This is a genomic window from Marilutibacter maris (assembly GCF_006546735.2).
Lineage (GTDB): Bacteria > Pseudomonadota > Gammaproteobacteria > Xanthomonadales > Xanthomonadaceae > Marilutibacter > Marilutibacter maris.
The window spans coordinates 1-57,671 of the sequence record NZ_VICD02000242.1; the positions used below are offsets into that span (position 1 = coordinate 1).

Genomic DNA, 57,671 nt, shown 5'->3' on the forward strand with positions numbered 1-57,671 from the left:
TGATCCGCCAGGCCGGGGTCGACGCGGTGCTGCGCCGGCTGCGCAGCGTCTACGAGGGCCGGCAGGCGGACGCCCCCGTGCCCGGCGCCATCGAAAGGAGCCACTGAGCGATGTGCGGGATCGCCGGCATCGTCGCCGCCCAGGGGCGACCCGCGCCGTCGGCCGCACTCGGACGGCGGATGATCGATGTCATCCGCCATCGCGGTCCGGACGACAACGGCCTGCACTGCGACGGACAGGCGGTGCTGGGAATGAGCCGGTTGTCGATCATCGATGTCGCCGGCGGACACCAGCCCGCCTATGCCGCCCAGGACCGGGTCTGCATGGTGTTCAACGGCGAGATCTACAACTTCTGCGAGCTGCGCCGCGACTTCGAAAGGCAGGGCGCGCGCTTCCGTACCCGCGGCGAGGCCGAGGTGATCCTGCACGCCTACCTGCGCCACGGCGCCGACGCGATCGCGATGCTGGACGGCATGTTCGCCATCGCGATACGCGACCAGCGCAGCAACGAACTGCTGCTCGCCCGCGACCGTTTCGGCGAGAAGCCGCTCTACTACGCCCATGGCCCGTTCGGACTGCTGTTCGGTTCCGAGCTCAAGTCGCTGCTGCAGTCTCCCGACTGCCCGCGCGACATCGACCCCGACGCGCTGTCGGCCTACCTCGCCTACGGCTACGTGCCGTGCCCACTGAGCATCTTCGCCGGCGTCAGCAAACTGCCGCCCGGTCACCTGCTGCGCTACCGCAACGGCGGCGTCGAGCTGCGCCGCTACTGGCGTCCCAGCCTGGCCACGCGCACCGCCCTGGACGCGGGCGAGGCCGGCGAGAAGCTCGTCGAGCTGCTCGATCGCGCGGTCTCCAGCCGACTGGTCTCCGACGTGCCGTTCGGCGCCTTCCTCAGCGGCGGACTGGACTCCAGCACGGTGGTCGCACTGATGACCCGCCACCTGAGCCGACCGGTCAAGACCTTCAGCATCGGCTTCAAGGAAGCCGCCTTCAACGAACTGGCCGACGCGCGCCGGGTCGCGCGGCACCTGGGCACCGAGCACCATGAACTGGTGGTCGAACCCGACGCGGTCGCCCTGCTGGAACGCCTGGTCTGGCATTTCGACGAACCCTTCGCCGACTCCTCGGCGGTGCCGACGTTCCTGGTGTCGCAGCTGGCGCGGCAGCACGTGAAGATGGCCCTGACCGGCGATGGCGGCGACGAACTGTTCGGCGGTTACGACCGCTACCGCCGGCTGCTGGCGATGGAGCGGCTGGGACCGCTGCGCGCGCCGGCGGGTTCGGCGCTGCACCTGGCCGGCGCGATCCTGCCCGATCCGCTCGGCGGCCGTCTGCAACGGATCGGCGAGCGCCTGCGCCTGCCGTTCCGGCAACGTTACCTCAGCGCGGTGGCGCTGATGCGCGCCGATACCGCGGCCGCGCTCAACCCCGCTGCCGGCGGCCCGGAGCACTATCGGCTGCCCATGCTCGACGCGCCCGGCGCCGATCTGGGCGCCGGCGGCTCGGCGCTGGACCGCGCGGTCGCGATGGACCTGCAGAGCTACCTGCCCGACGACATCCTGGTGAAGCTCGACCGGATGGCGATGGCCAACTCGCTGGAAGGGCGCTCGCCGTTCCTGCATCCGGAACTGGCCGAGTTCGCGCTGTCCCTGCCCGAGTCGCTGCGGGTATCCGGCGCCGACACCAAGGTGCTGCTGCGACGGGTCGCGTCGCGATGGCTGCCGCCGCCGGCGATCTCGAAACCCAAGCAGGGCTTCGCGGTACCGCTGGCGGACTGGTTCCGCGGACCGCTGCTGCCATTGGTCGCCGATACCCTGGCCAGTCGCGCATTCCGCGAACGCGGGCTGTGCGACCCGAAGGCCGCCCGGGCCCTGCTGGACGACCATGTCGCTGGCCGGGCCAACCGCGATCAGGCGTTGTGGCAGGTGACCTGCCTCGAACTGTGGGCCAGGCGGTTCCTGGACACGACGGCGCAGGAGGAGCCCTCATGCTGCTGCGCCTGACCCTTGCCCTCGCGATCGTGTTGATGCCGAACCTGCTGTACCTGAAGTTCGGCGCGGCGATCCCGGGCCTGAACCCGGCCAACCTGTTGCTGCTGCTCCTGGTCGGCGCATTGCTGCTGTCGGACCGCCGCCAGGCGCCGATCGCCCCGGGCGTCATGACGCCGCCGCTGCTGTTGTGGGTCGGGGCCCTGACGATAGGCTTCGTCATATCGATCACGACCTCGCCGATGAGCTTCGTCGAGGACCTGACCTATCTGAAGAACCTGGTGTTCTTCCCGCTGCTGTATTTCGTCTACCGCCGTTGCGGCCTCGACCTGCGCTGGACCCGCCGGCTGATATACCTGTCGATGGCGGTCGCGGTGGTGGCCGGGCTGGACGCGGCGATCGATGCGGCCTCCTTCGACATCAACCAGTACTCCGACGCGCAGCGCAGCGCGGGACCCTTCGGCGGCGTGAACGCGTCCAACCGCGCCGGCGTGTTCTACGCGATGTTCCTGCCGCTGCCGCTGGCGGTCGTCCTGTTCGGCCGGGGCCGACCGTGGCTGAGACTGGCGGCGCTGCTGGGATGCGCGATCCTGGCGATCGCGATCATGGCGACGTTCTCCCGCCAGGCCTACCTGATCGCGATGGTGATCTTCGCCCTGTTGCTGCTGCGACGCAGCGTGCTGCTGGCGGCGATGCTGGCACTGGTCATGATTCCCTCGATCGCGCTGCTCCCGGACGCGGTCAACGAACGGATATCGGCGACCCAGCAGTACGACGCGGTCGGCGCGGTCCAGCTCGACAGCAGCACCGCCAGCCGCTTCGAGATCTGGTCGGGCGCGTGGAAGATGTGGCAGGACCACCCGGCCGGCGTGGGGATCAACCGCTTCCCGCACTACCTGGGCGACTACTCGCACACCTACGAGTCGCGCGATGCCCACAATGCCTTCGTGCTGATGCTCGCCGAGTGCGGCGTTCTGGGCGTGATCGCGATGCTCTGGCTGCTGTGGCGCCTGCTCAAGCTCGGCCTGACGCTGCGCGAGGTCGCGCTGCCGGACGACCACGAAACCCGCGCCCTCTACCTCGGCTTCCTGGGCGCCATCCTGGCCATGGCCCTGGGCAACGTCTACGGGACGCCCTTCTTCGACGGCCTGGTCATGGGCAACTTCTGGGCGCTGTGCGGTCTGGTCGAGCACTACGCCGCACTCAAGCTGGAAGCCGTGCAGGGGGCGCCCCCGGCGGAGGACGAGTTGCCGGAACGGCAGGCGATCGGCGCCTGCTTCCCGCTGTCGGCCCGAGCCATGCCAGGCCGCTACGCCTCCGACGGCCCCCCCGTCGAACCCCGGCTGCCGGGCCGGCGCGCGCCGCCATGAAACGCGCCCGCCTGCGCGCGACGCTGGCCGTGGCATGCCTGTGCTGCACATGCACGGCGGCAACGGCGGAAACCTTCCACGTCCGCGACGACGGCGGCGACGGCGACCAGTGCACCGGACTGGCGGACGCCCCCTACCCCGGCCACGGCCGCGCGCAGCCCTGTGCGTGGAGCCACCCGTTCATCGCCCTGCCGCCATCGGGTCCGGCGCGCATCCGCGGCGGCGACACCCTGCTGATCGGACCGGGCGCGTACCGCATCGGCCCCGGCGTTCCCGGCGCCGGCGCCTGCACCGGCGACGCGGCCCCCGCCTGCAGTCTGGGCCCTCCGCCCGATGGCCCCTCGCCGCAACGACCGACCCGGCTACTGGGCGCGCCTCCCGGCACCGCCTGCGACGCGCCTCCGCAGTTATGGGCCGGCACCGGCAACCGTGCGGTGATCCGACTGGACGGCAGCGACAACATCGAGATCGGCTGCCTTGAAATCACCGACCGCAGCGCCTGCATCGTCGGCTATCCGCGCCGCGGCGATGGCGCACTCGAGGACCTGCGCTGCGGCAGCCCCGACGAACCCGGCAACGACTGGGGCCGCGACGGCATTCTCGCCCGCGACGCCGGCAACGTGACCCTGCGCGATGTCGACATCCACGGCATGGCCGGCAACGGCATCCGCGCCGGGCGCCTGCGCGACTGGACCTTGCTGCGGGTGCGGCTGCATGCCAACGGCTGGGCCGGCTGGGACGGCAATGTCGGCGACGCCTCCAATCCCGAATCGGGCAACCGCGGCGGCATCCGCTTCCGCGACAGCGAGATCTCCTGGAACGGCTGCGCCGAGCGCCATCCCGACCGCGGCCTGACCGGCTGCTGGGCGCAGCAACAGGGCGGCTACGGCGACGGTCTGGGCACCGCGCGCAGCGGCGGCGACTGGCTGTTCGACAACGTGCGCGTGCACCACAACACCTCCGACGGCCTCGACCTGCTCTACCTGGACGGCAGCGGCAGTGTCACCCTGAGCCGGGTGCTGGCCTTCGCCAACGCCGGCAATCAGGTCAAGACCTCCGGACCGATGCGGATCGAGAATTCGATCCTGGACGGTTCCTGCGCCTATTTCGCCGACCTGCAGCGGGCATCGCCGACACGCGCGATCATGGCCGCCCGCGACCATTGCAGGGCGATGGGCAACACCCTGTCGGTCTCCTTCACCGGCGATTCGCAGGCGCTGATCCGCAACAACACGATCTCCGGCCAGGGCGACTGCCTGCTGGTGACCACCGGCGGCACATCCGGCGCGCGCGCGCAGGTCCGGAACAATCTGCTGGTCGGCGCGGCGCAGTGGCAGCCGGGTGATACCGCGGCGGGGGACACCACCTGCGCCCACTACGCCGTCGACGGCGACGCGACGGTGACGTTCGAGCGCAATCTGTTCTGGCGGGTGAAACCAGGACGCTGCCCGGACGGCAACCGCTGCGACCGCCCGCCGCATCTGCTCGATTCCGGCGACGAGGCGCGACGCTGGGCGCCGGCCGCGGGCAGTCCGCTGATAGACGGCGGAATCCGCCTGGAAGGCCTGGACCGCGACTACTTCGGCAGGTCCCGCGACGGCCGCCCGGACATCGGCGCGATCGAAGCGGGGACGGACCAGGCCGCCAGCGACTGAACGCCCCCCTCACTCCCCGTCGGAGCCGCGCCAGGCCCGCACGCGGTAGTGGGCCAGTCCGACCAGCTCATGCACCGCCGCTTCGGTCTTCTCCAGCGCACTGCTGCCCGGCACCAGCGACCCGGGCAGTCCGAACGGCAGTTGCCGGCGGTCGGTCGCCAGCGGGCACACCTGGAAGCCTGCGCGGGTCAATGCGAAGCGCGCCCGCGGCATATGCATCGCCGAGGTCACCAGCACCACCCGCGGCGGCAGCGCCGGCCGTTGGCGGCGCAGACCCTGGGCGTTCTCCCAGGTCGTGCTCGACCCCGCCTCCATCCTCAGCGCGGCGGTGTCGACGCCCAGGCGCTGTGCATAGGCGGCCATCAGCGACGCGGTCGCGACCGTGTCGCCGTCGGGCGTGGCGCCAAGCCCGGGCTGCGGTCCGCCCGACATCACCAGCACGCGACCGGGACCCGCGGACCACCAGGCGACACCGGCTTCGACACGGCGCCGACTGCTCAGGCTCAGTACCCGGAAGTCGCCGGCATCGACGGGCGTGTCGTCGATCGCGCCGGCCAGGACCACGGCGACGTCGACCTCACCGTCGCCGCAGCCTGCCCCGGAGACGGGTACCGGTTTCTCCAGCATCGCCACCAGCAGGTTGGCGACCATCGGCGTCATCGCCAGCACCGCCAACACCGCCGCCATCGCGCAGGCCCACGACAGCGCGCGGGCGCGCCGTCCCCGCGAACGCGCGCACAGGCAGACGCCGACCAGGGCCAGCAACAACCAGCTCAACGGCGACAGAATCCACATGCGGCGATCGCCCCCGGTATCGAAGGAGCCCGGGTCAGGCCAGACCCAGGGACTTGAACCTGAATACCGCCTCGCGCAGCTTCCTGTCCAGCGCCAGCACCGGCAACAGATAGAACAAGCCCCACGCCACGCCGCCGGCGATCACCTGCCTCAGCGGCGCGTCACCCAGCAGATCCCGCGCGAAGCCGGCCGCCGCGATGAACATGGCCGCCGCCCCCAGCGCGACCAGCAGGCGCCTGCGCTCCGGGAACTGCAGCAGCTCGCGCGGACAGAACACGCACCGCGAGGTCGCCAGCATCAGGTAGCTCGCGACGGTGGCATAGACCGAGCCCATCACCCCGAAACGCGGAATCCAGACCAGGTTGAGCAGGATGTTGACGGCGGTCGCCGCGAGGGTCAGCAGCATCACCGTCTTGGTCCGCTTCTTGAGCAGCAGCCCGTAGCCGCTGACATCGAGCATCGGCAACAGCGCGAACAGCGCCCCCAGCCACATGAACACCGGTCCGGACGCGCGCTTGCTCGGCCCGGTCATCACTTCCAGCACATCGGCGCCCACCACCCATATCGCCGCCCCCACGCCGATCGAAACGTAGGTGACCGGCAGCAGGACCCGCAGCTTCAGCGCCCTGACCTCATCCGCGCCCGAGGTGCCGTGCACACGATTGGCGACCGGGTTGAACGCGCCCCACAGCGGATCGCTCATGATCACCGACACCTGCATCGCCAGCGCGCTGCCGATCGTGTAGACGCCGACCGAGGCGTAGTCGCCGAGCATGCCCTTGAGCATGATCCGGTCGATCGAGACCAGCATCATGCCGACCATCTCGTTCACCACCAGCGGCAGGCTGTAGGCGAGCGACGCCCGGTACGCGGACACGTCCAGCGATCCGCGCGAGAACGACAGGTTGCGGAACACCCACCACGCGTAGCCCGCCGCCAGCAGCAGCGCGGCGGCGATCTTGCCGGCATAGACCGACATCGCGCTGCGCTGGATCCAGTAGACGAACGACAGGATCAGCACCAGTTCTACCCATCGCCACGAGACCCGGCTGGCATTGAGCAGCCCCGAGCGCTCGCTGACCCGCAGGGTCATCTCGACGTGGCTGATGAACACCAGCAGCGGCATCAGCACCAGCGCGCCCCAGAACACCGGCGACACCTTGACTCCGCCGAAGCCCACCACGCCCATCGCGACCAGGGCCAGTGCGCCCCACAACAGCAGGGACACCACCATCGGCACCAGCACCAGGTTGGTCGCGAAGTGCCGCAGCCGCGCCTCGTCGCCGCCGAACGGATACAGGCGCAGGATCGCGTGCTGTCCGCCGAGCTTGACCACGGCGATGGCCAGCATCAGCCAGGTATCGAAGTAGCCCAGTATTCCGTACTGGGTGTTGTCGAGCATGCGGGTGAGTGCCGGGAACGACACGAACCCGGCGGCCATGATCAGGACCGTCGCGCTGGAATAGCGCAGGTAGTGCCGGCCCAGGCTGACGTTCGCCTGCGCGCCCATCTAGCCCCCGCCGGCGCCCGGTGACACGCGGCCCGACCGGGGCGTCCGCTCGGGGGCGGTCCCCCTGCAACGTCGTCGCATTTCCATGGCCCTTGCGCTGGTGGTGACTGCGGCGCTCGAGGGCGCCATCGCTGACGGCGGGACCGCCTCCATGCCGCCACGGAGGCACCGCGCAAATCCGCGCAACGGCCCGCGCCACCCCTTCTAACGCGACCGGCATCACGGCGAGGACAACGGCGCCGTCGCGGATTCGGCCGAGCCCCCGGGCCGCGTCGAGACCTCACCTCGCCTGTTCATCCGGCCCTGTCGGAAGCGACGGCTTGCTGTTGTGTGAATCAAACCCCCGTCGCCCTAAGTCTATGACGCAGTTCCGTTTTTTGTCGCTGTTTGCGCGACGCAGTGCACAAAAGGCCCGCCGGTGCGCCCCTAGCATCGCTTCCGGCTTCGGGGAGGCCGCTTCTTCCACTTGCAGTCTCAGTGAATGGCGTCTTTGGCGTCGGAGTTTGTTGAAAAAAATGATCAGATCGAACCTGAGCCGACGCGCTCTCTGTTTTCTACTCGCACCGCTTGGCCTGGCCGTGATTGGCTCGGCGCAGGCGGCCACCACCTACTACGTACGGACCGACGGCGGTAACGCCACCCAGTGCAACGGCCGCGCCAACAGCCCCTACCCGGGCAGCGGCAGCAATCAGTCCTGTGCCTGGAAGCACCCCTACTACGCCCTGCCCAGCAGCGGGACCCCGCGCATCGCCGGCGGCGACACCCTGGTGATCGGCTCCGGCGAATACAAGATCGGCTACGGCGCCGAGGGCATGGCCGGCAACTGCGCGGCCGGCGACCGCAGCGCGTGCTCGCTGGGCAAGGTTCCCAGCGGCCCCAGCAGCAGCCAGAAGACCCGCATCCTCGGCAACAGCAAGTCGCCGCCGAAGCTGTGGGGCGCCGAGCGCAGCTGGAGCGTGATCAACCTCAACGGCAGCTCCAACGTCGAGCTGGGCTACCTGGAAATCACCGACAAGGACCAGTGCGTGTCCGCGCACAGCGTTTCCAGCGCGGCCTGCAATCGCAGCTCGACGCCGTACGGCAACTGGGCTTCGATCGGCATTTCCGCCAGCGACTCGGGCAACGTCCACATCCACGACGTCGACATCCACGGCATGGCCCTGCAGGGCGTGAACGCCGGCCGGATCAGCAACTGGACGCTGGAGCGGGTCAAGATCAACGCCAACGGCTGGGCCGGCTGGGACGGCAACGTCGGCTCCAACAGCTCCAACTCCGGCAGCATCATCTTCCGCGACGGCGAGATCGCCTGGAACGGTTGCGGCGAGAACCCGAGCACCGGCGCGCCGGTCAACTGCTGGGGCCAGAAGGCCGGCGGCTACGGCGACGGCCTGGGCACCTACCTGACCGGCGGCCAGTGGCTGTTCGAGGACATGTTCGTCCACCACAACACCTCCGACGGTCTCGACATGCTGTACATGGACGGCGCCGACGGCAGCTCGGTGACGATGCGTCGCGTGTACGCGGTCGACAACGCCGGCAACCAGCTCAAGGTCAAGGGCAACAGCACCATCGAGAACTCGGTCGTGGTCGGCAATTGCGCCTACTTCGCCGGCAAGTACTACATGCAGTCCGGCGACATGTGCCGCGCCTCCGGCAACGCGATCTCGGTGAGCCTGTCGTCCAATGACAAGGCCTACATCCGCCACAACACCATCACCGGTGAGGGCGACGGTCTGATCATGACCACCGAAGGCGATTCCAGCGCGACCACCACGATCCAGAACAACGTGCTGATCGGCGCCAACGACTACCTGGCCACGCTGGCCGGCAGTCCGCAGTTGGCGGTGGCCCATATCGTCTACAACAGCTCGGCCAGGTCGGTCTACGCCGGCAATCTGATCTGGAACGTCAAGAACAACCAGTGCCCGTCCGGCAGCATCTGCGGCCAGAACCCGAAGCTGACCAACCTGAGCCTGGACAACTTCGACGCGATGCCGCTGTCGGGCAGCCCCGCGGTCGATGCGGTATCGGTGCTCTCCGGCGTGACCACCGACTTCTACGAGGCCCCGCGCCCGTCGGGCAGCAAGTCGGACATCGGCGCGGTCGAGGTCCAGGCCGGCGGCAGCACGCCCGACCCGACGCCGACCTGCACCCGTGCCAAGCCGACGGTCTCGTTGACCGGTCCGACCGACGCCATCGCGGTCGGCCTGAGCGTCAACTACACCCTCAAGGTCACCAACAAGGACAGCTCGGGCTGCGGCAACACCAGCTTCGCGCTGGCGCGCTCGGTGCCCAGCGGCTGGACCGGCACGCTCTCGGCCAGCAACGTGACCCTGGCCCCGGGCGCCAGTTCCACCACCACCCTCAGCGTGGCCGCCGGCAACGGCACCAGTGCCGGCGCCTACAACATCGGCGCGGCCACCAGCAGCGCGGTGGGCAGCACCCATACGGCCAGCGCCAGCGCGGTCTTCAACGTCAAGGAGGTCAACACCTCCAGCGGCCAGGTGACCCAGGCCCTGGGCACCGACAAGAGTGCCTACATCGGTGGCGAGACCGTCTACATGAGCGCCCTGGTCAAGATGGACGGAGAGCCCGTGGCCGGCAGCATGGTCCGCTTCACCGCGGTCAAGCCCAACGGCATCGAGATCGTGATGAGCGCGACCACCGACGCCCAGGGCTATGCCCGCGCCAGCTTCGTCAGCGGCACCGGCCCCAGCTCGATCGGCAGCTACGGCCTCAATGCGGTCGCCAGCGTCGGCGACAAGACGGTGACCTCGACCGCCAGCTTCACCGTCAACGACGGCAGCGGCGCGACCGAGCCGGTCGAGCCCGATCCGGTCGAGCCCGAGCCGACCGATCCGCCGGTGGTCGTGGTGCCGCCCGAAGGTGAAGGCCTGGTCCAGGAGATCGAAGTCAACAAGGGCCTGTACGGCCTTGGCGACGATGTCCGCATCTCCGGCCGCGTGCTCGACGACGGCGAGGCGGTGACCGGCGCCCGCGTCGACCTGCGTGTCTACCGCCCCAATGGCAGCATCCAGAAGCTGCGCGCCTACACCGACGCGGACGGCCGCTTCGAGGCCATCCATTCGATCGGCTACAACAAGAAGGAAGCGGGCGACTACACCGTCAGTTCGACGGTCAGCGCCAACGGCGACGACGCTACTGCCACGGCGAGCTTCACCGTGGCCCGCTAGACCCGGCCACAGGCCGGCTCCCCACCCCGCGCCCGGGGCGGGCGCCGGCGCGGTCCGGAACCTGGCATTCGGATCGGGCGAGGCAACTCGCCCGATCTTTTTTGTCCGCGCGACACCGCGCTTTGGATCACCCGCCCGCGGCCGCTCCTGCCGACGCGCCCAGCCCACCGGCGCCGGCCGCCGGCTCCGCGCGATGCGTGCCGCCGTAGGCGAAGCCGCGCACGTCGATGGTTTCCATGCATCCCGAGCGGCTGTAGGTGTGGCATCCGTCGCGGGCACCCGCGGTCGCGGCATCGAGCCTGCCGAGCCTCCGCTCGCGATAGCGCTCCGGCCCCAGCTCCAGGATCTCGTGAAACACGACGGCGGCGCCGTAGGCTTCGACACAGTCCTGCGACGGTCGCACCAGGCGTCCGCGGTCGACGAACAGACGCCCGGCCATGCGCGCGCGGCCGGCATCGTCGACGATCGGATTGGCGGGATGCGGCCGATACGGCCCGGTCAACGCCTCGGCGACGAACAGGAACAGACTGTCGCAGGAACTGGCGCCGCCCTCGGCAACATTGGCGAACAGGTACCAGTGCCCGTCGTGGAAGTGCAGCACCGGATCGACCACCGGCCAGCCGCGCAGCAGCTCCGAGTACGGTTGCCAGTCCAGCGCGGTGGCGCCGCGCCGGTACAGGGTGACGCGGCGATCCTGGCCGGACTCCACGGTCATGAACCGCTCCCCCCGCCAATCGAACAATTGCGGGAACGAGAGATGGAACGGCCGCCGCAGGGCGACACCGATCCGCTCGGCCGTGCCGCCGGCATCGATGCGCAGACAGGCGATCACCCCTGCGTTGACGTCGTCCGGACACTCCTCGACATACACCAACTCGTCCTCCGGGCCGCCGATCACGCATGGGTCGGCCCAGTACCAGCCGTCCGGCGCCGCCAGTTCGATGCAGCCGGCCGCGTCCGGGTGCGCCGGGTCCAGCGACCGGGTCTGTCGACGCACCAGCACCGACCAACGGCCCTGACGACGGCGCACCCGCTGCCAGCGCTCGTGCATCCGCACGCCGATCGCGGCGAGAAAGGCCCGGCCCACCGCCAGCGGTGCGGTCGTGGGGGCCAACGGCGCCAGCCTCAGGCGGCGGACGCCGCGGTCGCCACCGCAGGAGGACGTCCGCTCGCGCGCGTGTGCCAGCAATGCCCTGAGCATCAGCGACGGCAGTTTGTCGCAGGCCCGCTTCAATTGACCGTCCAGCGCCGCGCGGCAGGTCGCCATCCGGCCACCTGACAAGCGTCGCCAGCCGTCTTTCCGCGACTGCAGTTGCAGCGCCACCGACGTCGCCGCGCCCGGCTGCAGCATCGGCGGCAGCAGGCTCGAGAGCAGGTCGAGCTCGCGACGCAGGGAAGGCTCCAGGCACCAGCATCCGCCGGTCGCGGTGGCGGCGGCGTCCTCGATCCATTCGCCGTCCACCGCCGCGACGACCAGTTCCGGCCGCAGCGCCGCAAGTCCGGCCAGCACCTCGTCGCGGCTGCTTCCGGACTCGCCCGGAAGCGTTCGCCCGTCCTGCGAAAGCGGCTCCAGGAAACGCTCGCGACTGCGCGCGCGACGCCGTTCGAGCGCCAGCGCCAGGCGCAGCGCGGTCCTGCCGGGGACGCCGGCGGATGCGCGGGCGTCGTGGACGAGAAACACCCGCACGTCGAGCCAGGGCGTATCGCCGGCAAGCCGCAGGAAGCCGTTGATCCAACCGGGGACCTTGGCCCCGGCCAGCAGGACCACGCGCAACGGTCGCGACGGCGACGGGTACAGCGGCGATGCCGCCCCCCGCGGCAGGCTCGTGCCGTCGCCCTGGCCCGGCAGTCTCGCCACGCCGTTCATGCCGCCGCCTCCATCGCCTCCTCGCCCACCAGCCAGGTCTCGACCGTGTCGAGCAGACGATCGCGGTGCCGGCGCGCGTAGAAGGTGTGATCGCAATCGGGCCAGTAATGCATCGATACGCGTGGATCGCGGGTGCCGGCGCCGAGGCTCCAGCGGAACTGGCGCGGGTGCAGGAAGCGGTCGGTGTAGCCGCCGGTGAAGATCCACAGCGACCGCACCCCGCGTTCGACAAAACCCGAGAACTGGTGCCGGGCCTCGCTCTGCGAAGGCCACTCGCGGTACATGCTGCTGTCGCCTCCGGCCCGTCCCCCCTGAGGCAACCGATGCATCAGCCGCGCGGCGACCCCCGGCCAGGCGCGCGGTCCGCGGCGCAACACGTCGCCGGCGCGCGCGAGGTGGAACCACGGTCCGGTGAAGCTGACGCCGTCGATCATGATCAACCCGGCGACGCGGGTGTCGTCGCATGCCGCCGCCCACGCCGCGTCGGCGGCACTGCACACGCCACCGACGACGAACCTCCGCTGCCCGGTTTCCCGGCTCAGCGCCTCGATCGCCTCGACCGCCGCCTCGCGCACCCCGCAGCCCTTCAGGCGTGGCGTTTCGCCGACCCCGGGCGACTCGTAGCGGAATGTCCGCATGCCGTGGCGTGCGAGCCGGTGCGCCAGCTCCACATGCAGACGGAACGGGCCCGCGCGCGGAATCAGCCCTGCACTGGGCAGGACCAGTATGGGGGCGTCCGATCGCGCGCTGCCGGTCAGCACGCCGGACAGCCGCGACTGCGGTCCGAATCTCAGGATCGTATCCATCCCCTAGCTCCCCCCACTGCCGTCGGCACGGGCCGCGGCCCCGCTCCAGGCCAGCATCGCCTGGCCGAGCGCGTCGACGATCGCGCGCACGCCCGGCGACAGGAACAACGCCGACTCCATCCGTGTGCCGCCGCCGAATTCGGGCGCGTCGGCGTCCAGCGCCAGGCCGAACTCCGGATCCAGCTCCAGCGCCCGCATGTGCGGACGGGTCACCGCCCAGAACGCGACATGCTCGCGCGCCTCGGGAGGCGGCATTCCGAATTCCGCCAGGTCTTCGCGCAACTTCCGCGATGCCGCGACTCCCATCAACTGGAGGTCGTCACCGGCATCGTCATCGGAATCGCGCTGGCGACCGGTGCGGATCGACGAATAGCGTCCAGGCGAACGCCGCTCGGCCGCATCCTCGCGCTCCAGTTCCTGCAACCAGTTGAGCCCATCGAGAATGGGCTCCCACAACACCACCAGGTCGGGGCGCGCGCCCGCCGCGATCCACGACATCACCGGCAGCGCGCCGCCGCGGAAGGCGATCACGATCAGGCGATCGCGGGAGTCCGCGTGGATGCGCTCGCGCAAACTCGCCTCGGCCACCCGCAGATCGCGTCGCATGGAATCGAAGTCGGTGTCCTCGCCCAACCCCATCGAATCGCCCATGCCATAGAAGTCGAACTGCATCGCCGGGAACCCCAGCGAGGCAAGGTGGCTGGCCATCTCGGTCAACAGTCGCCGGCTGCGTGGCAGCTCGTGGAACAGCGGCGCCACCAGCAGGATCGCGCTCGCCTGACGGCGGCCCTCCGGGAGGTGCATCGCCGTGTAGATCCGGCGGCCGGGATCGCCGCTCCATCCCGCATCCCAACGCGATGCGGCGTCAGCGGCGCCGCGCGGCGCGGTCCGTGCGTCGTTGGCATCGCCATGCCCGGCCGGGGGCATGTCCGCGGGTTGGATCGCATGCGCATCCACTTGACTGACCTCTCCAGCTGTTCCGGTTCCTTCCCTCGCCGATCGCCGCATTTCGCAACCCGTCCAGGCGCCGACGGCTAGGCCGACGCGCCACCGAACAGTCGCTTCAGCCGCGCGCCGAATCCGATCCTGTTGCCGCTGCCCGGGGCTTCGGGCAGGTCGACGGCGATTTCCGAAAGTCCCTGCGACGCCAGGCGCACCAGCTTGATCTGCAAGCCGGTCTCGCGTGCGACGCGCTCCGCCATCTGCATGCCCTGCATCGAGTTGCCGCCCAGATCGAAGAAGTTGTCGTCGGGTCCCGCCGGGACTCCGAGCAACTCCTCCCAGATCGCCGCCAGGTACCGTTCCTTTGTGTCCAGGTTCATCGCCTCGCCTCCAGCCCGGACGGGTTGCGGATCGACCGGGGTGTCCGAACCCGCCGGGCCGCCGGTCGCCGGCGCCGGGGGCGCAGCCGCGGCGGCACCGATCATCAGCGGCGCGCCGTCGTCGAAGCGCGTCAGCTCGCTCAGCGCCTGCCTGGGATCGCGCGCGATCTCATCGAGCGTCGTCATGAAACGGCGATGGATCCGTTCCGCGGTCGCGGTCTCGTAGAGTTCGGCGTTGTAGACCAGGCCGCCGATCAGGCCCTGCGCGTTCTCCACGAACCACAGGCCGATGTCCTCGGTCGCGCCCGGCTGCAGCACCGGCACCCGCGAATGACTGAGCGGTCCCCACATCACCGGCCGGCCGCGCGCATCCTGGAACGAGAACAGCGACTGGTACATCGCGCTGCCACCGGCGTCGCCGCGCAGGCTCAAGGCATCGGCCAGATCCTCCAGGCGCACATCGGGGTTGGCGAAGCTGTCGAGCACCTCGGACTTGACCCGCGCCACCGCATCGGCGAACGAGCCTTCCGGGTCGATCGCGATGTGCAACGGCAGCAGGGTCGTGAAGTAGCCCATCAGGTGCTCGAGCTCGGCCGCGTTGCGACCGCGCACCGGAGTACCGACGACCTGATCGTAACAGCCGCTCATTCTCGCCAGGGTCACGCAATAGGCCGTCAGCAGCACCATGGACAAGGTCGCATCGATCTCCAGCCCGGCCCGGTGCAGGCGACCGGTCAGCTCGCCGGGCACGCTGGTGGTGATGCTGCGCCCCGCGCCCGACATGCCGCGCCGGCGCGGATGGTCGGTCGGCAACGCCCGGGGCGCGTGCCCACCGTTCGAGTACGCGGAAATCCGCTCGCGCCAGAACGCCAGCTGCCGCGCGTACTCCTCGCCAGCGACCCACTGGCGATGCCAGGCGGCGAAGTCGCCATAGCCGACGGCAAGCTCCGGAAGCGCCGGTTCGCGCCCCTGACAGCGTGCCGCGTAGAGTTCGGACAGTTCGGCGTAGAGCACGTCGAACGACCAGCCGTCCCAGATCAGATGGTGCGGCATGAAGAACAGCACATGCTCGTCCTCGCGCAACCGGAACAGGTGCGCGACGAACAACGGCGCACGGTCGAGGCGGGCGAACGGCACCCGGATCAACTCGTCGATCCTGCGTCGCAGGGTCGCCTCGCGCTCGTCCGGCGGCAACGCCGACAGGTCCTCGACCTCGCCGATCACCGGGCCGATGTCGTCGTGGACGATCTGGACCTCCTCGCCGTCGACGACAGCGACGCCGGTGCGCAGCACGGTCTGCCGCTGCGCCAGCGCCTGCAATGCATCCTCCAGCGCGGCCACGTCCATCGGTCCGGTCAGCCGGTGGGCGGACGGTGTGTTGTAGGTGACCTGGCCGGGGTTGAACCGCTCCAGCCGGAACAGGCGCTCCTGCATCAGCGACAGCGGCGCCCGGCGGCGATCTGGCCGTCGCGGCACCGCCGTCTGAGCCGGCGCGCCACCCCGCCCCTCTCCGCCGTCCAGCAGTGCGGCCAGACCGGCCACGGTCGGCGCGTCGAACAGGGTCCGCATCGACAGATTGACGCCCAGCTGCTTGTTGATCCGCGCGGTCAGCTGCGCGGCCAACAGGGAGTGCCCGCCAAGCGAGAAGAAGTCGTCGTCGACACCGATCCCCGGCAGGGCGAGCACCTGCTCCATCAGCTTGGCCACCGCGCGCTCGGTCTCGGTGCGCGGCGCCACCCGGTCCGGCGCACGGCGCGCCTCCAACGATGGCGCCGGCAGCGCCTTGCGATCGACCTTGCCGTTCGGCGACAACGGGATCGCCGACAGGAACACCACGTGTTGCGGCACCATGTAGCCAGGCAGCGCCCGGCGCAGGTGGTCGAGCAATCCGTCTTCGTCGACCTTGCCGGCGACTCGCGGCACCACGTAGGCGACCAGGCGGACATCGCCCGGCTGGTCCTCGCGGGCGATCGCCGCGCAATGGGCGACGTCCGGGTGGCTGGACAGGTTGGCCTCGATCTCGCCCAGCTCGATCCGGTAGCCGCGCACCTTGACCTGGAAGTCGAGCCGGCCCAGGTGTTCTAGGGTGCCGTCATTGCACCAGCGGCCGCGGTCGCCGGTGCGGTAGATGCGGGCGCCTTCGACGTCGGAATGCGGATCGGGCAGGAACCGCTCGCGGGTCAGCTCGGGGCGGTTCAGATAGCCCAGGGTCACGCCCTCGCCGCCGATATGGATCTCACCGGGCACGCCGATCGGACACGGTTGCGCATGTTCGTCGAGCACCCAGACCGAGGTATTGGCGATCGGGCGTCCGATGCTGATGCCGCGCTCGGGATGATCCAGGCGGGCGCAGGTCGACCACACCGTGGTCTCGGTCGGGCCGTACATGTTCCACAGGCTCCCGCAGCGTCCGCGCAGCTGCACGGCGAGTTCCTGCGGCACGCTCTCGCCGCCGATCAACGCCTTGAAGCCGGGGCCGCCGCTCCAGCCCGACTCCAGCAGCAGCCGCCACCCCGACGGCGTCGCCTGCATCACGGTCGCGCCGCTGACCTCGAGCAGCCTTCGCAACTTGCCGCTGTCGCGCACCTCCTCGCCGGCCATCACCAGGCTCGCTCCGGTGACCAGGGGCAGGAACAGTTCCGGCACCGACATGTCGAACGACGTGGTGGTCACCGCCAACAGGCGATCGTCCGCCTCCAGGCCCGGCTCGCGGCTCATGCTCGAAAGCAGGTTCACCAGCGAACGGTGCGGCACCATCACGCCCTTGGGCTTGCCGGTCGAGCCGGAGGTGTAGATCACATAGGCGGCGGATTCCGGCCCGATGCCGACCGCGTCGGCCGCCAGCGGATCGGTGCGGCTCCAGTCCGGTGCGCCGGCGCCGGCCTCCAGGTCGAGCCGTTGCGCGTCCGCAAGACCCAGCGCCTGCGCGGCGCCCTCGCGCTCGATCACGCAGGCCAGGCCGGCATCCTCGACCATGAACCTGAGCCGTTCGCAGGGGTAGTCCGGATCCAGCGGGACGTAGGCGGCACCGGCCTTGAGCACGCCCAGCACCGCGGTATAGAGCTCGGGACCGCGGCGCATGCAGATGCCGACCCGGTCGCCGACGCCCAGCCCGCGGTCGCGCAGCGCGTGGGCGAGCGCATTCGAGCGCCGGTCCAGCTCGCCATAGCTGATGGTCCGGGCGGCGCCGTCCGGCGCGTCCAGGTGCCCGTAGGCGATCGCGACGCGATCGGGCGAGGCCGCGGCGATGTCGGCGAACCGCGCATGCACGAGGCGCTCCGGCGCGTAGGCGGTCGGCGCCGGTTGCAGCGAAGCCAGTGCCGCCAGCTGCCCGGCATCGAGCCAGGCCAACCGGTCCCAGGCGCAGGAAGGATCGGCGACCGCGCTGCGCAACAGCTCGGCATAGGCGTCCATCCAGCGGCGGATCGTCGCCGCATCGTAAAGATCGGTGTTGTACTGGCACTCCAGCCGGATGCCGGCGGCGGTCGGTACCGCATTGACGAACAGCTCGAAGTTCTCGTAGCTGCGCGCGTTGGCGCTGAACTCGCAGCTCAGGCCGTCGACTCCGAAGCCATCGTCGTCGACCTTCTGATCGAGGTTGAACAGCACGCTGACCAGCGGCAGGCGGCTCGGATCGCGCGGTATCGCCAGCTTCCTCAGCAGCGTACCGAAGGTGTAGCGCTGGTGTTCGAACGCATCCAGCAGCGACGACGCGGTCTTGCCCAGCACCGACACGAAGTCCTCGCCGTGCGCCACGTCGGTGCGCAACGGCAGGATGTTGACGCAGTGTCCGACCAGCGCGTCGTGGCCGCCACTGGCCTGTCCAGCGGCAGCGATCCCGATCACCAGGTCGGTCTGCCCGCTGAGCCGCCTCAGCACCGAGGCGAAGCCACCCAGCAGGGTCGAGAACAGGCTCGCACCGTTGCGGGCGCCGAGCTTGCGTACCGCCGCGACCAGTTCGGCGTCGAGGACGACATCCTCGCGGGCGGCGTTGAAGGTGCGATGACGCGGCCGCGGACGGTCCAGCGGCAGGTCGAGGGTCGGCAACGGATCGGACAGCAACTCCAGCCAGTAGTGCTCGTCCTGCCGGGCCTGCTCGGATTGCGCCCAGGCGGCCTGCTCGGCGGCATAGTCGGCGAAGGACCGGGCCGGGGCGGCAGCGCCTTCGCCACCGGTCGCGTGCCGCCGGTAGCCGGCGGCGATGTCGCGCGCGATCACGCCGAACGACCAACCGTCGCAGACGATGTGATGCGCGGTCAGGACCAGCAGGTGATCCTGCGCAGCGAGCGTGAAGAGGTCGGCGCGGAACAACGGCCCCTGTTCGAGATCGAAGGGGGTCTCGACGGCGTTGCGCAGATAGTCGGCCACCTCGCGGTCGCGCGTCGCCGCGTCCATCCCGGCCAGGTCATGCACGCCGACGTCGATATCCGCCCGCTCGGCGATGTAGAGCTCGTCGCCATCGGCGCCCACCGTCGCCCGCAACGATTCGTGGCGCGCGCCGAGGTCGGCGACCGCCCGGCGCAACGCGTCCACATCCAGAGCCCCGCGCAGGCGCAGCGACACCGACTCGTTGTAGGCCAGCGAACCCTCGCGCCCCAACTTGTCCGCCAGCCACACCTCGCGCTGCGGTTCGGTGATCGGCACCACCCGTTCGAGCGCAGCCTGGGCGAACGGATCGTAGTCGATGGTTTCGAAGTTCGCCGATTCCTGGCTGTTCATGCGCTCACCTTCAAGAACTTGCCCGGCGTGCCGGGGTCGGGCACGAACCAGGCCGGCTTCCCATCCGGGTCGCGGCCCAGCCGCGCGCCCGGTACGGGTGGATTGTTGGCGTCGAAGGCAGGCTCCGTCTCACGGTGTCGCGGAATGAACTCCGCCTCCTGCAGTTCAAGGACGGACTCCCTGAAGGCGTCCACGACATGGGCGAAGTCGGCCTCCGAGTGCGCCGTCGTGAAGAAACACGGAAAGTTGTCGAGAATGTGGACACCGCGGCTGCGCATCATCGCGAACAGCAGGTCCTGCAGCGGGTGGTCCTCGGTGAAGGCGACCTTCCAGAACGAGGTGTAGTGCTTGACCGAGATCGGTGCCCCGACCTCCTCGCAGAAGGCGTTCATTTCCTCCGCCATCGCCGTGGTGCGGGCGTTGAGCAACTGCTGCAGCGAGGGCCCGGCATCGCGCACATGCTCGAGCACGGCCTTGGCCGCGGCCAGGGCCAGCGGATGGCGGACGAAGGTGCCGGCGAAATAGGTCACCCCCACGGTCGGGATCGAGTCGTCGCCGAACTGCCAGTAGCCGCCGTCGAGCGCGTCCATGTATTCGCGCTTGCCGGCGATCACGCCGATCGGGAAGCCGCCGCCGACCACCTTGCCGTAGCTGACCAGGTCGGCATCGATGCCGAACAGTTCCTGCGCGCCACGGGCGTGCGCACGGAACCCGGTCACCACCTCGTCGAAGATCAGCAGCGAACCCGCCTGCGCGGTGACCTCGCGCAGTTCCTTGAGGAACTCGCCTGGCTGGAAGTCGGGACGACGGCTCTGCACCGGTTCGACCAGCACCGCGGCGATGTCGTCGGCGCGCTCGCGGATGATGTCCAGGGTTTCGGGGGTGCCGTAGTCGAGCACGAGCACGTTCTCGGCGGTGTTGCGCAGGATGCCCGGCGCCGCCGGTATCGACTTGAGCTTCCTGGTGCCGCGGACGATGACCTCGTCGAAGATGCCGTGGTAGGAGCCGGTGAAGATCACCAGGGTGTTGCGACCGGTCACGGTGCGGGCGATGCGGATGGTGCCCATCACCGCCTCCGAACCGGTGTTGCACAACGCCGCGCGGGCCGAGCCGGTGACCTCGCAGACCAGCTTGGCGACCTCGCCGGCGAGCGGGTGCTGCGGGCCGATCTCGTAGCCGAGATCGAGCTGCTGGCGGACCGCGTCGAGCACGAAGTCGGGCTGCCAGCCGAACAGGTTCATGCCGAAACCATTGAGCACATCGACGTATTCGTTGCCGTCCAGGTCCCACACCCGCGCGCCCTGCGAACGGCAGACCACGATCTGGTAGGTGATTTCCTTCAGCAACGGCCGGAAACCGTTGACCACCCGCGGGTCGGCCAGGTGCGAGCGATGCGCCTGGGTGTATTCCTTGGAGCGCTGGGTGCGCGCGGTATAGCGGCGGATGAAGGCGTCCAGGCGGGCCCGTTGCCGGCCGGTCAACTCGTCGGCGGAACTGTGGATCCGGGCGATCGCCCCGAAGGCCTTCTTCACGTCGTAGCGGGTATGCGAGAGCGCGGTCTCCTCGTCCGCGGCGTCCGCAGGCGCCGGTGGCGCCGTAGTGTCCGCTGCCGGTGCGGCCTCGACCGGCGCGGCCGCCTCTACTGCCGCCGTTGGCGCCTGTCCGCCCAGCAATGCCAACTGCTGGGTCATCAACTGCATCTGTTGGGCGATCACCTCGCGGACGAATCCGCCGCCCGCCGGTGCGCCCACATCCGGCATCGGCGCGGGCGCTGCCGGCATTGGAGGCATCGCCACGGCCGCCGCGGGTGGCGCCGGGATCGCGGTGTCGGAGGACTCGGCCGGCACCGCCGGCTCGGCTTCGGGCGGAAGTTCGGCATCCAGCATCGAAGCCAGGCTCGCCAGGCTCGAACACTCGCCCATCAGTTGGCGGAACGCGACCTGCACCGAGAAGGTCTTCTGCAGCTGCAGCGCGATCTGGGTCAGCATCAGGCTGTCGAGGCCCAGCTCCATGAAGTTGTCGTCGGGGTCGGCGTCGGACAGGTCGAAGCCGGCGACATCCTCGATCAGTTCGCTCAGGCGGGCACGCAACCGCAATGCGCGCGGCACGGCGGAAGCCGCAGCGGCGGCCGGCGCAGTCGGGGAACGGGGGGCGGAAGGACTGGGCACTTGGGTCTCCGTGGCCGCGCTCGCGGCGGTGGGGGGCGTCTGGGCCGGGCTCTCGACCGCGTCATGCGCGGATGCCCGGCCGGCATCGGACGAAGGTGTTCCGGCAACCGCCGCCTCGATCCAGAAACGTCGGCGCTGGAACGGATAGGTCGGCAGGCGCAGCCGGGCCCGCCGCTGACGGCGGTCGAAGCCGGCGGCATCGATGTCCACACCCGCCGCCCATAGCTGGCCGGCGGCGCGGCGCAGGCTGTGCAGCTCGGCACCGGGGCTGTCGGCAAGGCTTTCCAGCGCGCGTCCGCCGCGTTCGCGGATCGCCGGATGCTGCCGCGCCAGCCCGCTCAGGGTCCGGCGCGGGCCCACCTCCAGCAGCACCTGCGCCGGATTCATGGTGGCGACCGCCTCCAGCGCCGCGGCGAACCGCACCGGCTGGCGCAGATGGCGCGACCAGTAGCGCGCCGAGGTCGCTTCCGCGTCGCCGAGCAGCTCCGCGGAGACCGTGGAAACGATCGGCAGCGACGGAGGCGACAGCGGCACCGACGCCACTTCCGCCTCGAACGGCGCGACCACCGGATCCATCATCGCCGAGTGGAACGCATGCGATGTGCGCAGCTCGCGGCAGACCACGCCGTCGCCCTCGAGTGCCTGCGCGAAGCCGCGGATCGAATCGCCGGGACCGGCGACCACGCAGGTGCCCGGCGCGTTCTCGGCGGCGACCTGCAGGTCGTCGGGCATACGCGTGCGGACATCCTGCGCGGACATCCTGATCGACAGCATGCCGCCGGCGGGCTGCGCCTGCATCAGCGCCCCGCGCCGCGCGACCAGACGCAGCGCGTCCTCCAGCGCGAACACCCCGGCCAGGGTCGCGGCGACGAATTCGCCGACGCTGTGCCCGAGCATCGCGACCGGGCGCAGCCCCTGCGCCATCCACACCCGCGCCAGCGCGTATTCGATCGCGAAGGTCGCCGGCTGCATGATCGCGGTCGGCAGCAGGGCATCGGCCTCGTCCGAGAACAACCGGGTGCGCAGATCGAAGCCCAGCGGCTCCGACAACACCTCGGCGCATTGGTCGATGGCCTTGCGAAACTCCGGCTCGGCGTCATACAGGCCGCGGCCCATGCCCGGATAGGTGGCCCCCTGCCCCGGAAACATGAACACCACCCCGGACTCGCGTACCGGTTTGCCGCGCGAGATCGCCGACTCCAGCTCCCGGCCGCGCAGCTGGGCGATGGCGTCGCCGACGTCGGTGCAGGTCAGCGCGACCCGATGCGCGAACACCTTGCGGCCGCGGGCCAGGGTCCAGGCCACGTCGGCGAGATTGACGTCCGGCGCGGCCTCGAGGAACCCGGCCAGGCGGACGCAGGCGGCCTGCAGGGCGTCGCCGCCGCGTGCCGAAAGCACGATCGTCTGCGGCCCCTCGGCGGGATCCGAGCACGGCATCGGCGGTGCCTGCTCCAGAACGACATGGGCATTGGTGCCGCCGACACCGAACGAGCTGACCCCGGCGCGCAACGGCCCGCCATCGCCCTGCCACGGATGCAGCGCATCGTTGACCACGAACGGCGAGCCGGCGAACGCGATATCGGGGTTGGCGCGCTGGTAGTGCAGGCTGGCCGGTATCTTGCGTTCGCTCAGCGACAACGCGGTCTTGATGACGCTCGCCGCGCCGGCGGCGATGACCATGTGGCCGACATTGCTCTTCAGCGACCCGACCCGGCAGAAACCGACATCGTCGGTGCTGCGCCGGAATGCCCGGGTCAGGCCCTCGATCTCGATCGGATCGCCGAGCGGTGTGGCGGTTCCGTGCGCCTCGACGTAGCCGATGCTGCGGGCGTCGACGCCGGCATCGTCGTGCGCCATCGCGATCACCGCAGCCTGGCCTTCGCTGCTGGGCGCGGTGAAGCTCGCCTTGTGCCCGCCGTCGTTGTTGACGCCGATGCCGGTCACCACCGCATAGACCCGGTTGCCGTCCGCGCGCGCCGCCGACAGCCGCTTCAGCAGCACCGCCGCGACGCCGTCGCTGAACACCGTACCGCGGGCGTCGGCGTCGAAGGTGCGGGTGTGGCCGTCCGGGGACAGCATCGCGCCTTCCTGGTACAGATACCCGCTGTTCGGCGGACAGGTCACCGAGGCGCCGCCGGCCAGCGCCATCTCGCACTGCCCCGAGCGGATCGCCTGCACCGCCTGGCAGATCGCCACCAGCGAGGTCGAACAGGCGGTATGCACGCTGACCGCGGGACCGGTCAGGTTGAGCTTGTTGGCGGTACGCGTGGCGATGTAGTCCTTCTCGTTTCCGAGCATCACCTGGAACGCGCCGATGGTTCCGATCAGGTCCTTGCGCGGCGACACGTGACGCTGGAAGTAGCTGCCGTTGTACATCCCCGCAAACACACCGACCGGGCCGCCGGCATCGTCGGGGACGTGCCCCGCCCGCTCCATGCACTCCCAGCAGGTCTCCAGGAAGAGGCGCTGCTGGGGATCCATCAGCTCCGCCTCCCTGGGACCGATGCCGAAGAAGGCGGCATCGAAACGGTCGACGCCCTCGATCACGCCTCGCGCCGGTACGTAACCGGGATCTTCGCGTTCCTCGCGCGGAATCGACGGATCGAGCTGGGACGGATCGAACGATGTGATGGTGTCGCGCCCCTCGCACAGGTTGTCCCAGAACGCCTCCACGTCGGCGGCGCCGGGGAAGCGCCCGGCCATCGCGACGATGGCGATCGGATCGTCGTCATCGGGACGGGACCGGCGCGCGGCGCGTGCTTCCGGGGCGGAGGCCGACGCCGTCCGCATGCAGCGCCGGTCCAGGGCGGCGGCCAAGCGTTGCGGTGTCGGTTGGCGGAACAGGTCGATCGTGGTGATCGCGGCCAGCTCGGCGGGCGCTGCGGCGGACAGCGCTTCGACCAGGCGCACCGCCAACAACGAGCTGCCGCCCAGCTCGAAGAAATTGTCATGGCGACCGACGCCGTCGATGCCCAGCACCGTGCCGAACGCATCGCAGATCGCGGTCTCGATCGTGCCCAGCGGCGGTTCGTAGGCATTGGCCAGGTCCGGGCGGCTGGCATCGGGTTCCGGCAACCGGCGGCGGTCGAGCTTGCCGTTGGGCGTCAGCGGCCAGGTGTCGAGGGCGATGAAGCGCGCCGGCAGCATGAACTCCGGCAGGGTCCGCGACAGGAAGCACCTCAGCTCGGGCGCCGGCACCGGCGCCGCGACGGGCTGGAGATAGGCGATCAGACGCTTTTCCGTCGCCCCGTCGCCGCGCGCTTCGACCGCGCAGGCGCGCACGCCCGGATGCTTCGCCAGCGCCGCCTCGATTTCGCCCAGCTCGATCCGGTAGCCGCGTATCTTGACCTGGGTATCGGCGCGTCCGACGAACTCGATCGCGCCGTCGGGACGTGCACGGACCAGGTCGCCGGTCCTGTAGAGCCGCGCCGGCGAAGCCGCGAACGGATCCGCGACGAAGCGCTCGGCGGTAAGCGATTCGCGATTCAGATAGCCGTTCGCCAGGCCCGCTCCACCGATGTACAACTCACCGACCACTCCGACCGGCAGCGGCCGCCGCTGCCGGCTCAGCACCCGGAGGCAGGTGCCGGCGATGGGCCTGCCGATGGGAATCGATGCCGCATCCGCGTCCAGCCCGGGCTCGATCGCGTGGGTGCAGGCGAAGGTGGTGCACTCGGTCGGCCCGTAACCGTTGCGCAAACGGGTGCCGGGCGCGGCCGCGAGCATCCGCCGCACGTGCGGCACCGACAGCGCTTCGCCACCGGTGAACAGTTCCTCCAGGCCGGCCAGGTGACGCGGATCGTCGTCGACCACGGTGTTGAACAGCGCCGCGGTCAGCCAGGCGGTAGTGACCGCATGACGCTCGATCGCATCGGCCAGACCGCTGGCGGTGGGCATCCGCTCGTCGTGGACGACCACGCACCCACCGTTGAGCAGCGGTCCCCAGATCTCCAGGGTCGAAGCGTCGAAGCCCAGTGGCGCCGCATGCAGCATCCGGGTGCTGGGGCCCAGGCCGATGTAGTCGACGTCGCAGACCAGGCGCAGGATCGCGCCATCGGGAATCTCCACGCCCTTCGGCGTTCCGGTGGAACCGGACGTGTACATGACGTAGGCCAGCGACTCACGCACGCGCTGGTCGTCCGGCCCGGCAGCGGGCGTCGCAACAGGCGCCTCAAGCGGGACGGCGGCACCCTCCGCGGGCGGATCGGAGGCTTCGCAGACCACGCGCGGCAGGTCCTGGGCGATGCTCCCGCCGTCGCCGTCCGCGTCGACGACGACGGCGCTGGCAGCGGCATCCTCCAGCATGAAGGCCAGCCGTTCCGACGGATAGGCATCGTCGAGCGGCAGGTAGGCCGCGCCGGACTTGAGTATGCCGAGCACGGCGACGATCGCATCGATCGAACGCCGCATCGCGATCGCCACCACCGCGCCCGGGGCGACGCCGGCGTCACCAAGGCGCGCGGCAAGCGCATTCGCGCGTGCGTCGAGTTGGCCGTAGCTCAGGGCCGCAGTCCTGTCGACGACGGCGGTCGCATCGGGATGGCGCGCGACCATCGCCATGAAGGCCGACACCACCGACCGATGGCCGCCGGCCGCCGGGTCGGCGCCGGCCCCCAACGGCGTCGCCCAGTGACATTCCTCGGCCGTTGCGACATCGATGGCCTCGACACGAGGCTCGCGAAGCAAGGCGTCCAGCACCCGCGTCACCGCGACCGCCATCGTCTCGACGGCCGTCGAGCTCAGCGGGGCCTGGAATCCGACCTCCAGCACCGCAAGCGCATCCCCGGACAGGCCCCAGAGCGATGCGGCAGCCGCCGCGCTGCGATCGCAATCGCGTGTCGCCACCGCCCAGATGCAGTCGCGCATCTGCGCCGGCGCCATCGGTTGCAATTGCGAGGCGACCCGTCGACGCCAGGCATCGGGATCGTCTTCGCCCACGATCTCGACGTCGCCCTGGTGACCGCCGTCGCGATCGAACCGCGTCGCCAGGATCCGGTCGGCGCCGGTCAACCGGGACTCGGACAGTGCCAGCGCGGCGGCGAGCAGATCGGCACGGCCGGCGGCGTCGATCGACTCCAGCGCGGCGCGCAGCGTGTCGGCCAGCGGCACCTCGATCCGCTGCCGTTGCGATGACGCGGATCCCGCCCGACCGGGCAACACCTCGAGCAGCGTCGACGCCTCCGGCGAAGCGCCGACAGGCGCAGTGGGTTCATTCATGGCGGCCGAAACCTCTCCCCGGTGCGCCGGTCATGCACACGGCGCACGGGACCGTCACCGGTCCTGTCGAGCGGGCACGCGTATGACGGAAGCGTCCGTTTTCTGGCATGGAACAGGCCCTGCATTGCGGCTGTCGCGCATCCGGCGACTCTTATTCCACAACGGTCTCCAGCCGCGAACGCGGCCAGTCGCGGCGGTTCCGGGGCGGCACCGCAACGGAGTAGGATGTGGATGCAATGCCAGTGGCGATGCCCTAGATCAGGGGAGTCCATGAAGGCGGACCTGGCCGACATCTATGCGCAGCTCGACCTGCGACCGGACTGCAGCCTGGAGGAATTCCAGTACGCGTACCGGCGCCGGGTCGCGCAACTGCATCCGGACCGTCATGGCGGCCAGTTGCCGCCCGAGATGCAGGACACGCTGGGAACCCTGATTGCCCTGCATGCCAACGTCTGCGACTTCCACCGCCGCCACGGACGGATGCCCGGCGCGCTGCCCGCGCCCGGGCCCGGGCCCGAACAGTTGCCGGTCGTCGTCGCGCCCGAGTGGCCGCCGCAGGAGCGCGCGCCTAAACGTTCCCGGCCGTTGCGCACCACACTGACCCTGGCCGCATTGTTCATCGCGCTGATCGCGCTGCTGGCGTCATGGAGCTGGCTGAGCTCGCGTGCGGGCAGCGGCAGGGGCGCATCGGCCGACCTGCATTCCGGCGCCACGGCCCTGGCCGCGCTTACCTCGCGCCGCGTCGGAACAGCACCACCTCGACCGTCTGCAGCAGGATCATCATGTCGAACAGCAGGCCCTGATTCTTGACATAGAACAGGTCGAAGGTGAGCTTCTTCTCGGCATCGGCCACCGAGGCGCCGTAGGGGTAGCGCAACTGCGCCCAACCGGTCAGACCCGGCTTCACACTGTGGCGCAGGTGGTAGTAGCGGATCTCGCGATTGAGCATCTCGACGAACTGCGGCCGCTCCGGACGCGGACCGACGAAGCTCATCTCCCCGCGCAGGACATTGAACAATTGCGGCAGCTCGTCCAGACGGGTCATCCGGATCCAGCGGCCGACCCGGGTACTGCGATCGTCCTCGCGGCAGGCCCAGCGGGCGACGCCGTCGGATTCCGCGTCGACCCGCATGCTGCGGAACTTGACCAGCTCGAAGGTGGTGCCGTTCTCGCCGACCCGGGTCTGCCGGTAGAGCACCGGCAGACCCGACTCCAGCCACACCGCCAGGGCCACCAGCAGCATCGCCGGCCACGCCACCAGCAACAACGAGCTGGCGGCGACCAGGTCGAACAGGCGCTTGCTGAGGCGGCGCACGAGCGAGTGGTCGAAGCCGCCGGAGAACACCAGCCACGACGGGTCGGCGACGTTCGGCTTCACCACGCCCGCCTCGCGCTCGAAGAATGTCGACAGGTCGGAGACCACGATGCCGCGCTGCGCGCAGGCGAGCATGCCCTCCATCGGCAGGCAGCCACGCCGCTCGTCCGGCGCGACCACGATCTCGTTGACGCCAAGGCGTTCGGCCAACTCGACCAGGCCACGCGAGTCGGGCACCGACAATGCATCGGGCACCTTCACCGGCTGCCCGGGAACGGCGACGAACCCGGCCACCACGAACGACTGCCGGTCCGCCGCCCGGCGCAGGCTGCTGTTGATCTGGGCGGCATTCTCGCCGGCGCCGAACACCAGCACCCGGCTCTTGAAGATATCCGCCCCGACCACCCGCCGCGCCAGCGAGCGCAGCACGACCACGCCGACGAACCCGAACCCCATGGTCATCAGCAGCACGCTGCGTCCGACATAGGTCGACGGCACCAGGTAGTACAGGACCAGCAGGCCGATTCCAGCGAACGAGAACGCCAGCAACAGGCGCAGCAGGAACTCCGAACGCCGATGGCGCAGATAGGCCTGGTAGAGCCCGAAACAGGCCATCGCCAGGACGACGAAGGCCGCCACCAGCCACAGTCTGAACGGCGCGTGCTCGAGGAATATCCGCAGGCCCTGGGGGTCGTCGTGGAAGCGCAGCCACACCGCGAGCTTGCCGGCGGCCACGATCACCAGCGTCTCCAGCAACCACAGCAGGCGCACCGCCCGGCTGGTCCGGCTTTTCGAAACCGCTGTCACCTGATGCTTCTCCCACCGCGGACGGTCGTCAGTCGGGTCAGACGCTGCCCGGGATCCCGGTACCCGCCGGCGGGCCTTCCCCGCCCCAGCCGGCCGCCACCGTCGATATCCCTGTCGTCCTCGCGGCAACGCTCACGATGGGCGTCGGCTCGCAGCGCCGGACGCCACATCGGATGTTCAACGCAATGCGGCGGCGATCCGGCCATGCGCATGCGCCGGACCGCATCGGCGCCCGGGACCGGTCGCGTCGCCGGCGCAAGCTGTCCTCGCCGCGCCCCTCGTCACGTTGACCACGGCAGTGAACCCCAGCACAGGCAGGTCCGAAGGTGGCGCACGACACTCTCGCCGAAACCCGCAGCGGATTGCGCAGAATCGCCGCCGAAGCGGCCCAGTTGCCGGGCGTGCGGCGGCTGGCCGCACCGGTGTACCGGCGCATGTTCCAGCGCCCGTTCCAGGAGGAGGCCTGCTACTACGGCATCTACGGCAGCTACGCGGAAGCGGCCGCCGCGGCCCCGGCGACCCTGCCCAAGTCGTATGACGTGAACGCGTCCGGACGCATGTACCACGACCGGCTCGACCAGGTCAGGGTCAGCGACTTTCCGATGATCCACTGGATCTCGCGCCTGCTGGCCCAGGGCAGCCGCAGCGTCTTCGATCTGGGCGGCCACATCGGCATCAGCTACTACGGCTTCTCGCGCTACATCGACTATCCGCCTGACATGCGCTGGACCGTCCACGATGTCCATTCGGTCGTCGTCGCCGGCCGCGACCTGGCCGGACGCCGCGATGAACGCGGCCTGCTCCACTTCACCGACGCCCGCGAACAGGTCGACGGCAACGACGTGATGATCTCCTGCGGCGCGCTGCAGTACCTGGAATACACCCTGGCCGAGCTGCTGGAGCCGCTGCGCAAGCGGCCGGCGCACGTGCTGGTCAACCTGACGCCGATGCACCGCCGGCTCAACTACTTCACCCTGCAGAACATCGGATTCGCGATCTGCCCGTACCGGGTGCCCGCGGTGCCGGACTTCGTGTCCAGCATGGAACGACTCGGCTACAGGCTGGAAGATCATTGGGAATCGCACGAGCGCAACCTGCGCGTGCCGTTCTCGCCCGAGCACGACGTGGAGTGCTACCACGGGTTCTATTTCCGGCTGGCCAACGATGCGATGCCGGCCCGGGCGCGAGAGGCGGCGCAAGCGGGCGCGCATGGGGAAAGCCTGCCCGACGAGGGCCTCCAGGCCACCGGTTGAGGCAGCCGATGGCCGAGTCCGAGCGCCCCACCGAATCCACGCCCGCGACGGCGCCCGCCGGACCGGTGCCCGAGCGCCCGTCCGCGCCGCGGCAGCGGGTCAACGAGATCGACCTGCTGCGCTTCATCGCCGCGCTGGCGGTGGTGTTCTTTCACTACGCGTTTCGCGGCTACGCCGGCGGCGACCGCACCCTCATGCCCTACCCGCTGCTGGAACCGATCGCAAAATACGGTTTCAAGGGCGTCGAGCTGTTCTTCATGATCAGCGGCTTCGTCATCCTGATGACCGCCGCGAACGGCGACCTGCGCAAGTTCGTGGCCTCGCGAATCGCCCGCCTGTATCCGGCGTTCTGGGCCTGCTGCACGCTGACCTTCGTCGCGATCCTGCTGTTCGGAGGCGACCACTTCTCGGCTTCGCTGCCCCAGTACCTGGTCAACATGACGATGCTGAGCGGCTTCGTCGGCGTGCCGTCCATCGACGGGGTCTACTGGTCGTTGTTCGTCGAGCTGCAGTTCTATGCTCTGGTCGGCGCGGTGCTGATGCTGGGCAGGATCGGGCAGGCGCAGATCTTCCTGGCGCTGTGGCTGCTGGCGACGATCGTGCTGGAACTGTTCCCGGTCGGCCCGCTGCGCCGCTTGCTGATCGCCGACTACTCGGCCTACTTCATCGCCGGCGCGGCCTGTTTCCTGATCTGGTCGCGCGGCGGCTCGTGGTTCCGCTACGGAATGATCGCCATCTGCTTCGTACTGGCGATGCGCGAGTCGCTCGGCGGCATCGCCGGGTTCGAGCGCCACTTCAATACCAACATGAACGAAATCGTGGTGGCCGCGATCATCGCCGCCTACTTCGTGGTGATGCTGCTGATCGCCACCCGCCGGACCGGCCGCTTCGGCAGGCGCCGCTGGATGACCGCCGGCGCGCTGACCTACCCGCTATACCTGATCCACCAGAACATCGGCTACATGGCGTTCAACATCGCCTATCCCACCCTCAATCCGCATCTGGTGTTCTGGGGCACCCTGGCCCTGGTGCTGCTGCTTTCGCACCTGGTGCACGTGCAGATCGAGCGCCGCTACGGGGGCGCCCTCAAGCGCGCCTGCGCACGCATGCTCGACGCGCTCGGCAGCGGCTACACGCGACTGCGCACCCAGATGTTCCCCTCGGCCTGAGCGGCACAACCGTCGCCCATGTCCGCATGCGCGCAAAACAAAAGGGCCGACGATGAAATCGTCGGCCCTTTTGCGTCTTGTATGGCGCGCCCGGAAGGCGCCAAGCGAAGGAACCTTTAGTCAAGGATAGTCGGGGGCTACCCCTGTTTTTCCTTTCAGCACAGATAGTTGCGCGTTCAGACCCTACTAGCGCCGCCTAACGCAAACCAATACAATCCAGAGCTCGTAGGGGGGTATTTAGGCGGGTAGCTATGCCCAGGATCCCAACAAGGCTCGGATCTGATCTGGCCATTCGAAAGCTCAAGCCTCAGGCCGGCCAGAAGCACCCTGCCCGTTATGCCGTGGCCGGCGAACCTCCGGGCCTCTATATCCAAGTGACTCCAAACGGTGCGAAGTCCTGGCTGCTTCGTGTCACCACCGGCAACCGACCCCATCCAACGCGCCCAGGCACTCTGAACCAGATACGCCGCGAATTCGGCCTCGGCAAGTACCCGATCGTCAGCCTACAGGCTGCGCGCGACAAGGCAACTGCGTACCTCATCAAGGTATCCCAAGGGATCGACCCGAACGCCGAGCGCAAAGCAGCTGTGAGTGCGGCACTAACCGCCCAAGCCCGAATGCGCACGTTTCAAGACTGCGAGCAGCAAACGATTGAAGCCAAGGCTCCCGGCTACAAGGACGAGTTGAAGTCCAAGGCGGGCTGGCGCACCCGAATGGACCTGTACGTCCTCCCGGTCATCGGGAACCGGCTCATCTCGGACATCACCGTGGAAGACGTGGCTGCCGTGCTGGAGCCGATCTGGCGGACCAAATACCCCACTGCCAAGAAGCTGCTCCACGACTTGGCGGCTGTGTTCCGCTACGCCAAGGCCAAAAAACTCTACACAGGCGACAACCCCGCGAAGAGTGAGGCACTTGAGCCGCTTCTAGGTAAGGTGAGCCACATCAAGACGCACTTCCCTTCGCTGCCTTATCAACGAATGGGAGAGTTCATGACCGCCCTCCGTGCGCAGGAGACAGAAGCCGCTCGTGCCTTGGAGTTCGTGATCCTGACAGCAGCCCGATCCGATGAGGTCAGGAGCGCTACTTGGACTGAAATCGATTTCGAACGACGACTGTGGACTATCCCAGCCGGCCGCATGAAGCGGGGACGAGACCATACCGTCCCGCTATCAAAACCGGCGATCGAGCTGCTTAAACGCCAACACTCAAATGGTCACGCCCATCCGTTCACCAACCGACGAGGAGGCCCATTGAGCGACATGGCACTCAGTGTCCTGGTCAAGCGGATGCACGACTCCAGTATAAAGAGAGGGGGAGCAGGCTACCTGGATCCGGCGTACAACAAGATTGCCGTGCCACACGGATTCCGCAGCAGCTTCAAGGATTGGGCACGAAACCTGACCCAGTACGCCGACGAGGTGTCAGAACTGGCGCTGGCGCACGTCAATAGCGACTCGACGCGGGCGGCTTATGCGCGAGATGCCCTACTCGAACCCAGGAAGTTGCTCATGCGAGACTGGGCTATCTATTGTCGCCCAAGTTCCTGAGTCGACGTGCTTTTGTTAGAACGCGCGCCGCGGCCGCTTCCTTTTCAGTCTGGACATGCCTCCGCCCAGTCTGTGTACGGGTGATTACGTGGTACAGGTGGTCCGCCTGGTTCGCGCGGAACCCCAAGCTCCTCAAATAGTCCCGCAACCCCGATGGCATTTTGAGCCGTGCCTGAAGTGCCGACCGCTCCAGCTGCTCGGCATGAAAAACACGCTGATCCAACTCGTCTCGCTGCTTCTGCGACAACAACTCGCGTTGCTTGGCGGCTTCCTCGCGGGCTGGGGCTAGCCGGGTTTCCGTCACGGCGCGCAATGCTTCGTCGTGGATCCAGCAGTCGGTTGCAAGAAGCAGCAGGCTCATTCGTTTCGACAAGTTAGGGTCGGAGTAATCCTTCCCCATCCCGTTGTTGGCGATCTTTTCGACCGCGATTCCCTTCTCCGCATTTGGCCTGACATCCATCTTCATAATCCGCGCCATCGTGGTCGCGATTGCCCGATTGAAAAACCCTTCGGGATCCTCATCAATCAGCGCCTTCATCACCCCCTTGAAGTCATACGGATCCTGGGACATGCGGTAGGCGAGAAAAACACTCGGCGCGGCCTCTCGGTGTCCCCACTTGTCATGGACATGCCGCTCTCCAATCAGAGCTCGAAGCGTTGTCACGTCTTGGACCGCAATAAGCACATCCGTCACGCGAAGCGACACGGGAATCGGATTGACCTCCCATTCTCGAAGCGAGTACATGCCAAAGAACGCCCCATGAGAATGTGGGACCACGTCCTTTCGAATAACGCCGTACTCGACGCCAACCCGAAGCAGCCCGCCTTTAACGACAGTCAAGCCATCGTTCTGGAACCCTTCTATGGTCACAAACCCGGCATCCCTGAGACCCTGAAGGTGGGCCTCATCGAGGCCGAGATACTTAATGTTCCGATCGGCCATGGGCCCATGCTTGTACGCGACTTCCCCTTTTCCTGGACCGAACGACATTCGGCCGCAATCTCTTTTAACGAATTTATAAGAGACAGCAACCAGACCTTCCGGCACGCAAAAGTAGGCGCAGATCGACTTCTCAAGACACAGACTCAAGAGAAGAGCCGGAACGCCTTGTGGACCGGCATCCAACAGCCCCTCAATATCGGCGCATGCTTCAACCAACGGTAAAAGCCGAACGTGCTTCGCTCTTTGTTTCGACATTCCACGGCTCCCCCACCGCCCATCCACACATGACGCGCTTGGCGCCTCCAATTGGAGGCGCTAGCCAGACATTCTGCCGCAACGAGCGCTGCCGTGGGGTCTCCTCGGATCGACGAAGGGCGCTGATACGCGAACTCCGAACCGACCGCCGTCCCGTGGCGCTCCAAGCCGTTACGAAGGGTCGACCGGACACTCCTTCGGCGACTTGATCGCGACGTGAAGCCAACATAGAGAGGCCGTCGAAGGTCTCCTTCGGCTCACTAGGGAGCACAGGTAGGCGGACCTATGGTGACGACCTCGGTTCACGAACTAACAGTTTCGCCGGTCACGAGCCACGGCGCATCTACGCAGAGGTCTGCCCTGTCGCTGCCCACCAGCTCAACATCGCCTTATAACCATGGAGAAAGTGCGTGCCGGTCGGTCGCATCCAGTTGGATCCGAGATTCATCGACGGACCTCTTCCTGGCCGCAACCCGCCTCATCTGACCGAACAGGGCTTGCTTCACAGTCGAGAGTCCATCGTCCCCTACCCGGGGTGCTCCACGACGCACGTAGCTCTTATCTACAACGCCGCGTCTGAAGTTGCGCGACCCTTCCCCCGTCGCGACGAGCTGAACATTGCTCTTGCACAGGTACCGGGTTGCGTAGAATAGCCCCAGGAGCTTCTTCGCGTCGGAGCAGTGAATTGTCCCGATGCCGAGATGTTTGTACCTCTTCGCCAATGCAAAGCAGTTGAAGTAGCTCCCAACCCGATCTGATCCGACACATTCCGTCATCCAGTACTCTCCAAGCATCTTGGCCAGGTTGACGCCTGCGCGGCGCTCATGACCGTCCAGAAGCGCCATCACGTGATAGTGCCTTCCTCGTTCGAGACCGTCCTCCCGTGCGCTCATCCATCCCAGGACATCTGGAACGATCTTGCAGCCAGACAAGGCTGACGCGAATTTGTCGAAAGCAGCCTCTGCCTCTGGTGTATAGCTCCATAGCCTGTCCTTCTCTCTGACGTACAGGTCCACGCGGAGAACGAGCAGGCGGGAGCGCCTTCCGAACAGACTCACCAGGTAACTCAATGCACGACGGAGCTTCGCTTCCGCGTTTCGTTCGAAGTTCCTCACCGAAGCCTTAAAGGCCTCGGTATTGGTTTGGATGTGAATCTCGACTGCCAAAGCCGAGACAGCAATGCACAGGCGTTCATGATCCTTGTTGCCCAGTGCCTCATTGATCGACGCCTCCGCCTCGGCTACTGCCTTTAGAGCGACATCGAGATACGGATGGAACTTATGGTGCCCGAACCGTGGGCACTCGTCCTTGCCGATCCCGACAGTTATAACCGCGCGGTATTGCCTGCAAATCAGCAGAAGCGAGTGACCTAGGCGGTTCAAGCGGACAATGCGAGCCTTCCTCCATCCGGCAACTATCTTGCACACGTCGCCCCTGAAGAATCGGATCCGCTTCGCAATCCTCATTAACTGACCCAGGTAGATCACCGAGTCGTATTCATGCGTTATTACAGACTTCCCGCCAGGAAGGTGAGTACATCCTCGCGATAGCAACTCGAGCTTTCGCCCCCCCTCCTGAGCCTCCAGGAAGTCCTCTTCCGTAAACGTCATCATGCCTTCTCTCTAGATACAGTCAAGCCAACTTGGCATTCTGTTGAATCCGACCACCATTAACCTCCTCACTTGAATATTACGAACTGACAGCCATACAACACAGATAGATATGGATATAGATCAGATAGCATAAGAACCGGAAGTTCCGCCCAGCAAATAACCTGTATTCCAGGCCTGGCGGCGACAATTCTCTGGCTGTGCCGGAATAGATGGAAAGCCGATACATGCGCTGAGTTAGTGTTAACCGTTATTGCGTGCCACCCCTCGCAGGCCCATCGAGCCATTCGGCAATCCGCACGGTATGAAAGAGCACCGGCACTCCGTTCTCTCCTTTCCCTCCCACGCACACTTCGGCGTCGGCGAGTAGGCGATCGAAGCTCTTGTGACGCGGGTTCCGCAGGTTGTCGATCGTGGCGCGACTCTTCTTGGATTCGAAGCACACCTCCTTCTTGTTCATGCGCATGCCATAGCGGCCCAGCAAGTACTGCTTGCCGTCAAAGGCCGTTTGCGTTGCTGGTTCGATTTCGTTTGCGCGGTGCGCGGCCATGTTCCCCGGGCTCCGTCAGTGAGAACGGCGCCAGAGTGCAGGCGAAGCGTGACTAGCGTCCAAGCTTCGTTTCGAAAGTGATTCGCTTTCACTCGCTCAACCGCGGTCACTACTGCGCTCCAGCTGACCTGTAAGCCGCCCGGGTGACGTCGCCCAAGACGATACCGCTTCGCCGCTTCCGCATCGGCCGCAAGCGCGGGAAACCGAGCCTGTCGCCCTTCTTTTTTTGCTAAGCGCTTGATTTAACTAGAGTCGAACTAACTCCAGTGGAAAAAATCAGTGCCCGGGGGACTTGGGATCTGGCTCGAAGACCGCGTGGCTCTCCTCCTGGCAGCGGGGACAGGTGGACGGATGTCGGAGGTCGAGGTCACTCGCCATCACTCCAGCGACCCCAGGCCGCCGTCGAATGGAAAAGCTATTCGGTGCCCAAACGAAGCGTGGCACCGGCCTGGAAAGCGACTCAGGCTGTCCATCGTCCGCTCGCCACCACGCTGCTTCCTACGGGGCAACCGGACACGCAAGTGAACCGCCAGGATCGACCGGGCGGTTGAGCACTCCATGTCCACGAAGAGGTTTACATGCACCACCATTTCTCAGAATGGCCCGCCAACCAGGGTTTCTCGGCCCCCTCAGACCTTCCCGCACCATCCCGGGTGCAGATGGAATATAGCGACCGGTACGATCTGCCTCGTGTCATGTCGGAGCTTCCCGGAACGCTGCGCGATTGGGTTCAGGCAATCGTGTGTGCGCTTGGGGTGGACCGGGGCCTTGCCCTGTCCACGCTGCTCTCAGGAATGGGCTCCGCGGTACAGGGTGCCCGGACGGTCCGCCTACCACAGGGCAGCGATGAGCCACTGGCCCACTTCAGCTTCATTCTTGCCGGCCCCACTACAGGCAAGACTCGTACGCACCGACTCGTCCACCAGGTGCACAACGCGCATGACATCAGGCGCTATCAGTCATACCGCGCTGGCAAACGCCGTTCGATGGTCTGCGAAAACCCGAAGTCGAATCTGGGAGGAGCGCTGGATATGCGTGACCCCGCGGCTCGGCTGCGCTCAATTATCCTGCAAGACACCACCAACCGCGGCCTGCTTGAAGCCTTGGACGGCGTGGGGGAGTCAACGGCAATCTCGGTCGACGAAGGGGAGCGGGTGCTGGAGACCGCGCTGTTTCGACGGCAGCTGGCGACGCTCAATAGTCTCTATGACGGAGCGGGTAAGGTTATGCTGAGGCGGGGCAAAGGCGACGTGCTCGCCGCCTACGGTGCTTCACTGACGATCCTCGTTATGGTGCAGCCTGATGTCTTCGAGGCGTACTTGGCGAAGCATGGGGCAGCGGCTCGCGGAGTAGGTTTTTTCGCGCGCTGTCTTTTCACCACTTTGCCGGCGTTTCCTGAATGGATCGCGGAGCCAGTGCAGCCCCCTGAAGGCTGCCTTGACGCGTATCACGCGAAGGCGTCCACGTTCCTCGACGCTCGGCTTGTGCAACTGGAGTCCGGCGGCAGCGAGGCCGGAGCAATCTGCTTCTCTCCGGCCGCGACTCAGCTCTGGTTCCAGTTGGCAGCCGAGCAGCGGCGGCTCGCTGCAACGGACTACTGGCACGCCCAGGATGCAGCCAACCGCTCGATGCAAAATGTCGCTCGCCTCGCAGGCATCATTCATTGCTACTGCGATCATGGAGATGATATTTCCATCGAATCGCTCAGGGCTGCGTGGGCGATCATCCAATGGAGCTTGTCGCAATTCGCTCGGATATTCCCGCCCAAGCCCCTACCGCATGTCGAAATGCCGAAGCTGAGTCCCCAGCAGAAGCGCCAACAACGCCAAGTCGACGACTGTCAGACCATCTTGGATTGTATTGCCGACGCATGTGCGCGCAACCGTGAGCCGGATGCGCTTAAATCAAACGTTTTCATCCGCAGCGGGCTGTACAACGCCCGTTTCCGCACCGCGCTCATGCGGCTGGTTGACGAGGGTGTGGTCCTGGAGACGGAGAAGGGATCCGGAGCGCGGTTAAGTATCATGGCGCCCTATGGTCATCCAGACCCTTTCTCGCGCCTCAATCACTCTCGGCTCTGACGACGGCCTGGCCCTTTTCAGCGTTTCACACGGGTCGCCTGCCCGCCGTAAAAGGGCAGGATCCTCCGCTGTAGCGCGTGTTCTCGTCAAACCGATGCCGTGCCTGGGTTCACAGGAGCGCGCAGCGACGCTGGAACCGCTTCGCAGATGCCAAAAAACAACAGGGCAACCACAGCCTGCCAGCCGCTGTCGGCTGGCAGGCGAAACGGTTGCGTTGCGCTCCAGGGGCTTCAGCCTGTAGCCATCACACCCAGCCACGTTCAGCCAAGGCCATCGTCTGGTGTCCGCCCACAATGATGTGGTCGAGCAGGCGCACATCCACCAGGGAAAGCACCTGCTTGAGTTGCGCCGTGACGGCTCGATCCGCTGCCGAAGGTTCAACCGACCCGGACGGATGGTTGTGCCCAATGATGATCGCTGCGCAGTTCGTCTGGATCGCCTGCCGGACCACCTCCCTCGGATGCACCTCCGCCCCGTCGATCGTCCCTTGGAACAGCTCCGCGTACTCGATGAGACGGTGACGGCTGTCGAGGAAGGCTGCGGCAAACACCTCCCGCTGGATCCCTGACAACTTGTCCCGAAAGAAATCTTTCGCTGTCTTGGGATCGGTGAAAGACGCCCCCCGGCTCATCCGTTGTCCGACGACGGCCCGTGCCGCTTCCACGATCTCGTCGCCGCTGGCGACCTTGTACCTGCGCGTCGTGCTCCTCACGTAGAGCGACAAGTGCTCTGGCGTGTTTTTGTCCATTGCTCCCTCATCTATCAGATGGCCCCGCAGGGCCAGAAACGACGAAGGGGCGCCTATGCGCCCCTTCGATCACTGTTTATGCCCGTCTGCTCAGCCGCGAGAAGACGCCCCGTGTCCCGGCGAATACTGCGTCCGCGTCGCGGTGTACATCCACACCAGGAAGCGTCCAAAGCCGTACAGTGCGAAGCCGTAGACGACCACCGCACCAATCACCCTCGTCATCGCACCCTCCTTTGTTTGGCGTCAGGCAGTGCCTGCACGAGCGACCTTCTTCTGAAGGCGCTCGTGCAAGCTGACGGTGTCGCTGCTCGGCGCTTGACCACCCGGACCCGGCTCCTGGCTATCCGGGTAGAACTCTTCCACGACCGCCGGAACATCCTCGGCCAGGTCCTCGAACGCTCCATTGGCGAACCCACGGCGAGCGGCCTCGTCCAAGGCCTCCTGATCGAACCCCGCGTCCCTGCGGCTCTGGTCGACCTCCCGGGCTTGGGCAATGGCCTGTTCCAGCGTCAGTCCAGAGCGGACCACCAGATCGACGTAGTAGATCGCTGAGCGGAAGCTCATCGTCGTCGACTTACCCCGCAGCTTCAGCTCCAGGGGCATGCAGGCCAGCCTGCCGCCCGACACGGCGTGGAAGTACTGCAGCCGGGCTGCGAGCGTACGGATCGTGTTGTAGGACGTGGTCCTCAGCACGAAGCTGCCCAGTTCGTCTTCATCCCCGACCCGGACATTCAGCCGAGCGTAGGCCTTGCACTCGCCCATGGCGAAGGAGCAACCATCCGGTCCCGGGCAAAGCTCCTGGGTCATGCCCTCCTTGCCAACGCGCCTGGATGTTTCGCCGTTGCCCACGCACACCGGCCTGCCAGTGGACCGATCGAAGAGCGAGTAGTCCGCCCGCAGGTTCAGGGCCGGGTCGTTGAACAGCAGCCGGACCGGGATCGAGCGCAGCTTTCCGCCTGCGTCCTTGCGGAGGGTTTCGTCCAGCGGGTGGAGGATCCAGCCGTCCCGGTTCTGCACCTGGCTGGTCAGCGTGAACTGGTCATCCTTCTCCGGCAGCCGCTTGCCGTTGCGCTCGATCACACGGCCAATGGAGATCCGCCCGACCACGGGCGGTGTAATCGTCAATCCTTTCAACATGACTTTGCTCCTTCCTCGGTGTACGAGACAATCCGGAATCGGCGAGATCCAGGCCGTTCGACGGTGAACTCGCTCACGATGGCCGGATGGGCCTGGGCGAGCCGCTTGAGATCGACGCTGGTGCCGTCCTTGGAACGCCGGTAGGTGATCTCTCCCTTGGCAAAGAGCGCCTTGGAAGCATCACCCATGGATTCCTCCAGTCGCTGGCGCAGCTGCTCGGCCTGCTTGTCCAGCTGGCCGATCTGATCCCGAAGCGAAACCAGGTCGGCAAAGGCGGCCGAGAGCTCGGCATCCCCCGTGAAGTCGACGCTGGTGTCATTGCCCACGTAAAGGCTGCGCAGAGCCCTGGCCGCCGACTCACTGCCATCTGCCGGCGGTGGCGTGTCCTGCTCCACGTGCTCCCAGAACCGGGCCTCCAACACGATCAAACGGGCGATGACTTCCTCGTCCCGCTCGATCCGGTGGACCTCAAGCTTCTGGCCGCACAGCAGCACCGCTACGTCTGCGGCCTGCTTGCCCGTCACCGCCAGTTGGTGCTGGACCTGGATCTGGACGTACTCCGGCACGCCGTCCTGCCATAGCCTAGAGCCGTACTCCCCCGCCGTCTTGCACTCCAGGATCTGGACATCCTCGGCACCCACCACTTCCCGGTCGATGTTGGCCAGCATGAAGCTGTACGTCGGGTGTTGGAGTACCGCGTTGAGCTTCCGGACTTTCCGATTGGTCTTCTGCTGGTAGGCCACGGCTACATAGGGCTCCAGCAAGGTGCCCCAGAAACGGGGATCGTCCATGCTTTGGTGATCACCGGACGCATCCACCCGCCCCGTCTTCTCCAGCCAAAGTTCCAACGGGCTCTTGTAGGGGTTCAGCCCAATGGCAGCCGCCGCATCGGAGCTGCCTATACCGCCCTTGCGCACCTCCAGCCATTGGTCGCGGTCCAGCTTCGTGGTGTCCACCAGGCGCAACGCCGCACGTCTTCCCATTTTCCTTCTCCCAAATGAAAAGGCCGCCCGGTGGGCGGCCTCAGTGGCAACTGTTGAGTTCGTTTTGTTGGTTCAATCGTTCCAGAACACATGAACGCCGCCATCAGTGGCGGCGATGAACCTTACGTCGCCCATCGCAGCGGCCTCGCGGCCATGGGCGTCGAAGTCGAAGTCTGGGCAGATCTGCAGGAGCCTTCCGGTCAGGGCAAGGTAATGCCGCGCCCAAGCCGCCGCATCGGGATACGTGCCTTGGTAGGTATCGGCGAACATGTCCGCCGCTTGCAGCACGCCGTCAAAGCGCCGATCCGCCCACAGTTTCTCGAAAGGTTCTCCGTAATCGTCCACGGCGTCCAGATAGGCCAGCAGTTCCCCGATGTCCGGGTACGGGCCAAGGTCGGGCATCCCATCGTAGGCAAGTACGCACCAACCTTGGACACCCGGTAACCCTCGCAGTACCTCTGCGATCTTGCGACGCATTGCGTCGGCGTCATCGACGTCGATCCATTGACTGAGCCGCTCGCCATACGCCCCGACTGCCTGGACAGCGACAAGTATCCGGGCCATGGGAATCTCCTGACAGAAGAAAGGCCGCACAAGGCGGCCTTCGTGATTCGGTCAAATGCATCCGGAAATCGCTATCAGTTTTTGAACTGCGCTTCCCGTTCAGTTGACCCGCTTGAGCTTCCCGCCGTGTAACAAGTATTCGATGCCTCCCTCAACCGATGGGCAGCAGTCGGGATCATCAGGACTGAGCGTCAGCGTTTTCAGCCTGATCGCTCCTTCTTCGACCACGACACCGTTGACCGTATCGCCAGCCCCTTCGACGGGCGTCATGCTGGCGAACTTCAACGCCCCATCGCCTTGCCGCAGGAAGGCGGAGAGGTACTGCGTGGAGGAGCTCTGTGAACCGACCTCGATGATGAACAAGGCGGCAGCATCGCTCGATCCATCCCCGTCCAAATCCCCCAACGCCACCTTGCGGGCGTCCACATGTTCATCGCCTGCTTCAGCGCTGGCCGTGATCGCAATGACGTTTTCGATCACCGACTCATCCGACACTTGATTGGCTTGGGTTGACGCTTCGTATTCCTGAACCGGCGGATCTGCCACGCCATCTGCCACAACCGACTCACCGGAACCATCGTTCGCTTTGACGATCGGTTCGCCCAGAATAGCCAAATGCTCCAAGGCCGTGGAAGGATCGACGCCATTGCATTGCGCAGCGGCAACGACCGTTGCTTCGGGGAAGCCAGGAAGTATCCTTTCACCCTTCTGCATGGCCTCCAGGCCATCCTCACCGTACTTGGCTTCCAGTTTGTCGTAAACGCATTCGCATCTTGCTTCAGGTGCGCCTTGGCTCGTGCATCCCGCCATGAACTCGCTTTGAGCCTTCCCAACGCAGGCACACACCATCATCGAGGTCGCCGCGAGAACCAGGACACGTATCACGTGCTGCTTGGCCACTATCATTTCCTCCCGAAAGCCAGGAATCCGATGAACCCCAGAAGCACCAGGATACCGATAGCTTTCCCCAACCCCGGAATGAGGATTGCCGGCCAGATCACAGCGCGACCCAGGTTGTACGCGAAGCCCTTGTACGCGTAGTCACCCCACCAGTTTCCGTATATGGCAAACACGAAGATCATCAGCACATACACACCAAGAATTACACGGCCCATTCAATCACCCCTGTTTTGTGTTAGTAAACGAAAATGCCCGCTATCCACGCTCGTTCGCACAGCAACTTCTAGCCCGCCACAGTCGCGGAGAGTGCTTTCAACCACGATTCTGCGTGATCCTCAAACTGGCGAATCAAGCTCCTTGCCGCTTCACGAGGGATGCCCATTCTGAACAGAAGAAGCAGTAACGCTTCCTCGCGTGGTATTCTCAGCTCGAACTCGCCGGCACCGTCACGATGGAAGAACATCGCTGACATCATCAGCAGGTCCTCTTCGTCCATCTTGATGGGCCGCCCGAAAACGAGCGGGAATTCTTCTCGAAATGCGAGCTTGTAGACTTCGCTGATCTCGTGCAGCCGGGTGAACTGATCCGCCGCCGCCTTCTTGAAGTCACTTGGAAGCTTTGAGAAGCCGTAGTAATGCAGCACCATAAAGAGCATCAATGCGAGTTCGACGCTATCGGCCTCGACCGATACATGCCTATGCTGCGGTTCACGGCCCACTGCCTCGTACAACTCGGGGAAGCGGTCGGCGATGCAGCGCATTTGGCGATCGATCAGTTCATCGATCAGAAATGTTCCCCCTTCCAGCTCCGAGCGCAGTGCCACCATCGCGCCTCGATGGAGCGTCCAGAGGCCATCAATGCCCGACACCCTGCTCTCCCTTATGGAATCAGGGCGGTTATTGGTCGAGGCCGCTGACTGTCTGAATACAGCCGACAGACGTGATGCGAAGGTCAGGATGGCCAGGTGCTCGATCAGATCGGCCTTGAAGAACTCCGCCCCGTTGATGAGGACCCGGCTGTGTGTGCCCGGCTCCACCTGTCTGATGTCCCGGAAGGCGATCTGCCGCGGGTTATCCAACTTCTGCTTGCAATAAACCGCATCGTTTGTGACTAGGAGTCCCTCCTTCGCACCGCCAAAAAGTGTGTCGTCCAGGAGGACAATCACGTCTCCCGGGGAGACGCCGGGCGCATAGGAGGAGATGGCACCGTCCAGCTTCTTATGCGGAATGTTGGGCCTCGCGTACACCTTGTCGTGAACCCACTTCCAGTCCGGTTTCAGAAGAACGGTCGCCGCATCTTGGGTGTCTGGGACAGGCGCCGCACGTTTCGGAGTGGGTGCGCCATGGGCGGGGCGGTCGGGTGCTTCTTGACCCATGCGGGCGCGCAGCTCGGGACTGATGAGTGCTTGGTAGGCCTCATTCACCTGCTGCATCTTCTCGGTTGCCCAAGCCAGGGTTTCGGCATCCGCTTGGGCGTAACGGTCGGGGTGGTACTGGCTGCGTCGACCTTTGTAGGCCAGCTCAATCTCCTCCCGACCCGCGTTCGGGCGAATCCCCAGAATGTCGTAGTAGTTATTACCGGACACGCTTCCCCCTGTTCCCGTGCATTGCTCCGCAGGAGCCTCAGCCCCCATTCACTAGCCCCGGCTTGACGGAGCCAGACCTCTATCTTAAAGATAGAGTCTGCCACGCAGCTAGGGGTTTCGTCATGATCTGGATTGTCCCCACCTGTCTGGTACTCGGTGTCCGAATCCTCCGCACGCGCCCTGTTCGCTGCGCGCCTGCTTCAGGCGCGGCAACTGCGCGGCCTCAGCCAGCGGGCTCTGGGGGACCGCATGGGCCTGGGTAAGGAGAAGGGATCATCCCGTATCAACCGCTACGAGCACCAAGTCACAGCCATTGGCTTCGACAACCTGGAGAAGCTCGCAGCGGTGCTGGATGTGCCCGTCGCCTACCTGCTGGCGGATAACGCTGCCATGGCCGACGCTATCCTTGAACTGTCCAAGGCCAGCCAACGCCAGCAGGCCAGCTTGGCCTTGGCGATCAAAGGGATGACAGCGACACCGGCCCTTGCCAAAGCGTTGATCAGGGTGCTGCAGCTCCCCAAGCCGGAGCAAGACCGCATCATCCAAGCCGTGCTGGGGCTGCTGCCCGATCCCACAGGGAAGGGCGAGGACACCTGAAGCACCCGGCGCCCCGGATGCTTCAAGACCCCGCAGGCTAGGCCACCAGCTTCATCACCTCGTCCCAGGCCCGCTGCTTAATCTGAGCCCCCTGCCCGAACCAGGCGGCATCTCTGCGGTGATCACCGCTGCGCGCACGGCGGTGGTAGTCCACGTACTCGGTGACGCTGTTGAGAAGTCCCCACGCCGTCCCACGGCTGGACGCCATGAGGGCTCCGCGCCCACCGCCTTCGTACAGGGAGCGAACACTGGCCAATGCCTGTTCGTTGACAATCGGGTGTTTGCCCTCCGGACCTGCGTAGGTGAGCACCCGACGCAGCAGCCCTTCGGCCGAGCCCGGATCCACCGGACGGTCGCACAGCGCCTTCATTCGGACGACGAAGGCGTCCCACGACGACACGGTGATGCCCAGCTGACGTTTCACCATATCGGGGTCGAACTGGCTGCGGTGCGGCACCTTGACGGCGCCCATGTTGCTGCCCAAGGCGATGGCGAGGGTGTTGTTGCAGACCACACGCACCGAGGTGAACTGGGCCGTGGTCGCCAACGTCCCGTCACAAGCGGTGGCCAAGAGCAGGTAGCCCTCCACCCGATCCTTCCTCTTCAGGACGGCGCTCTGACCGGTTCTGGCAAGCGCCCAGAACTTGCGGCCCTCCCGAAGCACGCCAGCCGTCTCCAGCTCGAAACCGCCAATGTCGGTCAGGTCGCGATAGAAATCCAGGATCTCACCCGGCTGGACCACCTGGTAGCGCTTGGACACGACCGACAGCGGTGCATGGGTGTCGGAACGGTACAGGACCTTCTGCTCGGGAAAGGCATTGATCGCACCGATGCCATTCTTGCCGACGACGTAGCGGACTTCGGACTCTTCGATCTCCCAATCCATGCCAGCCTGCTTGCGCCAGACATCGATCGGCTGTTGTGGTGCCAGCTTGTTGCCAAGGCCGTGCCACGGCCGGTCGCCAGCGTAGGCTATTGTTTCAACTAAATGCATGGTCGCTTACTCCTTTGGTGACGGCATAAACGCACAAGGCCCGGAGATCCCGGGCCTTGTGCATTTCGCTCGTGATGGATCAGATTCTGTCGGGGCTACCGCAGGTGCACTTGACGATGCTGACCAGCACAGCCGCAGTCACGACAAGCACGCAATAGAGGGGGCTGAACTTGACAGGGGACACATTCACTCCTCGGATCGGCGCATCAGAGCGGATGCGCCAAGCGCGAAGCGGGATTCTTCCGGCTTCATGAAGGTGATATGGGTTTGAAAAAACTTTGAATAGCCTATGTATGGAGGTAAACGGGATGATGACAGCCTACGACTACGTTCAGATATCGGTACTTGACCGAAGTCGCCGAAGCCGGTGCAAAGGTGGATCGGTCGCTCTCACCGAACCATGCTGCGAAAAACCCCGTCGCGACGAATCAGTGCGTGGTACAACGCTGCGCCCATGTGCCCCAGGAAGGTGAACAACAGCAGGTATGCGAGCGCACCATGCGCGGTACGCAGCCAGGCAAACATCAAGGCGTTCTCCGGCATGATCGCGGGCAGTCGCAGGTTCCCGCCGAGCATGACCGGATAGCCACCGGCCGACAGCATCGCCCATCCGATTAGTGGAATCGCGATCATCAACGCGTAAAGCAGCCAATGCGACAGATGCGCGGAGACGCGCTGCAGCCTGGGCAGGTCGGCCGGCAACGGTGGAGATGGGTTGCGCAGGCGCACGACCAGCCGCGTGATCGCTAGTACCAGAATCGCGATGCCCAGCGCCCGGTGGATCGCCAGCAGCCACTGGTGCTTGTCGCTCACCGTGGCCACCATGCCAACGCCGATGAACAGCATGGCCAGAATCAGTACGGCCATCGTCCAGTGCAGCACGCGGGCGGCCACGCTGAAGGAGGTGTTCCTCGTATTCATCGTGCAGCCTCCGATCCGTCATGGGCGGGCGTGGAAAATCCGGGAACGTGCGCTTCCTCGCGAGTGCGGCGTAGGTGTGAGTCGGCGTAAACCGCCGCTCGCGCAGGCAGCAACGGGTCGTCAGAGATGGCGATACCTGCGGGCAACACGGTCGGGTCATAGTTAACGTCGCGACACGGACCGCTGTCCTGTGGCTGCTCCCGGTCGAGCACGAGCACACCGGCATCGATGGTAGTGCGATCGACAGGCCAGGTCCGGGTCGCGTCGTTGGTCGGATCGCCGGGGTCGGCCAGTGTCACCAGCAGCCTCCAACGCACTGGCCCGGCCATCAGCCGTCGTTGCAGATCGTCAATCAAGTAGTTCGCTTCGTCGGCTGGGGCAATGCTGGCGTCGGTAGCTTCAGGCGCCACCCGCCAACGGACCGCACGGTGTTCTCCATCGGCGTTTATGAAGTAGAACGCGTTCAGTCCGTAGTAGCTGTCGGTGACGAAGCTGGCTGACGGCCGGGCGGATTCAGCCCAGGTCCGGAACGCGACAGTTTCCGGATGCGCGTCGAAAAAGGCCGCCAGTTTAGCGGGGTCGGGCTTGCCGGTGGCCGGATCCTTGCGGCTAGCCACCATCTGCTCGTGAAACGCCCGCGGGGTGGCCACGGGGAAGACGGGCATGTTGTTCATGCCGGTACGCCACTGTTGGCCGTTAGCAAGATTGAAGCGCAGCGCCAAGCTGCGTATCGGCACGCTGCTGTCGGGCGCGTACGGATTGCCGCCAGGAATGGCGAAGCGGCCCACGACGGGCGTCCGCCCGGCCGCAAATACCAGGGCCTTCGAGTAGGTGCTGGCTTTGCCGTTGCCTTCGAAGTACCCCGACACACACACACCCTTGGCGTGGTTGCGGCGGTACCCTGGATGCACGCCAGCCGCCAGCTGAAACTCGTTGACGATGCGCTCAGGCGTCAGTCGCTGGGGTGACAGCCAGCCGCCGACGTAGGCGAAGGCCGCCACCACCGCCGCGATGGTGCTGAAGATGATCCAGCGCCCGCTGTCTGCGGACGGGCGGGACGAACGTGGGTGATCTTGCATGCGCTGCCTCCGGGATGGGGTTTCCCTGACAGACGCCAGACGCGGCAATTTATTCCCTCGTAATGGAATAATTTGCACGCTACGGCGTCTTGGCATGAGAACCCACTGCGACCCCGGCCATGTCCACCCCCGCGTTCGATGACCAACTGAGCGAACTGCTGCCGCGCCTGCGGCGCTTCGCGCTGTGGCTGACCCGCGACCTGCCGAGCGCCGACGACCTGGTCCAATCCACTATCGAGCGCGCCCTGTCCACCCGCGCCGCCAAACGCGAGGAAGGCGACCTGCGTGCATGGTTGTTCCGCATCCTGTACCGCCAGTTCCTCGATGCACGGCGCCGCTCGCAGCGCTACGCTTGGCTGCTCAGCCGCCTACGCGAAGAAGATGAGCCTAGATGGCCCTCGGCCGAGCGGGAAGCGCTGGCGCAGTCCGCACTGTCTGCGTTCGAGCTCCTCACATCCGAGCAGCGCAGCCTGCTGCTGTGGGTGACGGTGGAAGGGCTCAGCTACAAGCAAGTGGCCGACATCCTCGACGTACCAATCGGCACTGTGATGTCGCGCCTTTCACGTGCGCGCCAGGCCATGCGCCGCTACGGCGATGGCGAACAACACACTCCTTCCCTACGATTGCTCAAATGACTACGCCTCCCAGAGAGCAGGACATCCATGCCTATGTCGACGGCCGCCTCGAAGGCGAACGGCGCGAGGCAGTCGAGCATTACCTCGCTCAACATCCAGATCGCGCCGCAGAGGTGCAGGCGTGGCAACGCGACGCCCAGCGCCTGCGCGCGTTGTTCGGTGGCACGCAGACGCTGGCAGACAACCCGGCATTGCACCCCGTGACGATCCGCAGGCAGCGGCAGCAGCGCCGAATGCGGTTGCGCTCGCTAGCGGCCACGATGGTACTCGGCCTCAGCCTAGGTGCACTGGGCGGCTGGCAGGCCCGCAGTATTCGCGCCGAGAACGCGGTCGCGCCGATGGCCGATGCCATAGCCGCCTATCGCTTGGTTGCAATGGACGCCAGCGCACGTCCGGACGTTGTGCCGATAAACGACGGCGAGATGCAGGACTGGCTCGACCTGCATTTCCAGCGCGTCGCACGCCTGCCCGACCTGAGCGCCGCTGGATTCCACGCCGTCGGTGGACGGTTGTTCGCCACGGATCAGGGTCCCGCCGCGATGGTGCTGTACCGGGATGCGGCAGGTCTCGCGATCAGCTTCTACGTGCGACCGCCCGGCCCGCGAAATCAGCTCCTACCGTCCGGGCAGCGAACGGAAGGCGGACTCATGGCGCAGTACTGGTCGGGGCACGGCTACAACTATGCGATGGTCAGCCGCGCGGATGGCATTGCCCCGCGCGTCGTGGCGCAAGCATTGCATGAGGCAGGTTGAGAGTTGCCAAGAGGCTTGAGTATGTCCGCTATCGGCCATCAGCGGACGTTCGATCAGCTCTGGCCACCACACAGTGGATATACATGAAGTCTAAACGTCTATAGCGCTATCCAGGATAACGTCCAATCGTTGGATAAGGCATGCCGGTGTCGCACCTTCATCGTGATGCTGCGACTTCACTGGCACCGAGGTACGCTCCTGATTGCCGGCGTTCAGTTGCGGCGGGGGCATATCTTTACGACAAATTTATGGGCTAGCGTTGGTCTTGGCATAGAAACTTTACGCGGCATCGATCGAGACTTTCCGGCGTGGCCGACCCGGCCTCGCCATCGTTGCCCGACATGCGCTTCATCCGTCCCTTTATTGATATCTCCTGCTCCCGGCCAGCGCATCTGCTCGCCTCCTGTGCTGCTCTCGGACTGCTGACCGTCGCCACCTCGGCCCAGGCCGTCACGGCTGGCGGCTCGGCGGCCCTGACGTCCGACTATGTCTGGCGGGGCACCACCCAGACCCAGGGTGATCCAGCGGTGCAGGCCGGCTTCACGCTCTCGGGCGATTCGGGCTTCTACGGTTCGGTCTGGGGTTCGAACGTCGAGTTCGGCCCCGAGACCCATGCCAGCAGCGAACTCGATCTGACCCTGGGCTGGGACGGCGTGCTGTCGGACGCCTGGTCGCTGGACGTGAACCTGCTGCACTACCGCTATCCGTCGACCACGGTCGATCTGAACTGGACCGAGCTCAACGGCAGGCTGACCTATGCCGACCGTTACTGGCTGGCGCTGGGCTACTCGCCCGAGGCACTGGGCAGCGATGGCGACGGCGTCTATACGCAGCTCGGCGCCCGTTTCCTGGTCGGCGAAACCCTCGCGTTTGAAGCGGCGGCCGGCTACTACGCACTCGACGACGTTTACGACGACAGCTACTGGCACGCCCAGGCCAGTGCGGTCTGGAAAGTGAAAGCACCCTTCGAGCTGCGTCTGACCGCCCATGCCACCGACTCCGCCGCCGAGCGCATGTTTGGCGACGAGCTCGCTGGCAGCCGCATCGAAGCGGCGGTGCAGGCTTCGTTCTGAGGAGGACGCTCCATGCCCAGTTTGCTCGCATTCGTGTGTGGACTTTCGGTGATCGCCGCAGCGGCCTACCTGCTGTTCGTGATCCGACGTCCCGAAAACTTCTGATCCGGTGCCACTGCATCACAACCCCGGCCGGCGCGCGGACCGCCGCGGCCGGGCAAGGAAACGATCATGATTGAAGCTGTTCTCGTATTGGTCCTGGCGGTCGCCCTCGGCTGGCCGCTCGGACGCTATCTCGCCGGCGTGATGCGCGGCGACCGCTCGCGGCTGGACATGGTGTTCGTGCCGGTCGAACGGGTCGTCTACAAGGCGCTCGGCACCTCGCCCGGGCGCGGCATGAGCTGGCGCGGCTACGCCAGGGCCTTTCTGCTGAGCAATCTGGCGCTCGGTGCAGTGGTGTGGGTGATGTTCATGACCCAGGCCTGGCTGCCGCTGAACCCGGACGGCATCCCGAACATGCGCTGGGACACTGCGCTGCACACGATGGTGTCGTTCCTCACCAACACCAACCAGCAGCACTACTCCGGCCAGGCCGAGCTCAGCTACCTGTCGCAAGGCGTCGCCATCGTCGGCCTGCAGGTGGTCACCCCGATGATGGGCCTGGCGCTGGTAGTGGCGACGCTGCGCGGGCTGTTTGGCGGGCGCCAGGCAATGAGCACACGGGGGAAGACCGGAGCGCAGCCTTCGTCCACGGTCATGCGGGCGGATGAGGGCGCGCCCCGGGATCTGGGCAACTTCTGGGTCGATGTGACCCGCGCGACACTGCGCTTCATGCTGCCGCTGTGCCTGCTGTGGTCGGTGTTGCTGGCCTCGCAGGGTGTGCCGGCAACGCTGCAGGGAGGTCCGACGGTAGTGCCGATCGACGCCAGCGCCGGCATGGCCGAGCAGAAGATCCCGCTCGGCCCGGTCGCACCGATGGTCGCGGCCAAGCAACTGGGTACCAACGGCGGCGGCTGGTACGGCCCCAACAGCTCGGTACCGCTGGAAAATCCGACCCCGTTTTCCAACTTGCTGGAAACCCTGGCGCTGATCCTGGTCCCGGTCTCCCTGACCTTCATGGCGGGCGCCTTTACCGGACGCAGCCGCCTGACCGCGCTTGTGTTCAGCAGCATGCTGCTGATGTCGATCGTGTCCGGCGGCGCCGCGATCTGGTCCGAGGGCCACTCGGCCACAACCGCCGATCCGGCACTGATGGAAGGCAAGGAGGTGCGCTTCGGCGCCGATGCCTCGGCCCTGTGGGGGGCGCTGACCACCCAGACCAGCAACGGCTCGGTCAACTCGATGCACGATTCGCAGGCGCCGCTGACCGGCGGCGTGTTCATCGCCAACATGCTGATCAACAGCATCTGGGGCGGTGTCGGCTGCGGCTTGCAGCAGTTCCTGGTCTATCTGCTGTTGAGCGTGTTCCTGGCCGGGCTGATGACCGGGCGCACACCGGAGCTGTTCGGCCGCAAGATCGAGGCCCCCGAGGTCCGTCTGCTTGCCCTGCTGATCCTGCTGCAGCCGCTGGTGCTGCTCGGCTTCACCGCCGTCACCGTTGCGGTGCCGGCACTGACCGGCAATTCTAACCCCGGTTTCCATGGCATCAGCCAGGTTTTCTACGAATACACCTCGGCGTTCGCCAACAACGGATCGGGCTTCGAGGGCCTGGGCGACGCCACGCCATGGTGGAACCTGACCTGTGTGCTCCTGCTGATCCTCGGCCGCTACCCGGCGCTGATCGTGCCGCTGGCCGTGGCCGGGTTGATGGCGCGCAAGCGGGTGGCGCCGGAAGGCAGCGGCACGCTGCGGATCGAGACGCCGACCTTCGCCCTGACCCTGATCGCCGTGGTCGTCGTACTGACCATCCTGCAATTCATGCCGGTCCTCGTGCTCGGGCCGGTCGCCGAACACCTGACCCTGACCGGCATTCCGGTCGCCGGCCCGTGAGGTAATGAACGTGACTCAACTCCCTTCATCCGCTCAATCCCACCTGGGTACAGCCCGTCGGCAGTCGCTGGCGGGGCTGGACCGCGCCGCGATCCGTGCGGCGCTGGTCGATTCCTTCCGCAAGCTGTCGCCGCGGCAAGCGCTGAAAAGCCCGGTCATGGCGGTGGTGCTGCTCGGCACCGTGCTGTCGGCCCTGATCGCCGCGTTCGGGTCCGGCAGCGCCGGCTTCGGCCTGGTGGTGACCCTGATCCTGCTGGTTACCGTGCTGTTCGCCAACTTCGCCGAGGCCATTGCCGAGGCCCGCGGCCGAGGCCAGGCGGCCTCGCTGCGGGCAGCGCGACGGGATCTGATCGCCCGCCGGTTGGACGGCAGCGACCGCAACGCCGGCGAATCGCGTGTGGCCGCCTCGGCCCTGCGGCCCGGTGATCGGGTGATCGTGTCCGAGGGGGAGTTCGTGCCCGCCGACGGCGAGATCATCGAAGGTCTGGCGACCATCAACGAGGCTGCGGTCACCGGCGAATCGGCTCCGGTGCTGCGCGAGGCCGGTACCGACCGTTCCGGCGTGATCGGTGGCACCCGGGTACTCTCGGATGAGATCATCGTCCGCGTCAGCGCGGAGCCGGGGCACAGCTTCCTCGACCGCATGATCGCCCTGGTCGAGGGCGCCAACCGGCAGAAAACGCCGAACGAGATCGCCCTGACCATGCTGCTGGCGGCGATGACCCTGACCTTCCTGATCGTGGTCGCGACCCTGCCGGCGCTGGCCGGGTTCGTCGGTGCGCAGCTCGACCCGCTGCTGCTGATCGCGCTGCTGGTGTGCCTGATCCCGACCACCATCGGCGGCCTGCTGCCGGCGATCGGCATCGCCGGCATGAACCGGGCGTTGTCGGCGAACGTGCTGGCCAAGTCGGGCAAGGCGGTGGAAATCGCCGGCGACGTCGATGTGCTGCTGCTCGACAAGACCGGCACGATCACCCACGGCGACCGCCAGGCGACCGCGTTCCATCCGCTGGCCGGCGTCGATGCCGCCGAGTTGCGCGACGCGGCCCTGCTGTCTTCACTGGCCGATCCGACCCCGGAGGGCAAATCGATCGTCGCCCTCGCCCGTGAACAGGGCAGCCGGGTGAATGAACCCGAGCGGGCCCACTACGTGCAGTTCACCGCGCAGACGCGAATGTCGGGTGTCGACCTGCTCGGCGTCGACAACAAGCCGCGGACGATCCGCAAGGGCGCGGTGGACGCGGTTTCCGCCCACGTGCGGGCCCTTGGCGGTGAGGTCACTGCGGAGCTTTCTGCCCGCGTCGAACAGGTCGCACGCGGCGGCGCCACCCCGCTGGTCGTGGCCGATGGCCGCTATGTGCTGGGCGTGGTCGAGCTGTCGGACGTGGTCAAGCACGGGGTCAAGGAGCGCTTTGCCCGTCTGCGAGAAATGGGGGTCAGGACGGTGATGATCACCGGCGACAACCCGCTCACCGCTGCCGCGATCGCCGCCGAGGCGGGCGTCGACGACTACATTGCCGAAGCCCGGCCCGAGGACAAGCTCGCCCGTATCCGCAGAGAGCAGGCCGCCGGCCGGCTGGTGGCGATGGTGGGCGACGGTACCAACGATGCCCCGGCACTGGCGCAGGCCGATGTCGGCCTGGCGATGAACTCCGGCACCCAGGCGGCAAAGGAGGCCGGCAACATGGTCGACCTGGACAGTGATCCGGCCAAGCTGCTGGCGGTGGTCGAGGTCGGCAAGCAGCAGCTGATCACCCGCGGCGCGCTGACCACGTTCTCGCTGGCCAACGATGTGTCCAAGTACTTCGCGATCCTGCCGGCACTTTTCGCTGCCGCCATTCCGTCGATGGCGGGGCTCAATGTCATGCAGTTGTCGAGCCCGACCAATGCGGTGTTATCGGCGTTGATCTTCAATGCCCTGGTGATCCCGGCGCTGATCCCGCTGGCGCTGAAGGGCGTGCGCTTCAAACCGGCCTCGGCGGTGTCGCTGCTGCGCCGGAACATGCTGGTCTACGGACTGGGCGGCGTGCTGCTGCCGTTCGTGGCCATCAAGCTGATCGACCTGGTCCTCGTGACCTTCGGAGCCTGAGATGACGACAACCACTCACCACCATGCCGCGGCACTGGATGATCGCGTCAAACCACGCACGATGATCGTGTTCGCGGCGATCGTCCTGATCGGTTTCGGCCTGCTGTACTCGCTGGCCGGCACCGTGCTCGGGCGCATGCTGTTCCCGCACCAAGCCACCGGAAGCCTGGTCGTGGTCGACGACCAGGCGCGCGCTTCGGCGCTGGTCGCGCAACCCTTCGCCGATCCGCGCTACTTCCATTCGCGGCCCTCGGCGGCGGACTACGACCCGATGGGCGTGGCCGGCAGCAACCAGTCCCGCACCAACCCCGAGTTGCGCACGCGCATCGCGGCTCTGACGGCGGAAGTGGCGCAGCGTGAAGGCATCGCGGAGGCGGATGTGCCCGGCGAACTGGTCACCCAGTCGGGTGGCGGCATCGATCCGCACCTGTCGCCGGAAGGTGCGCAAGTGCAGATCGCGCGTGTCGCGCGCGAACGCGGCCTGAGCGAGAGCCAGGTTTCCGCGCTGGTTGCCGAACACACCGAGATGCCGACCTGGGGAATGCTCGGGCAACCGCGCGTCAACGTAGTGCGGCTCAATCTGGCACTGGATGCCCTCACTGACGGGGCCTGACGACGTGTTCCACCCGCGCATTTCCTCCATCGGTCCTGCCGGGTGCATTCCCGGCCGGGCCATCGCGTGCCGCACAATGTCCCCATGAGCGAATCCCGCAGTGCCCAGGCCGACGCCCTGATCGGCGAACTGGACCGGCAACGGGCCGGCCGTCTGACCGTGTTCCTCGGCGCCGCGCCCGGGGTGGGCAAGACCTACACCATGCTCGCGCGCGCGCGCGAACTGCAACGACGCGGTGTCGACCTGGTGGTCGGCATCGCCGAAACCCACGGCCGAAGCGAAACCGCGGCACTGCTCGAAGGGCTGGTGGTCATGCCGCGCAAGCGCATCGAATACCGCGGTCGGACTCTGGAGGAACTTGACCTCGACGCCGTGCTCGAACGCAAGCCGCAACTCGCCCTGATCGATGAACTGGCCCACCGTAACGTGCCGAGCAGCCGCCACGAGCGGCGCTGGCAGGATGTGGCCGAGTTGCTCGATGCCGGCATCGATGTCTACACCACGGTCAACATCCAGCACCTGGAAAGTCTCAACGATGTCGTCCACCGCATCACCGGCGTGCGCGTCAGCGAGACCGTGCCGGACGCGATGTTCGACCGCCTGCGCGACATCGCCCTGGTCGACCTGCCTCCGCGCGAGCTAATCGAACGCCTGCAACAGGGCAAGGTCTACGTCCCGGACCAAGCCGCGCATGCGCTCAAGGCGTTCTTCTCACCTAGCAACCTGACGGCGCTGCGTGAGCTGGCGATGCAGACCGCAGCCGATCGCGTCGACGTCGATTTGCGCGAGGCACAGAGCGCCCGGGGCCTGCCCGGCACCCCGATCCGGCGCCGAGTGATGGTCGCGATCGACGGTCGTGGCCAGTCCGAGTACATGGTCCGCGTCGCGCGCCGCCTTGCGGAACGGCGTGATGCGCCCTGGACCGTGGTCACCGTGCAGACCGGCGGTGTACCCGAAGAAACCCGCCAGCTGGAACTCGATCGTGCCTTCGCGCTCGCTCGTCGGCTCGGTGGCGATACAGCGGTCGTGCATGGCGACAGCGTGGTCGACGCGCTGCTGGATCACGCCAACCGAATCGGCACCAGCGCCCTCGTGCTCGGCCGTACCCGCGAACGACCGTTCGCACGGATGTTCAATCGCACCATCACCCAACAACTGCTCCAGCGCGGTGCGCATTTCGAGCTGACCATCATCAGTCCGCCCGAAGCGCGCGCCCGGGCCCGCCGTTCATTGCGCGGCCTGGGCAATTATCTGGGACGTCATGACGCGATCTGGGCGGTAGCTGCCGCCGCCGCCGGGACTGCGCTCGGCGCCATCGGTGAACGCTGGCTTGGGCTGACCGATCTGTCGATGGTGTTCATCGTCGCCGTGCTGCTGGTGGCCGCACGCACGCGGATGACGGCGGCGGTGATTGCGGCGACGTTGTGCTTTCTCGCCTACAACTTCTTCTTCATCGAGCCGCGTTACACGTTCTATATCGGCGCGCGGCAGGGCGTGGTAACCGTCGTCCTGTTCCTGGTGGCCGCGCTGGTAGCGGGGCGGCTGGCATCGAAACTGCGCATGCAGGTGTTGGCGCTGCGCGCGGCCAATGCGCAGGCGACAACGCTGCAGACGTTGGGCCGGCAACTCGCCGCTGCCGCAGATCTGGGCCAGGTCCTGCAGGCCGGTCGTGAAGCGTTGCATCGAGCTCTTGGCGCGGAGATCGTGATCGAGGCGGGTCCCGAAAGGTCGCAGGGAGCAGATGTTCCCAGGCTGGGCGACAAGGACCGCGTGGCAGCCGCTTGGGTCGTCCAGCACGGTGAGATGGCGGGACGCTTCACCGATACGCTCACCGGCTCGGAGTGGTGGTTCCTGCCGATGAAGATCGCAAGGAAGGCGAACGGCGTGGTCGGCCTGCGATTCCCCTCGCACGTACATCACCTCGGCATCGAGCAGCGCCGCCTCGCCGAGACGATGATCGAGGACATTGCCCAATCCATCGTCCGGACCCGGCTGGTCGCCGACCTGGAAGATGCCCGGGTGAGCAGCGAAACCGAACGATTGCGTTCGGCGTTGCTGTCCTCGGTGTCGCATGATCTGCGCTCGCCGCTATCGGTCATCATCGGTGCGGCCAGTAGCCTCGACAGCTATGCCGAGGTGCTGAACCGCGAAGATCGCCACGCACTGCTGGAAACGATCCGGGTCGAGGGCGAGCGGCTCGATCGCTACATCCAGAACCTGCTCGACATGACCCGGCTTGGACACGGCGGATTGACCCTCAACCGCGACTGGATCGGCGTCGGTGAGCTGATCGGTTCGGCCGTGTCGCGATTGCAACGGTACGAGCCAGGGGCTAGGTTCGAAATCGCAGTGGAACCCGGCCTGGAACCGCTCTGGGTGCACCCGGCCCTCGTCGAACAAGCACTGTTCAACGTGCTGGAGAACGCCGTCAAGTTCTCGCCGCCTGGCGAAGCTGTGGAAGTGGATGCGCGCAGGATCTATGGCGACACACCGGCCGGTAGCCTCCGCATCGACATCCACGACCACGGCCCCGGGATTCCCGAGGACGAGCGCAAGCGGATCTTCGACATGTTCTACAGCGTCGAGCGGGGTGATCGCGGCCGCCAAGGCACCGGCCTGGGGCTGGCGATCTGCCAAGGCATGATCGGCGCGCATGGCGGCAGCGTTGCGGCGCTGCCGGGCGCGGGTGGCCGCGGTACCGTGATCAGGATTACGATTCCAAGAATCGAACCCGAACCCCGCACGGTCCCATGACCCCATCCTTTTCGTCAGCACAGGGTGCCGCGCCGCCGGCGCGGGTCCTTGTCATCGACGACGAGCCCCAGATCCGCAAGTTCCTGGACATCAGCCTGCGCGCGCAGGGCTATGCGGTCGCGCTCGCCGATTCGGGTGGCACGGGACTGGAGATGCTGGCGACCGGCGGAG

Annotated in this window: 40 protein-coding genes (1 of these 40 running past the window's edge); 19 read left to right on the forward strand and 21 right to left on the reverse strand. The window is 66.6% G+C overall.

Going from position 1 to position 57,671, the window contains the following annotated elements; translation table 11 throughout:
- Positions 1-110: 110 nt before the first annotated feature.
- From asnB to FKV24_RS14075, 3 genes are read left to right on the forward strand one after another with little or no spacing between them, the layout of a single operon-like run.
- Positions 111-2,006 (forward strand): asparagine synthase (glutamine-hydrolyzing), encoded by a 1,896-nt coding sequence (gene asnB / locus FKV24_RS14065; protein ID WP_141482822.1) that lies wholly within the window; start codon positions 111-113, stop codon positions 2,004-2,006.
- The gene (locus FKV24_RS14070) at positions 1,991-3,361 is read left to right on the forward strand and encodes an O-antigen ligase family protein (protein WP_111266800.1); all 1,371 of its coding nucleotides are present in this window, start codon (positions 1,991-1,993) and stop codon (positions 3,359-3,361) included. The genes asnB and FKV24_RS14070 overlap by 16 nt, the downstream gene beginning before the upstream one ends.
- Positions 3,358-5,016: a right-handed parallel beta-helix repeat-containing protein gene (locus tag FKV24_RS14075; RefSeq protein WP_141482823.1), complete on the forward strand. Its 1,659-nt coding sequence runs from the start codon at positions 3,358-3,360 to the stop codon at positions 5,014-5,016. The genes FKV24_RS14070 and FKV24_RS14075 overlap by 4 nt, the downstream gene beginning before the upstream one ends.
- Positions 5,017-5,025: 9 nt before the next feature.
- Here the strand turns inward: FKV24_RS14075 and FKV24_RS14080 are convergent, their stop codons facing one another.
- Both FKV24_RS14080 and FKV24_RS14085 read right to left on the reverse strand, forming a co-directional pair.
- Entirely contained in the window at positions 5,026-5,811 is a 786-nt protein-coding gene (locus FKV24_RS14080; RefSeq protein ID WP_111266802.1) for a YdcF family protein, read from the reverse strand.
- Positions 5,812-5,845: 34 nt separating this feature from the next.
- The gene (locus tag FKV24_RS14085) at positions 5,846-7,321 is read right to left on the reverse strand and encodes an oligosaccharide flippase family protein (protein WP_111266803.1); all 1,476 of its coding nucleotides are present in this window, start codon (positions 7,319-7,321) and stop codon (positions 5,846-5,848) included.
- 578 nt (positions 7,322-7,899) lie between these two features.
- Here FKV24_RS14085 and FKV24_RS14090 point away from each other — a divergent pair.
- Positions 7,900-10,515 carry a choice-of-anchor Q domain-containing protein gene (locus tag FKV24_RS14090; RefSeq protein WP_170288322.1) on the forward strand — a complete coding sequence of 872 codons (2,616 nt, stop codon included), beginning with the start codon at positions 7,900-7,902 and terminating at the stop codon, positions 10,513-10,515.
- A gap of 127 nt (positions 10,516-10,642) precedes the next feature.
- Here the strand turns inward: FKV24_RS14090 and FKV24_RS14095 are convergent, their stop codons facing one another.
- From FKV24_RS14095 to FKV24_RS14115, 5 genes are all read right to left on the reverse strand, one after another.
- Positions 10,643-12,382 carry a glucosamine inositolphosphorylceramide transferase family protein gene (locus FKV24_RS14095; RefSeq protein WP_141482825.1) on the reverse strand — a complete coding sequence of 580 codons (1,740 nt, stop codon included), beginning with the start codon at positions 12,380-12,382 and terminating at the stop codon, positions 10,643-10,645.
- Entirely contained in the window at positions 12,379-13,188 is an 810-nt protein-coding gene (locus FKV24_RS14100) for an alpha/beta fold hydrolase (protein WP_141482826.1), read from the reverse strand. Before FKV24_RS14100 ends, FKV24_RS14095 begins: the two co-directional genes overlap by 4 nt.
- 3 nt (positions 13,189-13,191) lie before the next feature.
- A complete protein-coding gene (locus FKV24_RS14105) occupies positions 13,192-13,992 on the reverse strand; it encodes an alpha/beta hydrolase family protein (protein WP_141482827.1) in 801 nt (266 codons plus the stop codon).
- Between the two features lie 230 nt (positions 13,993-14,222).
- Positions 14,223-19,229, reverse strand: a complete 5,007-nt coding sequence (locus tag FKV24_RS14110) for a non-ribosomal peptide synthetase (RefSeq protein WP_141482828.1) — start codon at positions 19,227-19,229, stop codon at positions 14,223-14,225.
- Complete coding sequence (locus tag FKV24_RS14115; protein WP_141482829.1) at positions 19,226-26,614, reverse strand: polyketide synthase; 7,389 nt, start codon at positions 26,612-26,614, stop codon at positions 19,226-19,228. The genes FKV24_RS14110 and FKV24_RS14115 overlap by 4 nt, the downstream gene beginning before the upstream one ends.
- Before the next feature lie 270 nt (positions 26,615-26,884).
- Here FKV24_RS14115 and FKV24_RS14120 point away from each other — a divergent pair, with 270 nt between their 5' ends.
- Positions 26,885-27,424, forward strand: a complete 540-nt coding sequence (locus tag FKV24_RS14120; protein WP_141482830.1) for a J domain-containing protein — start codon at positions 26,885-26,887, stop codon at positions 27,422-27,424.
- On the opposite strand, the gene FKV24_RS14125 is transcribed toward FKV24_RS14120, so the two are convergent.
- A complete protein-coding gene (locus tag FKV24_RS14125; protein ID WP_141482831.1) occupies positions 27,342-28,736 on the reverse strand; it encodes a TIGR03013 family XrtA/PEP-CTERM system glycosyltransferase in 1,395 nt (464 codons plus the stop codon). The two genes, FKV24_RS14120 and FKV24_RS14125, sit on opposite strands and share 83 nt — an antisense overlap.
- 326 nt (positions 28,737-29,062) lie before the next feature.
- Between FKV24_RS14125 and FKV24_RS14130 the strand changes: the two genes are divergently transcribed.
- From FKV24_RS14130 to FKV24_RS14140, 3 genes are all read left to right on the forward strand, one after another.
- Positions 29,063-29,989, forward strand: a complete 927-nt coding sequence (locus FKV24_RS14130) for a methyltransferase, TIGR04325 family (RefSeq protein WP_141482832.1) — start codon at positions 29,063-29,065, stop codon at positions 29,987-29,989.
- Between the two features lie 8 nt (positions 29,990-29,997).
- Entirely contained in the window at positions 29,998-31,158 is a 1,161-nt protein-coding gene (locus FKV24_RS14135) for an acyltransferase family protein (RefSeq protein ID WP_141482833.1), read from the forward strand.
- 251 nt (positions 31,159-31,409) lie between these two features.
- Positions 31,410-32,708, forward strand: coding sequence for a tyrosine-type recombinase/integrase (locus FKV24_RS14140; RefSeq protein WP_141482834.1), 1,299 nt, complete (start codon positions 31,410-31,412; stop codon positions 32,706-32,708).
- On the opposite strand, the gene FKV24_RS14145 is transcribed toward FKV24_RS14140, so the two are convergent.
- The 3 genes from FKV24_RS14145 to FKV24_RS14155 all read right to left on the reverse strand — a co-directional run bounded on the left by FKV24_RS14145 (position 32,683) and on the right by FKV24_RS14155 (position 36,066).
- Positions 32,683-33,906, reverse strand: a complete 1,224-nt coding sequence (locus FKV24_RS14145; RefSeq protein WP_141482835.1) for a hypothetical protein — start codon at positions 33,904-33,906, stop codon at positions 32,683-32,685. The two genes, FKV24_RS14140 and FKV24_RS14145, sit on opposite strands and share 26 nt — an antisense overlap.
- A 389-nt stretch (positions 33,907-34,295) precedes the next feature.
- Positions 34,296-35,519, reverse strand: a complete 1,224-nt coding sequence (locus FKV24_RS14150) for a YagK/YfjJ domain-containing protein (RefSeq protein WP_141482836.1) — start codon at positions 35,517-35,519, stop codon at positions 34,296-34,298.
- A gap of 247 nt (positions 35,520-35,766) precedes the next feature.
- On the reverse strand, positions 35,767-36,066 hold the full coding sequence (locus tag FKV24_RS14155) for a hypothetical protein (RefSeq protein ID WP_141482837.1): 300 nt from the start codon (positions 36,064-36,066) through the stop codon (positions 35,767-35,769).
- 578 nt (positions 36,067-36,644) lie between these two features.
- Here FKV24_RS14155 and FKV24_RS14160 point away from each other — a divergent pair.
- Positions 36,645-38,147: a DUF3987 domain-containing protein gene (locus FKV24_RS14160; protein ID WP_141482838.1), complete on the forward strand. Its 1,503-nt coding sequence runs from the start codon at positions 36,645-36,647 to the stop codon at positions 38,145-38,147.
- A gap of 244 nt (positions 38,148-38,391) precedes the next feature.
- On the opposite strand, the gene radC is transcribed toward FKV24_RS14160, so the two are convergent.
- From radC to FKV24_RS14195, 7 genes are all read right to left on the reverse strand, one after another.
- On the reverse strand, positions 38,392-38,895 hold the full coding sequence (gene radC / locus FKV24_RS14165) for a RadC family protein (RefSeq protein ID WP_141482839.1): 504 nt from the start codon (positions 38,893-38,895) through the stop codon (positions 38,392-38,394).
- A gap of 90 nt (positions 38,896-38,985) precedes the next feature.
- Entirely contained in the window at positions 38,986-39,117 is a 132-nt protein-coding gene (locus FKV24_RS20075) for a hypothetical protein (RefSeq protein ID WP_283016214.1), read from the reverse strand.
- A 21-nt stretch (positions 39,118-39,138) separates the two neighbouring features.
- Positions 39,139-40,032 carry a recombination directionality factor gene (locus FKV24_RS14170; protein ID WP_141482840.1) on the reverse strand — a complete coding sequence of 298 codons (894 nt, stop codon included), beginning with the start codon at positions 40,030-40,032 and terminating at the stop codon, positions 39,139-39,141.
- Positions 40,026-40,988 carry a YqaJ viral recombinase family nuclease gene (locus tag FKV24_RS14175; protein WP_249041029.1) on the reverse strand — a complete coding sequence of 321 codons (963 nt, stop codon included), beginning with the start codon at positions 40,986-40,988 and terminating at the stop codon, positions 40,026-40,028. The genes FKV24_RS14170 and FKV24_RS14175 overlap by 7 nt, the downstream gene beginning before the upstream one ends.
- A 99-nt stretch (positions 40,989-41,087) precedes the next feature.
- Positions 41,088-41,579, reverse strand: coding sequence for an antirestriction protein ArdA (locus tag FKV24_RS14180; protein ID WP_141482842.1), 492 nt, complete (start codon positions 41,577-41,579; stop codon positions 41,088-41,090).
- Between the two features lie 99 nt (positions 41,580-41,678).
- Positions 41,679-42,479 (reverse strand): hypothetical protein, encoded by an 801-nt coding sequence (locus tag FKV24_RS14185; RefSeq protein WP_141482843.1) that lies wholly within the window; start codon positions 42,477-42,479, stop codon positions 41,679-41,681.
- A 283-nt stretch (positions 42,480-42,762) separates the two neighbouring features.
- Positions 42,763-44,064, reverse strand: coding sequence for a J domain-containing protein (locus FKV24_RS14195; RefSeq protein WP_170288323.1), 1,302 nt, complete (start codon positions 44,062-44,064; stop codon positions 42,763-42,765).
- 156 nt (positions 44,065-44,220) lie between these two features.
- Here FKV24_RS14195 and FKV24_RS14200 point away from each other — a divergent pair, with 156 nt between their 5' ends.
- Positions 44,221-44,661, forward strand: a complete 441-nt coding sequence (locus tag FKV24_RS14200; protein ID WP_249041030.1) for a helix-turn-helix domain-containing protein — start codon at positions 44,221-44,223, stop codon at positions 44,659-44,661.
- A gap of 37 nt (positions 44,662-44,698) precedes the next feature.
- Here the strand turns inward: FKV24_RS14200 and FKV24_RS14205 are convergent, their stop codons facing one another.
- The 3 genes from FKV24_RS14205 to FKV24_RS14215 form a co-directional block, all read right to left on the reverse strand.
- Complete coding sequence (locus tag FKV24_RS14205; RefSeq protein ID WP_141482846.1) at positions 44,699-45,655, reverse strand: DUF932 domain-containing protein; 957 nt, start codon at positions 45,653-45,655, stop codon at positions 44,699-44,701.
- A 390-nt stretch (positions 45,656-46,045) separates the two neighbouring features.
- On the reverse strand, positions 46,046-46,576 hold the full coding sequence (locus FKV24_RS14210; RefSeq protein ID WP_141482847.1) for a cytochrome b: 531 nt from the start codon (positions 46,574-46,576) through the stop codon (positions 46,046-46,048).
- The gene (locus FKV24_RS14215) at positions 46,573-47,655 is read right to left on the reverse strand and encodes a catalase family peroxidase (protein ID WP_141482848.1); all 1,083 of its coding nucleotides are present in this window, start codon (positions 47,653-47,655) and stop codon (positions 46,573-46,575) included. Before FKV24_RS14215 ends, FKV24_RS14210 begins: the two co-directional genes overlap by 4 nt.
- A 119-nt stretch (positions 47,656-47,774) precedes the next feature.
- Between FKV24_RS14215 and FKV24_RS14220 the strand changes: the two genes are divergently transcribed.
- From FKV24_RS14220 to FKV24_RS14260, 9 genes are all read left to right on the forward strand, one after another.
- Positions 47,775-48,290: an RNA polymerase sigma factor gene (locus FKV24_RS14220; protein WP_141482849.1), complete on the forward strand. Its 516-nt coding sequence runs from the start codon at positions 47,775-47,777 to the stop codon at positions 48,288-48,290.
- The gene (locus FKV24_RS14225) at positions 48,287-49,042 is read left to right on the forward strand and encodes an anti-sigma factor family protein (RefSeq protein WP_141482850.1); all 756 of its coding nucleotides are present in this window, start codon (positions 48,287-48,289) and stop codon (positions 49,040-49,042) included. Before FKV24_RS14220 ends, FKV24_RS14225 begins: the two co-directional genes overlap by 4 nt.
- Positions 49,043-49,383: 341 nt before the next feature.
- Positions 49,384-50,115 (forward strand): TorF family putative porin, encoded by a 732-nt coding sequence (locus FKV24_RS14230; protein ID WP_141482851.1) that lies wholly within the window; start codon positions 49,384-49,386, stop codon positions 50,113-50,115.
- A gap of 12 nt (positions 50,116-50,127) precedes the next feature.
- On the forward strand, positions 50,128-50,220 hold the full coding sequence (locus tag FKV24_RS14235) for a potassium-transporting ATPase subunit F (protein ID WP_141482852.1): 93 nt from the start codon (positions 50,128-50,130) through the stop codon (positions 50,218-50,220).
- Positions 50,221-50,286: 66 nt separating this feature from the next.
- Positions 50,287-52,044 carry a potassium-transporting ATPase subunit KdpA gene (kdpA, locus tag FKV24_RS14240; protein ID WP_141482853.1) on the forward strand — a complete coding sequence of 586 codons (1,758 nt, stop codon included), beginning with the start codon at positions 50,287-50,289 and terminating at the stop codon, positions 52,042-52,044.
- Between the two features lie 67 nt (positions 52,045-52,111).
- Positions 52,112-54,133: a potassium-transporting ATPase subunit KdpB gene (gene kdpB, locus FKV24_RS14245; protein ID WP_425481646.1), complete on the forward strand. Its 2,022-nt coding sequence runs from the start codon at positions 52,112-52,114 to the stop codon at positions 54,131-54,133.
- Positions 54,134-54,194: 61 nt separating this feature from the next.
- Positions 54,195-54,746, forward strand: coding sequence for a potassium-transporting ATPase subunit KdpC (gene kdpC / locus FKV24_RS14250; protein ID WP_141482855.1), 552 nt, complete (start codon positions 54,195-54,197; stop codon positions 54,744-54,746).
- Between the two features lie 84 nt (positions 54,747-54,830).
- Positions 54,831-57,500 (forward strand): sensor histidine kinase, encoded by a 2,670-nt coding sequence (locus FKV24_RS14255; RefSeq protein ID WP_141482856.1) that lies wholly within the window; start codon positions 54,831-54,833, stop codon positions 57,498-57,500.
- Positions 57,497-57,671, forward strand: partial view of a response regulator gene (locus tag FKV24_RS14260; protein ID WP_141482857.1) — the 5' portion only. The gene runs 560 nt beyond the window's last position; only the first 175 of its 735 coding nucleotides appear in the window; it begins with the start codon at positions 57,497-57,499; its stop codon lies beyond the right edge, outside the window. The genes FKV24_RS14255 and FKV24_RS14260 overlap by 4 nt, the downstream gene beginning before the upstream one ends.

Coding starts and splice junctions, on each gene's coding strand:
- asnB (WP_141482822.1), top strand. CDS start 111: ATGTGCGGGATCGCCGGCATCGTCGCCGCCCAGGGGCGACCCGCGCCG.
- FKV24_RS14070 (WP_111266800.1), top strand. CDS start 1,991: ATGCTGCTGCGCCTGACCCTTGCCCTCGCGATCGTGTTGATGCCGAAC.
- FKV24_RS14075 (WP_141482823.1), top strand. CDS start 3,358: ATGAAACGCGCCCGCCTGCGCGCGACGCTGGCCGTGGCATGCCTGTGC.
- FKV24_RS14080 (WP_111266802.1), bottom strand. CDS start 5,811: ATGTGGATTCTGTCGCCGTTGAGCTGGTTGTTGCTGGCCCTGGTCGGC.
- FKV24_RS14085 (WP_111266803.1), bottom strand. CDS start 7,321: ATGGGCGCGCAGGCGAACGTCAGCCTGGGCCGGCACTACCTGCGCTAT.
- FKV24_RS14095 (WP_141482825.1), bottom strand. CDS start 12,382: ATGAACGGCGTGGCGAGACTGCCGGGCCAGGGCGACGGCACGAGCCTG.
- FKV24_RS14100 (WP_141482826.1), bottom strand. CDS start 13,188: ATGGATACGATCCTGAGATTCGGACCGCAGTCGCGGCTGTCCGGCGTG.
- FKV24_RS14105 (WP_141482827.1), bottom strand. CDS start 13,992: ATGCACCTCCCGGAGGGCCGCCGTCAGGCGAGCGCGATCCTGCTGGTG.
- FKV24_RS14110 (WP_141482828.1), bottom strand. CDS start 19,229: ATGAACAGCCAGGAATCGGCGAACTTCGAAACCATCGACTACGATCCG.
- FKV24_RS14115 (WP_141482829.1), bottom strand. CDS start 26,614: ATGAATGAACCCACTGCGCCTGTCGGCGCTTCGCCGGAGGCGTCGACG.
- FKV24_RS14120 (WP_141482830.1), top strand. CDS start 26,885: ATGAAGGCGGACCTGGCCGACATCTATGCGCAGCTCGACCTGCGACCG.
- FKV24_RS14135 (WP_141482833.1), top strand. CDS start 29,998: ATGGCCGAGTCCGAGCGCCCCACCGAATCCACGCCCGCGACGGCGCCC.
- FKV24_RS14140 (WP_141482834.1), top strand. CDS start 31,410: ATGCCCAGGATCCCAACAAGGCTCGGATCTGATCTGGCCATTCGAAAG.
- FKV24_RS14145 (WP_141482835.1), bottom strand. CDS start 33,906: ATGTCGAAACAAAGAGCGAAGCACGTTCGGCTTTTACCGTTGGTTGAA.
- FKV24_RS14150 (WP_141482836.1), bottom strand. CDS start 35,519: ATGATGACGTTTACGGAAGAGGACTTCCTGGAGGCTCAGGAGGGGGGG.
- FKV24_RS14155 (WP_141482837.1), bottom strand. CDS start 36,066: ATGGCCGCGCACCGCGCAAACGAAATCGAACCAGCAACGCAAACGGCC.
- FKV24_RS14160 (WP_141482838.1), top strand. CDS start 36,645: ATGCACCACCATTTCTCAGAATGGCCCGCCAACCAGGGTTTCTCGGCC.
- radC (WP_141482839.1), bottom strand. CDS start 38,895: ATGGACAAAAACACGCCAGAGCACTTGTCGCTCTACGTGAGGAGCACG.
- FKV24_RS20075 (WP_283016214.1), bottom strand. CDS start 39,117: ATGACGAGGGTGATTGGTGCGGTGGTCGTCTACGGCTTCGCACTGTAC.
- FKV24_RS14170 (WP_141482840.1), bottom strand. CDS start 40,032: ATGTTGAAAGGATTGACGATTACACCGCCCGTGGTCGGGCGGATCTCC.
- FKV24_RS14180 (WP_141482842.1), bottom strand. CDS start 41,579: ATGGCCCGGATACTTGTCGCTGTCCAGGCAGTCGGGGCGTATGGCGAG.
- FKV24_RS14205 (WP_141482846.1), bottom strand. CDS start 45,655: ATGCATTTAGTTGAAACAATAGCCTACGCTGGCGACCGGCCGTGGCAC.
- FKV24_RS14210 (WP_141482847.1), bottom strand. CDS start 46,576: ATGAATACGAGGAACACCTCCTTCAGCGTGGCCGCCCGCGTGCTGCAC.
- FKV24_RS14215 (WP_141482848.1), bottom strand. CDS start 47,655: ATGCAAGATCACCCACGTTCGTCCCGCCCGTCCGCAGACAGCGGGCGC.
- FKV24_RS14220 (WP_141482849.1), top strand. CDS start 47,775: ATGTCCACCCCCGCGTTCGATGACCAACTGAGCGAACTGCTGCCGCGC.
- FKV24_RS14225 (WP_141482850.1), top strand. CDS start 48,287: ATGACTACGCCTCCCAGAGAGCAGGACATCCATGCCTATGTCGACGGC.
- FKV24_RS14230 (WP_141482851.1), top strand. CDS start 49,384: ATGCGCTTCATCCGTCCCTTTATTGATATCTCCTGCTCCCGGCCAGCG.
- FKV24_RS14235 (WP_141482852.1), top strand. CDS start 50,128: ATGCCCAGTTTGCTCGCATTCGTGTGTGGACTTTCGGTGATCGCCGCA.
- kdpA (WP_141482853.1), top strand. CDS start 50,287: ATGATTGAAGCTGTTCTCGTATTGGTCCTGGCGGTCGCCCTCGGCTGG.
- kdpC (WP_141482855.1), top strand. CDS start 54,195: ATGATCGTGTTCGCGGCGATCGTCCTGATCGGTTTCGGCCTGCTGTAC.
- FKV24_RS14255 (WP_141482856.1), top strand. CDS start 54,831: ATGAGCGAATCCCGCAGTGCCCAGGCCGACGCCCTGATCGGCGAACTG.